Origin of the sequence: Rosenbergiella metrosideri (assembly GCF_022602565.1) — a bacterium.
GTDB lineage: Bacteria > Pseudomonadota > Gammaproteobacteria > Enterobacterales > Enterobacteriaceae > Rosenbergiella > Rosenbergiella metrosideri.
Genome location: NZ_JALBCV010000001.1, coordinates 286819 through 344246 on the forward strand (window position 1 = coordinate 286819; position 57428 = coordinate 344246).

The following is a 57428-nucleotide window of genomic DNA, read 5'->3' on the forward strand; positions in this document are numbered from 1 at the left end:
GTGCGTCCGTAGCTCAGTTGGTTAGAGCACCACCTTGACATGGTGGGGGTCGGTGGTTCGAGTCCACTCGGACGCACCAAAATATGCTTATCTTATGCGTCCGTAGCTCAGTTGGTTAGAGCACCACCTTGACATGGTGGGGGTCGGTGGTTCGAGTCCACTCGGACGCACCATCATCTGAATACACCACGCTGCTTTTCTAGCGACTCTTATATTTTTTATAATTTCCCGGTTATCCCCGACCTGCAGGCCTACTGATATCCTGTCTTGCAATAGTCGTCCATTCCCCATCAGTCTATTTCTGTGCATTACCCTTGAAAGTACTTTTCTCGATATTGAGGTATGTCATCGTTTTGCCATTTGTCGTAATGAGCTTGAAGAAATCTGTTTGGTTTCCGGCTACTAAGTGACTATAATATCTGGGTAACCCACTGAAAAGGTCTTTACGAATAACGTGATAAGGTCCTTAACGTACAGAGTGCCCGTCACTCAACCTACTCTTAGCGCGATGCGTAAAGTCTATTGCTACGCATACTTCTTTCTTCGTTTCAAAGATCTCCTTTTCAATTCAAAGAATTCGTTTTATTCCACCTTAGAAGTTTTCCCAGCGGGTGTCGGTCGCTTTACCCCGTACAAGTTCATCCATTTCAACTAATAGACTAATATTATGAAAAAGACAAAAATCGTCTGCACCATCGGTCCTAAAACTGAATCAGAAGAGATGCTAACCAAGCTGCTTGATGCAGGAATGAACGTCATGCGTCTTAATTTCTCTCACGGTGATTATGACGAGCACGGTCAGCGTATTGCAAATCTGCGCGCAGTCGTTAGCAAAACCGCTCATCATGCTGCCATCCTTCTTGATACCAAAGGCCCAGAAATTCGTACTATGAAGCTTGAAGGTGGGAACGATGTTTCTCTGCAAGCAGGTCAGGTTTTCACCTTCACTACTGACCAATCAGTAATTGGCAACAAAGAGCGTGTCGCCGTCACCTACTCCGGCTTCGCCGCAGATCTGAGTATTGGTAACACGGTTCTGGTCGATGATGGTTTACTCGGTATGGAAGTGACTGAAGTCACCGAAAACACCGTGGTCTGTAAAGTCTTAAATAATGGTGACCTTGGTGAGAATAAAGGGGTTAACTTACCAGGCGTTTCAATCCAACTCCCTGCGTTATCCGAGAAAGATAAACGTGACTTAGTATTTGGTTGTGAACAAGGTATCGATTTTGTTGCGGCTTCTTTTATCCGTAAACGTTCTGACGTTTTAGAGATCCGTGAGCACCTGAAAAAACATGGTGGCGAGCATATTCAAATTATCTCCAAAATTGAGAACCAAGAAGGTCTAAATAATTTTGATGAAATTTTAGAAGCTTCTGACGGCATCATGGTCGCTCGTGGGGATCTCGGTGTAGAAATCCCTGTCGAGGAAGTCATCTTTGCTCAAAAGATGATGGTGAAAAAGTGTAATCAAGCGCGCAAAGTGGTTATAACCGCGACGCAAATGCTTGACTCAATGATCAAGAATCCTCGTCCAACCCGTGCTGAAGCCGGTGACGTGGCCAACGCAATTCTTGATGGAACTGATGCGGTGATGTTATCAGGAGAAAGCGCGAAAGGTAAATATCCGCTCGAAGCCGTAACAATCATGGCGACCATCTGTCAGCGTACCGATGCCGTGATGAAGAGTCGTATCGACGAGCTCAAAGAGGGCCGTAAACTGCGCATCACTGAAGCCGTATGCCGTGGCGCAGTGGAAACCGCCGAGAAATTAGAGTCTACGTTAATTATTGTCGCCACTAAAGGAGGTAAGTCTGCGAAGTCTATTCGTAAATATTTCCCTTCTGCGACAATCTTAGCGTTAACCGATAACGAAACAACATGTCGTCAACTTCTTCTCACCAAAGGCGTTACCACACATTTGGTACCAGAAATTGCCTCTACAGATGACTTCTATCGCGTAGGTAAAGAAATCGCCTTAGCAGAAGGATTTGCGCAAAAGGGTGACGTTGTGGTCATGGTGTCTGGTGCATTAGTACCAAGCGGTACCACTAATACTGCCTCTGTCCACGTGATTTAGGTTTAAACAAACTAATAAAGGTCAGGTTTCCTGGCCTTTTTTTTGCCTTATATATCCTTCAAGCAGACTTTTTTTGATGTTTTTTATTTTAATTTGACTAGGTAATTAATAAAAAACGTAATTAAATCGAAAAAAAGTCATCTTCTCCTAATTATTTTCTGACTTTATCTGAACTATACCCTTTCGTTTTGGTCTTAGTAACACTGATTTATTCTAAATTTTAATTAAATTTTAAAAATAACCGTACCTCTCCGTTGAATGATCTATTACTTTTTTTTCTTTATTAGTGATTTATATATCGATTAATAAGATTAGTAACAGCATTTTTTGCTCTTAATCCAAAGGATAGCCCGATTGAAGTGTTTTTTTCCCTCGAAAAAACTTATCAAAAAAAAACAGAATGCGCACTATTTAATCGAATAACCGCTTTTAAGCATCTTCTTATAAAAAATTATTTCTCAACTTAAAAAACTTTGTGTAATACTTATCTGGCTACATGGATATTAACCTAATAACGAGGGTAAAATAATGAATCGTACTAAACTGGTACTGGGCGCGGTAGTTCTTGGTTCAACTCTGCTTGCTGGTTGTTCTAGCAACGCTAAAATCGACCAACTGTCAAGCGACGTTCAAACTCTGAACACCAAAGTTGATCAACTAAGCACCGACCTGAACTCAGTACGTACTGACGTTCAAGCTGCTAAAGATGATGCAGCACGCGCTAACCAGCGTCTGGACAACCAAGCTCACTCTTACCGTAAGTAAGAGTCTTGGACTGGAAAATGGCACCCCTCGGGGTGCCATTTTTTTTCATTCAATCTCTAATCAACTCTTGCAAACCCATAATAACTCGCTATGATAATGATAATTGTTATCATTAAATAAGGAGCTATTATGCCTATCCCCCACTCATTCTCGCTCTGGATAACCGGTAATCTAGAAGCTTATCAGCACACGTTAGAAGATTTACGCGTCGAGTATTATCTCGCTGAACGTCCGCTATATCATAAACACTGTACCCTCAACCAGTTGCGTCAATTCAACGATTTGAGTCTTAAAATTGCGGATTACTGCTACACACAAGGGGATGACGACAACTACTTTGCTGTCTTATTTGGTCTTCATCAAAAATTGATTGAGCAACTACATAGTAATGTTCAACGTGAGGCTTTATTCAAGGCTCAAGCTATCCAACTTGCTCGTCACTCGATGACAGGGCTCTGTCAGGTCTTTATCGCACAGGGGAATTGGCAGAAAGCCAGCGAACTGCAACGAGAGTTCTTGCAGTACGCTGACTCAATGAGCTAAAGGGATTGTGACCGTTGTCGAGCCATTTGTAATAATGCTTGTACAGGATGTTTAATCTTATCCCCACCAAAGCGTTTTACTTGGCTTCGACATGAAAAGCCTGTTGCAAGACAACGCTCTATAGGCTTATCCGCCAGCTGTGGCTGCCAAGATAAGCCAAAGATATTACGCGAATTCTCCGCGTTTCGTGCTTCATGACCATAGGTACCTGCCATCCCGCAGCACCCTGCATTGATGGTATGCAACCTGGCACCAAATTGGGAAAAAATATCTCGCCACTGCTGTGACGCTGACGGCAATGCAGTCACTTCTGTACAGTGTGAGAAGAGATACCATGACTCCTTAGCGTCAACCGAGTCCGCGACGGGTAAGCTGACTGTTCTAAGCCACTCGTGAGCCAGCAGAACATTAAATGCCCCCCGCTCGCTGCCCAGTATTTTATACTCATCGCGGTAACACAGAACCAGAGCCGGATCAGTGCCCACCATCGGTACATTTAATTCCGCCACGCGATTCAGGACCTCAGCGCTTTTCTTAGCCGTTCGAGTGAAGCGTTTCAAGAAACCTTTTACTTGCTGAGGCTTACCGTTCGGCACGAAAGGTAACAGTACCGGCTTAAAGCCTAATACCGTGATCAGCTGCACTAGATCATTGACTAGATTTGCTTCGTAAAAACTAGTGAAGGGATCTTGCACGACCACCACATAATCGGCACGCTGTTCAGCAGACATTCTTTGTAGGTCCTCAAGGGTCGTGGTTAGCGCAGTGTGGCTACTCAGCTGACGGCGTAGCGTCGGGTAAGATAAGGCAGGCAGATCGACCATCCCCACATATCGCCGACTCAGTTCATTCACCCATGGCTTTGCAAGTAAAAAATTGATGGTCTTAGGGGCTTTCGCCATCACCGGCAGTAAAGACTCGATATTAGCAACAATATGGTCAGCTACCGGCCGCAAATAGCGCGTGTGATAAAGCGCTAAGAAACGTGCACGGAAAGCTGGGACATCGATCTTAATCGGGCATTGTGTTGCGCAGGCTTTACAGGCCAGACATCCACTCATCGACTCTTTCACTTCATGAGAGAAGTCATAGTTGGTTTTAGCGTCCCAACTGTTTTTTACCTTTTGGCTAAGCGAGCGCAGCGAAAAGCCTGGAGAACTATCAAGGGAATCGGGGTCGATATTCTGCTCGGAGAGCAGCCGTAACCATTCACGTACTAAAGTTGCCCGGCCCTTAGGTGAGTGAATTCTATCGCGAGTGACTTTCATTGACGGACACATTGGGCTGTTAACGTCGAAGTTGAAACATAGGCCGTTACCGTTACAATCCATGGCTCCCCGCCAGCTCTCTCGTACAACCACTGGTATCTGTCGGTCAAAGGCCCCTCGTGTAGGACTGTCTATGGCCAACAGTGGCGTATTATTACCTAACGGCTGACAAATTTTTCCAGGGTTTAGACGGTTATCAGGATCGAAAGCCGTTTTTATACGGCGTAACTGATAATAAAGCTCAGGCCCGAAGAAGTCAGCGCTGTAAGCAGAACGATAGCCTTTACCATGTTCACCCCATAAAAGCCCCCCATAAGAACGGGTCAGCTCAGCGACTTGATCTGATATTGTCAACATTAGTTGGTGATGTTCAGGAAGAGTCATATCTAAGGCAGGACGCACATGTAACACTCCGGCATCGACATGGCCGAACATCCCGTATGAGAGATTATGCTGGTCCAGAATCGCTCTGAACTCCGTAATGTAATCCGCAAGGTGTTCAGGTGGGACTGCAGTGTCCTCAACAAATGGAATCGGTTTAGCTCGCCCCTTAGCGTTTCCTAACAGCCCTACTGCTTTTTTACGCATCGCGTAAATTCTTTCGACTTGGTCTAGCTCTCGGCAACACTGGTAGCCAATCACACCCGCTTGATGTGTCTCGCGCAGCTGATCCAGTTTCTGGCATAGCTCGGCCACCTGTTGCTCAATCTGCTCAAGGTCGTCCCCCGCAAATTCGACCAAGTTGATGCCTTGCATCACCTGCCCTTCCACTTCGGTAATCAATTCACTCACCGAATGCCAGACGATATCTTCACGCGCAAGGTTTAATACCGTGGAGTCAACCGTCTCGACTGATAATGCTTTCGCTTCTACCAAAAAGGGGGCATTACGTAACGCAGAATCAAAGGAGTCGTACTTGATATTAACGAGCTGACGCACCTTGGGTATCGGCAAGACATTTAGCGTCGCTTCTGCAATGAAAGCGAGTGACCCTTCTGCACCACAGAGTATGCGTGTTAGATCGAAGCATTCACCTTGGTCAGAGAAAACATGCCGTAAATCGTAACCGGTAAGAAAGCGATTAAGCTTGGGAAATTTCTGTTCGATAAGTGCACGGTTTTCTAAACAGCTACTCATCACTTCACGGTAAATCGCCGCTTCTTGTGTGGGGCTTTGTCCCTTCATCTCGGCTTGCTGGCGAGAGAGCGGTAAAGTGTCAATCACCTCGCCATTGAGCAGTACTGCGCGTAATCCTAACACATGGGTCGACGTCTTACCGTAAACCAAAGAGCCTTGCCCGGACGCATCAGTATTTATCATGCCGCCGATGGTGGCACGGTTACTGGTCGAGAGTTCCGGTGCGAAGAAGAAGCCTTGTGGTTTTAGCCAGCTATTAAGCTGATCTTTTACGACGCCTGCCTCAACACGGACCCAGCCCTCTGCCGCGTTAAATTCTAGAATACCCCGCATATGGCGCGACAGATCAATCACAATCCCATTCGTTAACGATTGTCCATTCGTACCGGTTCCGCCACCGCGTGGAGTGAAGGTTATCTTACGATACGTATCGGTCGAAGCCAGTTCAGTGATCGTTACGATGTCAGCTAAAGATTTAGGAAAGAGAATCGCATCCGGTAAGTTTTGATAAATACTGTTATCGGTTGCCATGCTGAGGCGGTCGGCATAGCGCTGCCCAATATCGCCCGTAAATCCATGCTGTTTAAGTTGTTGTAAAAATTTACGGGTTAGATCTGTCTGTCCAGGAGAGTGATGTAGTTGTGGAATCATTTGCCCATTGCCAATTTTAAAAGTGGTCTTCGATCAACCCCTTTGTTTTAACATATTTTCAGGGCGCTGCCTTGTTGGATTACCAAATTTATCGAAAAGAGATGTTGTTCAGGCAGCGAATCAAGCATCATAGGCGAGATAAAAAGCTAGCCTTTATGAAGACAAGGAACATTTACCATGAGTAGACCGCTTCCACCGGAGCGAAGTATTCCACAACGGTTACTAACATTAATATTTTTCTTGTTAATGATTGTGAGCTGTTTTTGGGTCGTACAACCCTTTATTTTAGGTTTTGCCTGGGCGGGGATGGTGGTCATTGCGACGTGGGGGATGATGCAGCGTATCCAACGCTTACTCTGGAACCGACGTACCCTAGCCGTTATTGTGATGACCTTTATTATCCTCTTGGTGTTTATCATCCCTATCGCCTTACTCATTAGTAGCGTATTGGATAATGCACAGCCAGTGCTCCATTGGCTCAGTGCGGGACACCTGGTTATGCCACAGTTAGCTTGGCTTGACAGATTACCTATGGTTGGTCACAAAGCCTCACGTTACTACCATCAAATGGTAGCAGGTGGCGGCGCGCAACTTCTTGCGACTATTCAACCCTACATCGGCCGCACAACAGGCTTCTTTGTCGCACAAGCGGGGCATTTTGGTCGCCTACTCGTACATTTAGCGCTGATGCTGCTGTTTAGCGCCCTACTGTACTGGCGAGGCGAACGCGTGGCCATGGGTATCCGTCACTTTGCATTTTGGTTGGCAGGGAGCCGAGGCGATGCCGTAGTAATTCTTGCTAATCAGGCGATAAAAGCGGTGGCGTTGGGGATAGTGGTAACAGCCCTGTTGCAGGGCGTGGTAGCGGGCGTTGGCTTAGCCTTAGCGGGTATCCCCTATGCGACCATCCTTACTGTATTAATTATTCTCTGCTGCCTAATCCAAATCGGACCTCTGTTGGTACTAATACCGGCGATTATCTGGCTTTACTATACGGGTGATACAACTTGGGGCACTGTTCTCGTTATCTGGAGCGTAGTGGTCGCCTCAATGGACAGCGTGATCCGCCCGATGCTGATTCGTCTCGGTGCTGATCTGCCAATGCTGATTATTTTAACAGGCGTTATTGGCGGCTTAGTCGCCTTTGGCATGCTTGGCCTGTTTATTGGGCCAGTGGTATTAGCTGTGTCTTATCGACTGGTACATGTTTGGATGCATGAAGCCCCTTGTCCCGATGCACCGCCTGAAGAAGTGCTAGAAGAACTGTTCGAAGATACGCGGCACATCGCGGAGAATCAGCGCCAAATCCGTGTTCCGAAAGAGCACTAATCCGCTTCTGGGAGAATTCTTACATAATACCCTGTCCTGACAGGGTATTATTTTTTTAGACGCGTTTATTTCACCTGTCTTAATTATTGAATTGCTGTGTGTAGTCTTTTCCCGCCCAATGGCGGGCTTTTTTTGCCCAGAATTTACGATATCCTTCCCCACTATTTAGGTTTATTGTTGTGAGATAATTATCGGCATGTTGCCGGTGAGTCAGACAACAGAGTAAACCATGATGTTAACCGACGAACTTAGAACGGTGCCAGTCGGAACCTTAATGACCGCGCACCAATTGAATCAGAAAGTCCCTATTACCACGCCTTGCCAGCAACTTATCCACGCTACTCGTCATACAATCAGTCAAATTCTTCATGGCAGTGACCCACGTTTGCTGGTAATTATTGGTCCTTGTTCAATTCACGACCCTGCAGCCGCTGTCGAGTATGCGACAAGACTCAAGCCGCTTCGTGAGAAATATCAAGATCGTCTCGAAATCGTAATGCGCACCTATTTTGAGAAGCCTCGTACAATCGTTGGCTGGAAAGGTCTGATCAACGATCCCCACCTTGATGGAAGTCACGATATTAATCATGGCTTGGTTATCGCCCGGCAGTTACTTTCTGAGATTAATGCTTTAGGCGTGCCGACGGCGACTGAGTTCTTAGATATGGTGACCGGCCAATATATTGCTGACTTTATTAGCTGGGGGGCAATTGGGGCACGTACAACAGAGAGCCAAATTCACAGGCAGATGGCTTCAGCGCTGTCATGTCCAGTCGGCTTCAAAAATGGTACAGATGGTAACTGTAAGATCGCGATGGATGCTATCCGGGCTGCCCAAGCCTCACATCTCTTTCTCTCTCCGGATAAACAGGGGCAGATGTCGGTTTACCAAACACGAGGCAATCCTGATGGCCATATCATCCTTCGCGGCGGTAAAGAACCTAACTACCAAGCGAAGTATGTGAAAGCTTGTCAAGAAGCCCTAGCGGCATTATCGCTTGCTGACCGTATGGTCATCGATTGTAGTCATGGAAACTGTCTAAAACAGCATAAGCGCCAGCTTGAAGTTGCGAATGATATTGCTGAGCAGCTCAGCCATCCGAATCATGGTATTGCTGGCGTAATGGTTGAAAGCTTTTTGGTCGAGGGACGTCAAGATTGGCAAGGCAATGGCAATGACCGCTATGGCCAATCGATTACCGATGCCTGTTTAGGCTGGGAAGACACCGAGCAACTGTTAGCAACACTCGCAGCGGTCCCCTCCCAAGCTTAGGCTCATAGCCTATTAACTTGAGCAACTAATCGTTAATTGCTTTCCCCACTCCGGTGGGGGCTTCACAAAGGTACTGCTGTCGAGCTGAGTTGCAAAGGGGTTCTGCAGCGCCAAGTGGAGCGCTTCAAGCTCTGTGGTATCCCCTTTTTCTGCAGCAACGATTGCTTGCTGTGCCAGATAGTTACGTAGTACGATCGCTGGATTTTCATTAAGCATCCGCTCTTGTCGCGCTGCCGAATCCATCGGTTCTTGTTCAAGCCGCTGTTGATAACGTAAAAACCAACTGTCGAAAGCAGCCCTGTCTATAAAATCGTCGCGTAATGCTCCGCCTTTATCTTTGCCCGCCGCATAACTCAGTAGTCGAAAAGTTCGAGTATAATCCGCTTTCTCGCGGCCCATTAATGTAAAGAGCTCAATCAATAAATCGTTGTCTTGGGTGTGAGAGTCGTAGAGACCGAGTTTAGCACGCATACGCTCTCCCCATGCGGCCATCAGCGCAGGCTCGTATTCCTTCAGCGCCAGCTTAAGTTTGTCCATCGGCAACAGTCCAGATAGCGCATGCGCGAGACGGTTAAGGTTCCACAAACCGACAGTAGGTTGGTTTTCAAAGGCGTAACGTCCCTGATAATCGCTGTGATTACAGATTAATTCAGGATTATAGTCATCCATAAACGCATACGGGCCGTAATCCAACGTGAGTCCTAGCAATGACATGTTGTCAGTATTCATCACCCCGTGGGCAAACCCCACACTCTGCCACCGTCCAATCATCGTTGCTGTGCGGCGCACAATCTCGGCAAACCACAGATAGTAACGGTCCGCTTGATCCCGCAGCTCTGGCCAAAAGTTCTCGATACTATAATCTGCCAATTTCGTTAATGCGTCGGTCTGCTGTCGGTAAAACAGATGTTCGAAGTGCCCGAATCGTAGATGACTTTCCGCTGTGCGGATGAGCATCGCGCCCGACTCTGCCACTTCACGCTGCACAAGGTCATCTCCCGTTGCAATACTCAGTGCACGCGTTGTAGGGATCCCAAGACCATGCATGGCTTCGGAAGCAAGAAATTCGCGGATCGTTGAGCGCAATACCGCCCGGCCATCTCCCATCCTAGAATAGGGCGTCTTACCTGCTCCTTTCAGATGCCAATCGAGCTTCACACCCGATGCGAGTTGTTGTTCACCAAGAAGTAAGCCACGCCCATCACCCAGCTGCCCGGCCCACACCCCGAATTGATGGCCGCTATAAACTTGAGCAACCGGGCGCATGCCTGTGAGCAGTTCACCCCCCCACCATACGGACGAGTTTTGCAGTGTTTCTGTCGCTGGAAGAGTTAAATCGTCGGCAAGGGCGCGATTAAGATAGAGAAGCCTGCCTTCTTGTAGTGGCGTCGGCATGACCTCTGTGCAAAGTTCTGGCAGCTGGTTGGCCCATTGATGTACAAATTTCATTTTTTACCTCGGACGAAAGTCGTTATAGACGACGCGCTTGCCAAAAAACCTTTTGCCAGTAGACATTATTTAACGATGAGCGCATCACGCCGCGACTGGTCGACGCATGAATAAATTGATTCTGGGTATCGTAAATACCAACATGCAATCCCCCTTCGCCCCAACCTGTCTTAAAGAAGACCAGATCGCCCGGTAGTAAGTCTTTTTTACGGATACGTGTGCCAAGCTCGCTCTGTTGGCGGGTCGTTCTAGGGAGCTGTATACCGAAGCGTTCGCGGTAAGTGCGATACACAAAACCGGAACAATCGATACCACTGCGACTTAAGCCGCCGTATCGATAAGGTGTACCACGCCATTTCACCAATTGGTCACTCAGTACTTGATGGACCACGCGGGGGTTTGAAAGCCGTGCATCGGGTGAAGGCGCATGACTACTACAACCAATCACTAAGAACGCTAGCAATATTGCAAAAAACGGCATGCTACGAGAAAGAAACGATTTAAACATTAGCCTACACCACTCCTTGTCCTAAACGATAACGCAAGCACTAGGGATAAAAAAAGCTGCCAAGGCAGCTTCTTTTATTATTAGGGTATCTGCATTAGCCTTTCTTCGGTACTGCAGTTTCAACCCGGCTTTTAAGCTTCTGGCCAGGCCGAAAAGTCACGACTCGTCGAGCAGTGATCGGGATGTCTTCACCGGTCTTAGGATTTCGTCCTGGACGTTGGTTTTTTTCCCGAAGATCAAAGTTACCAAATCCCGATAGCTTGACCTGTTCTCCCTTCTCCAGCGCACTGCGAATCTCTTCGAAGAAAAGTTCTACTAACTCTTTAGAGTCACGTTTGCTTAGACCCAATTTTTCAAACAAATATTCTGACATTTCAGCTTTTGTAAGCGCCATCGGTTCAATCCCTCAAGGTTGCCTGGAATCGCTCTTTTAACGCTGCAACACAGTCAGCTACCGTGGCAGCAATATCCTCTTCTTCAAGTGTACGCGTGGAATCTTGTAGGTGCAGGCTTATTGCAAGGCTCTTAAAACCTGGCTCAACCCCCTTTCCACGGTATACATCGAATAAGTTTACGCCAACCAACTGATTTACGCCAACTTTCTTACACTCAGCGATAATATCTGCTGCATTAATCGATTCTGAGACCACCACAGCGATATCGCGACGGTTGGCTGGGAACTTAGACACTGGCTTAGCATGCGGGATTTCACGCTCTGCCAATTTGTCCCATAAGAGTTCAAAGACAACAGTACGGCCGTTCAAATCGAGTTTACGTTCCAGCTCTGGATGGACCACACCAATCCAGCCGATCACTTCGCCGGCCAGCACAATTTCAGCACTCTGCCCCGGATGCAGTGCATTGTGCTCAGTGCGGCGGAAGGAGATGTGCTCGGTTTTGCCAGTTAAGTCGAGTAGCCCTTCCAAGTCCCCTTTCAGATCGAAAAAGTCTACATTTTGACGCTCGATTAACCAGTGCTCGTCGCAACGCGCGCCAGCAATAACGCCCGATAGCATCATTTCCTGACGGATCCCTAAAGGGGCCTGGCTATCAGGGATAAAACGTAATCCGCTTTCGAAAAGACGCACACGGCTTTGCTGACGGTTTTGGTTATAAACCACAGCATCTAATAAGCCAGTCCACAGCGATAACCGCATTGCCGACATATCCGCAGAGATTGGGCTAGGAAGGATGAGTGCTTCCTGTTGTGGATGCAGCAAAGATTGTGTTTTAGGGTCTACAAAACTATAAGTGATCGCCTCTTGATAGCCTTTATCAACCAGTAGCGTTTTTACGCGTTGCAGTGCGAGATTCGCTTCACGGTGCGCAGGCATAATCAAGCTTGCTTTAACTGGCACATCAGGAATATTGTTATAACCATAGACACGAGCGACTTCTTCGATCAGATCTTCTTCGATCTCCATATCGAATCGCCAAGTCGGCGCAACCACCTGCCACTGTTGCTCAGCTGCAGTGACGTCACAACCGAGTTGCGTCAAAATGTCGGTGACTTTTTGGTCAGCAATATCATGACCGATCAGACGATCTAATTTACTACGGCGTAAGGTTATTGCAGCGGGCTTAGGTAAATGTTGCTCAGCGGTTTTCTCGATAATTGGGCCAGCTTGGCCTCCGCAGATCGCCAATAATAGCTCGGTAGCACGCTCCATCGCTGCGTATTGGCCCGCTGGATCGACGCCGCGTTCATAGCGGTGTGAAGCATCAGTGTGCAGACCGAAACGACGGGCCCGACCCGTGATCGCTAATGGTGAGAAAAAGGCGCATTCTACTAAGACATTCTGAGTGGTTGCAGAGATACCGGACTCTTCTCCACCGAAAATCCCCGCCATCGCGAGCGGTTTCTCGTTATCAGCAATAACCAGAACGTCGTCAGTCAGTGTGACGTTATTGCCATCCAATAAGGTCAATGTTTCGCCTTGCTTCGCCTGACGCACCTCGATCTTGCCAGCTAACTTCGCTAGATCGAATGCATGCATCGGCTGACCACGTTCAAGTAAGACGTAGTTAGTGATATCGACTATGGCGTCAATCGAACGAATACCACAACGACGCAGTTTTTCTTGCATCCATAGTGGCGTCGGGACATTGATATCAATATTCTCGATCACACGACCTAAGTAACGTGGACACGCTTCCCCTGCCGTTAACTCGATGGGGAATTGACGGTCGCTAGTTGGGGTGACCGCTGCTACTGGAGGGACGTTGAAGGGCAGACCATTCGCTACCGCTACATCGCGAGCAATCCCCATAATCCCTAAGCAATCAGCACGATTTGGCGTGACACTGATTTCAATAGTGTTGTCATCAAGCTGAAGGTATTGACGAATATCTTGACCGATCGGTGCATCAGCGGGTAGTTCAATAATCCCATCTGACTCGACATCGATGCCCAGCTCAGTAAAGGAGCAAAGCATCCCTTCAGAGGGCTCGCCACGCAGCTTAGCCGGCTTGATTTTAAAATCACCCGGTAAAATCGCGCCCACCGTGGCCACGGCAACCTTTAAGCCTTGGCGGCAATTTGCTGCGCCACAAACGATATCGAGTAAACGCTCGCCACCGACGTTGATTTTGGTCACACGTAATTTGTCAGCATTTGGATGCTGATGGCACTCGACCACTTCGCCAACCACGACACCGTTAAATACACCTGCAACGGCTTCAACCCCATCAACTTCTAATCCTGCCATGGTGATTTGGTTAGAGAGTTCATCACTTGTTAGGGCCGGATTTACCCATTCACGTAACCAGAGTTCACTGAATTTCATTGGATAACCTGCCCTTATTTAAACTGTTTGAGGAAACGTAAATCATTTTCGAAGAATGCGCGAAGATCGTTAACGCCGTAACGTAACATAGTCAAACGCTCCATCCCCATACCGAAGGCAAAACCAGAGTAAACGTCAGGGTCGATGCCAACGCTGCGCAAGACATTAGGATGCACCATGCCACAGCCAAGCACTTCTAGCCATTTACCGTTTTTACCCATCACATCTACTTCTGCAGAGGGTTCGGTAAAGGGAAAATAGGATGGACGGAAACGGACCTGAAGATCTTCTTCGAAGAAATTACGCAGGAAATCGTGCAACGTACCTTTGAGGTTGGTAAAGCTAATATCTTTATCGACGATCAGCCCTTCCATTTGGTGAAACATCGGCGTGTGGGTTTGATCGTAGTCGTTACGATAGACGCGACCCGGCGCAATAATGCGAATAGGCGGTTGCTCTGCTTTCATGGTGCGGATCTGTACACCTGAAGTTTGCGTTCTGAGAAGACGGTCTGCATCAAACCAGAAAGTATCATGATCGGCACGAGCCGGGTGATGCGCAGGAATATTTAGGGCATCGAAGTTATGGTAGGCATCTTCAATCTCTGGGCCTGTTTTCACGCTAAAGCCGAGTTCACTAAAGAAGCCTTGAATGCGATCAATCGTCCGCGTGACCGGATGTAGGCCGCCATTCTCGATACGACGACCAGGGAGGCTGATATCGATGGTCTCTTCGGCTAAACGCGCATTCAGTGCCGCATTCTCTAGAGCCTCTTTACGCGCATTAAGATGTTCTTGTACCTGGCTTTTTGCTTCGTTAATCACTGCTCCCGCCGCTGGGCGTTCTTCGGCAGGTAACTCACGCAATTGGGTCATCTGTAAAGTAAGGTGACCTTTTTTACCTAAATATTCGACACGCACCGTGTCTAATGTGGCGATATCCGTCGCCTCGTCAATCGCGCCCTTTGCTTGGGACACCAATTCTGCGAGTTGGGACATGTCTTTCCTCTTTTATCCAGTCTATCTGGGAAGTTATGCTATGTAACAATGAATAACGACAAGTCTTAAAAACGACAAAGCCTCCTTAATGGAGGCTTTTCGCGCGTTTTTTCGTTTCTTATCTCATGCGCAAAAGCCTCAATTATTTAGAGGCTAAAGAAAAAAAAGAAACGAAAAAAAGCGATATTCATAAGTGGAGTCCAATTCGAAAGTAGAAAATAAAAAAGGGAGCAAGCTCCCTTTTTTACTGACTTATGCCAGTGCTGCTTTCGCTTTTTCGACCAACGCAGTAAAGGTTGATTTGTCGAATACAGCGATATCAGCCAAAATCTTACGGTCGATTTCAATAGACGCTTTTTTCAGTCCATTGATGAAACGGCTGTAAGAGATGCCATTCTGACGAGCTGCTGCGTTGATACGCGCGATCCACAGCTGACGGAATTGACGTTTGCGCTGACGGCGGTCACGGTAAGCATACTGGCCTGCTTTGATGACTGCCTGGAAGGCAACACGGTAAACACGTGAACGTGCTCCGTAATAACCTTTAGCTTGTTTTAAGATTTTTTTGTGACGAGCACGGGCAACAACACCACGTTTTACGCGAGCCATAGTAGCTCTCCTGTTTTATATTCTGAAATTAAAAAAATGACTTATGCGTACGGCAGGCAGGCAATAACTAGACCTAAATCGCCTTTTGACACCATGCCTTTCGGACGTAGGTGACGTTTACGCTTAGTTGATTTCTTAGTCAGAATATGACGCAGGTTCGCGTGCTTACGCTTAAAACCGCCAGAGGCAGTCTTTTTGAAGCGCTTAGCCGCGCCACGTACAGTTTTAATCTTTGGCATTTTTACAAATATCCACTTCGCATTGTTAATAATATAAAACAACAGGCGAATACAGCGCCAGCCGAAGCTGACGCAGCATTACTTGATGGCCTACTGTTTCTTCTTCGGCGCAAGCACCATTATCATCTGGCGGCCTTCGATCTTCGATGGGAAGGATTCGACCACTGCCAGTTCAGACAGATCTTCTTTCACGCGGTTAAGCACTTCCATACCAATCTGCTGGTGTGCCATTTCACGACCACGAAAACGCAGTGTGATTTTGGCTTTGTCGCCATCTTCGAGAAAACGAATCAGGTTGCGTAGTTTGACCTGATAGTCGCCTTCATCAGTGCCAGGACGGAATTTAATTTCCTTAACCTGAACAACTTTCTGCTTTTTCTTCTGTTCCTTAGAAGACTTGCTTTTTTCATAGAGGAATTTGCCGTAATCCATGATTCGACAAACTGGCGGCTCGGCGTTCGGGCTAATTTCAACTAAATCGACACCCGACTCTTCGGCTTTCTCTAAAGCTTCACGCAGACTAACGATACCGAGCTGCTCGCCTTCGATCCCCGTCAGACGTACTTCATTTGCGCGAATCTCGCTGTTAATACGGTTCGGACGCGTAGGTTGTACTCTTTTTCCGCCTTTAATACCTTATTCCTCCAACTGATGAATACTTCTGCTGCGAATTTCATTTTGCAGCTTCTCAATCAATACGTCGACATCGAAAACACCTAAGTCTTTTCCACGGCGGGTGCGCACGGCAACTTTGCCTGCCTCGACCTCTTTATCACCGCAGACTAACATGTAGGGTACGCGACGTAATGTGTGCTCACGGATTTTAAAGCCAATCTTCTCGTTTCTCAAGTCTGCTTTAGCTCTAATACCCGCATTTTGTAGTTTTTTGGTCAATTCGTTGACATATTCTGCTTGGCTATCGGTGATATTCATCACGACGGCTTGCATTGGCGCTAACCATGTTGGGAAGAAACCGGCAAACTCTTCGGTCAGAATCCCAATAAAGCGCTCAACGGAACCTAGTATAGCACGGTGAATCATCACTGGCGTTTGACGGTCATTATTTTCACCGACATATGTGGCTTCTAAACGCTCAGGCAGAGAAAAGTCGAGCTGTACTGTACCACATTGCCATGCACGATCCAGACAATCATATAAAGTAAATTCGATTTTCGGGCCATAGAAAGCCCCTTCACCTGGCTGATATTCAAATTCAATATCATTATTTTTGAGTGCTTGCGCCAGATCTAGTTCCGCCTTGTCCCACAACTCATCGCTACCGATACGCTTTTCAGGACGCGTGGACAATTTTACCACGATCTTTTCAAAGCCAAAGGTGCTGTACATATCATAGACCATACGGATGCAGCTGTTTACTTCATCGAGAATTTGGTCTTCGGTACAGAAGATATGGGCATCATCCTGGGTAAAGCCACGAACACGCATCAAACCATGTAACGCACCCGATGGTTCATTACGGTGACAGCTTCCAAATTCAGCCATACGAAGTGGCAGATCACGGTAAGACTTTAATCCTTGATTAAAGATCTGGACGTGTCCTGGGCAGTTCATTGGCTTAATACAGTACTCACGGTTCTCAGAAGAGGTGGTAAACATTGCTTCTTTATAGTTTTCCCAGTGCCCGGTTTTTTCCCACAGCACACGGTCCATCATGAACGGACCTTTTACCTCTTGGTATTGGTACTCTTTAAGTTTACTGCGAACAAAGGTCTCTAATTCGCGGAAGATTGTCCAACCATCATTATGCCAGAAGACCATACCCGGTGCTTCTTCTTGCATATGGTAAAGATCGAGTTGCTTACCGATTTTACGGTGATCACGCTTAGCCGCTTCTTCTAAACGCTTTAAATACGCCGCAAGCTGTTTTTTATCCGCCCAGGCAGTACCGTAAATACGTTGCAGCATTTTGTTATCGCTATTGCCGCGCCAGTAGGCACCCGCCAACTTCTGTAACGTGAAGTGATGGCAGAAACGCATATTCGGAACATGCGGTCCGCGACACATATCAACATATTCTTCGTGATGATACAGACCGGGTTGATCGTCACGGCTGATGTTTTGGTCAAGAATTTCCATTTTGTACAGTTCACCACGCGCTTCAAAGGTATCGCGCGCTTCTTGCCAACTGACTGTCTTCTTGACGACTTGGTAATTTTTTTCGGCCAACTCGTGCATACGCTTTTCGAGTTTCTCGAGGTCTTCCTGAGTTAACGTGTGGTCGAGATCGACATCGTAGTAAAACCCATTGTCGATAACAGGACCAATCGCCATTTTTGTATTTGGCCACAGTTGCTTAATCGCATGTCCCAATAAGTGCGCACAAGAGTGACGAAGGATTTCAATCCCTTCTTCATCCTTAGCGGTAATAATTGAGACGCTTGCATCGTCGGTAATCGGATCAACGGCATCAACCAGTTCACCATTCACACGTCCGGCAATACAGGCTTTAGCAAGACCAGGACCGATGTCTTGGGCTATATCCATCACGCTAACGGCATGATCAAAACTACGTTGGCTTCCATCAGGAAGAGTAATAACTGGCATTCTATATCCTTAATTGCAGTGGTAACCCACACGACAGGCTACATGCTAAAATGTTTTATTCTTTATAATCAACTGGTTAATTTTATTAATTCGCTGATTTTTCGGATTTGGTACACCATTTGGTACACGCTTTCAAATCTATGTCTCTGAGTTGACCCCAGAAATTACAATATTACAGGTTTAAGAGGCTGACTTAAAGGGCGAGGTTTATTTCTGGATTTCATCGCCCTCACCTCTTGGCAATGTCTTCACCATAAAAGTCACCACGCCCAACCCCTGGCATCATCAAGATCGTCACGCTAGACAATGCCATCGTTAGTGTAGAACTTTTACTGTTGACCACTCTTACCCGCGTCAGCAGTGCATAGTCATCTGCTAGCCGTTTATCCTTCGCCCAGAAAGCAACCTTAAGCTTATCTGCAAAAGTCGCCTTGTTTTGAATGAGCAGGAGCCATTTCAAGAAGTTAGTTTTCTGGCTCCATATTGGCAAAGGAAAGGCTCTCAGCCTCAATCCTTACATCGCCGTTTAATCTCACCGTTTGCACATAGAACCCTGCCAAGATGGTTAAGTCCTTGCGGAACCGGTCAAACTGGCTGTGTTTATCCATATGCTCAAGGCCTGAGCGATTAGCGCACCAGTGATCGAAACAAAAGCCGAAGAAGGCCATCACCTTGCGATGGAATTGCGGGTTACGAGTGAGTTTGATTTCGGCGGTGTAGGTTTCGCCTGTTTTGAATCGTTGGAGTCTTTCGAGGCCTATGTCACTTGCTGGAGAGAATACGCCGCCCGGATGTTTCACCAGGTTGAATTACAATGATTATTCCTATTTTGATGAGTTTTATCTATGAAACACAAGCAAATGGCTTATAATTTCTTCACTTGTTTATTTATAGCATTGAATGAAAGCGTTTATAGTTTAGGCCCTAAAAAACACAACCACATGTAGGTTAATTCATGATAAAAAAAGCGAACATTAAGGTAATAATTCTGGCCGGGTTTATTGGTGGATTCATCAGCTCTCTAGTGAAGTCAGGTACAGAAGTAAACATGCCTCCAAGAATTCCAGGTGAAATATCTCCCCCCTCAGCAAATATTGACTCTTGGTTAGGCTGGCTGGGAATCAACTCTCACTCCCTTGATTATGTGTATCAGACAGTCACTATCTCAGGTGCAGTGATGTTATACCACTGGGTATTCAGTTTTATATTCGCATTTATTTATGTTGCCGGCTCTGCAATCTTTCCGAAAATTAGACTATGGTACGGAGCAGCATACGGAATTATAATTACGCTAGTCATGCACGGCTTATTAATCCCAGCACTAGGATTTAGACATCCCGCTTACCTTGATGGGAAAATTGGTTGGCTATGGAATCTAAACGGTTATGAATTTTGGAGTGAATTACTTGGTCATATATGTTGGTCAATGTCGATTGAGTTGAGCTTAATAGCTATCCTAGCCTTACTAGCTAAACCGCTAAAAGGCTACTGGACTAATTAATTTTTGATACTTGGTCGACCAGCCTCGGTTTACTGCTGAGGCTTTTTATTCAATTGAACATAAATTCCTCATCAGTTAGCTTGCTGTAATTCACGTTCCTCCCCCTAACTCAAATTACTTATTCGTAACCTTCGTCACAGGCCAGCGGGGCGTGGTATACCTGCCAGTCGCCGTACCATTCATCGTTGAACTTGACGCTGAAGAAGTCTTCTTGAAACTCAGCGTAGATAGCTGCAAAGGTGTTGGCAGGCATGAGGACAAGGTGCTTATATTGTCTAAATACACACGCAGAAGACCGTGTAACTTATGCGGCTTACTCCTGTATATTAAATAGTAAAATACCTGATGGTTACTGGTTAGCTGACAATAAGGTCGTGACTAGGTTTAAGCTTCCTATTATCTCTAAAAAACACGGATTACGTGGTTACGAAGATTTTGAACGAGAGGCTAAGTCATTAACTACTGCTTATCGGCAGTATAACGAAGTAAAACAAAAGGCTGACGAAGACAAACTCAAAGCGGAAGAGGCACGTAAGGTAGAAGAGGCAAGCAAAGCATTATTTTCTAGTGTAGGTATCATGGATGCGCCCTCAGCCTATTCTGCTGAGATGATAAGAGCGGCGAATATTGCATTGTCTGAAAGTGGTGCTCTCGTACTCAACCGTGGACCGGGTATGTTTCAGTTTTCATCCGCAGGGGGAGGTAGTTTTCCAATGGAAAGCTTACTATCCGGCTGAGAATCAAGAGCGATATATCGAGATGTCATAGCACTTACTGAAATCACAACCGCGCTGGCTGGTAGAGCTATAGTATCAGTTGCACCTACAGCTGGTGAAGGCAGTGATAAGGTCCCTGACTTTACGACAAACCTCATGGCTGCTCAAGCTCAGCTCTTAACAGCAGGTAAAGTCACGATCAGTAATCATCCCTGCTAAACTTACGGCAAACAAAAAGATCCTTGCCAATTTAAAAGATGCATTTAAAATACATCTTATAAACATGTCATGGAGGCTATGATGCTAACCACTCACCAAAAACACCTTATTCAACAGACCATTCCTGTACTTAAAACCAATGGCCAAGCGCTTACCGACTATTTTTACCAACGGATGCTAAGTCAGGTTCCTGAGTTGAAAGAAACCTTCAACATGGGACATCAGCGCGATGGTAAGCAGGCTAAGGCTCTAGCTAATGCGGTGTTAGCGTATGCCGAAAATATTGAGGATCCTAGCGTCTTACTTCCTGTTATCAATATGATCTGCCAAAGACATGTCAGCCTCGCTGTTCAAGCACCCGATTATGCAATTGTCGGCGAGCACCTGCTCCACTCGATCAGTGAAGTATTATCTCTGTCGATGGAGGATGAATTAATCGATGCTTGGGCGACCGCTTATCAACAGTTGGCAGCATTAATGATTGATACGGAGAAAAGAATGTATGCGCAATTAAGGCAACAACAAGGTGGCTGGTCTGGATGGCGTGAATTTACTCTCGTTAAAAAAGTTGCCGAAACTGCCGACGTTAGCTCCTTTTATTTAGCACCTACTGATGCTTTAGCCTTACCGGCTTATCGTCCAGGTCAATATATCTCGATACGGGTTCAGGTTCCATCATTAGGCTTTAAACAACCCCGGCAATATAGCCTCTCTACTGCACCTAATGGGCAATTTTTTAGAATAACCGTTAAAGAAGAGGCGCTCGAACAAGCACCCGGTTATGTCTCCTCGACTTTCCACCAGCAGCTGCAAGTCGGCGACCGGGTAGAGGTCAGCGCACCAATGGGAGAATTTACCGTTAAAGATGCGACTAAACATAACGTATTCATTAGTGCAGGTATTGGTATTACGCCTATGGTGGCCCTATTAGAGGGACTTACTCAAATACCTACTTCACAGCCACCTGCAGCGATCAGTTTTATTCATGTAACACAAGATGCCGCACATTATGCCCTGCGCGAAGAGGTGACTCAGCTGGCTGAACAACATTCTCATGTTAAGACCTTAATACATTATAGCCAAGCTCTTAGCGGTGGCGGTCAATTCACTCTCGAATCGGTTCCGCCCTCGCTGCTGACTGATAACGCTGATTACTATCTTTGCGGCCCTGCAGGGTTTATACAAATGATCTCTAACGAATTGCTTCAACGGAATATTTCTCCTCATCAGATTACCCATGAGGTATTCTCAACGGGAGGATTGACAACATCCTAATCTCTAGTCATTCCAGCCTCACAGCAGTGGTTACCAAAAATGAAAATAGAGCGTAATCCCGCCGAGTACTAACCATAATAACGCGAGTAGGAAAGTTGAGCGTCTTGAGAAGTAAATGGTATATCGATGCGCTTTATTGGCGTAATACTGCTTGGTAAATAGTGGACGCTCATCGAATGCATGGCCGATGACTATATCGGAGTTAAGCAGGTAATCCTGCTTCTCTTGCCAGTGATCCAGCGCTCGGTATACTGCACTAATCTCAATATAGGAATTCACACAATTGAAAACCCCAAAGATGGTCAATAATACCGGAATATAGAGTGTATAAAGATTACCCCAATGAGGATTGGTATTATTCATTGCGGAACAATAGGCAATCACCATAAAAGACTGAGCGGTAAAGAAGGCATTTGTTCGTTGAGCCAAGGAGGAGATTTCTTGATGGATCTCTTGACGATAAAAGGTTAACCGTTCTCGTGCCGTCGCAAACAGCGCGGGGGATTTTTCGTTAAACTCAGGGGGGGTATTACCGATGGAAGAATTCATGACGTTCTCCTGCTAAAACTTAAATTAAACTTAAGCATAGTCTCAAATAACTCAGCTCGGAGAACGGTTAGGATAACTCTTAGCCACCCATCAGATTCAAGGGTGGCAATCTCTTACATGGTGTAGGACAGTAAGACAGAGGTTTTGGTATCAGTACGGTCTGGTGCGGAGGAAGGCGGATTATTGTTCCACGTCACGTTATAAGCTAATTTCAAGGAGAATTTAGAGTTGATGGCGACTTGCAGACCGGTTTCGGAGTTTACCGTAGTGTCTTCACCGAACGAGCTTAATACTGACACACCTTGAACAAACTTAGTGGTGTCAGTGAGCTGCCATTGGTAGCTTAATGCACCGTAAGCCAACGCAGTCGTTTTATGACCACCATCGTGGTAATCATCATAACGCACACCTGGGCCTAATTCTGCGCGCAGGGAGTGCACAGGGCCATTTAAGATTTGGCGACCATAACCCGCTACCGCTGTATCACGGCTGTCATAGCCATTGAAGCGATCGCTTAACCATGTTGCTTGACCGAAGAGATAATCATCAGCATTTAAGTTGTGACGAGTACGACCACCAATGTTGTAAGTTTCTGAAGAGCGTTCATCATTTGAAGAGGTATTGGAAGCATTACCGAATAGGCTGTAGGCCATCGTATCTTGAAACCACGTCATATTCGTTTGCGCGGTAAAGTTAGAGCTTTTGGTGTTGCCACTTTGCGCGAGGTAACCCGCCGAAGCTGACCCATCAAAAGGTTTCTTAGCCGTCGATGGGTTATCCATTGAGGTAAATACTACGCTATCGGCGAGCGCTTGCTGGCTCAATCCGCCTAATCCTAACAAAACGGTGAATGCAACTTTATTAAAAACTTTCATTAAATGACCTGTACTGACAAAAGGGGTCCAAAAATGCAGGATGACTGCATACCTGAATATAAATGCATAGCAATAGCCTTAAGCTCCCGTTTCTAATTGTTGGGAGACGGTTGGCTGGAACCGTATCATAACGATGATTTTTTAAAATAAAAGGGGGTAAAGTGTAAATCAGATGAATAACTGTTTCTGTAAGACTCAAAGCACGCTAAGCCCTGCATAGGACTTAACGCGTGAAAATACATCAAATAAGTGACAACCAATGTAACAGGATGTAACCAATTACCGCGACAATGATAGGTAATAAATAAAGCAAGTAATATTGCCGGAACGGACTTTGATGGGTTAACTGAAGCCGTTGGGCCTCAATGGGCGTTCTTTCCCGTTCACCCATTGCATTTTCGATCACCTTATGGTCTTCAAGTTGCTCGGTAACATAGCGATATTGACGCCACTGACGTGAGCCTGCTGCATTCAGTGCCATACCAAAAAAGATCAATATAAAAAATACCCAGAACAGTAAATTCGCGCTATGGCCAAAATCTGGTACTGGCGAATGCTGCCAAAATAGATTTAAGAAAGACGTATTAAATCTAACCATGTCGACAATGACACGGGTGAAGTCGGAGAGTACTGCGCTGATACTAGCCAGTTTTTCTCGTTGACTACTGAGATAATTAAGAAGTGAAATGGCAGTAGAAAGCGTACCGATAACAAAGATAATCCATCCAATACATTTCTTGAGGATTGCGCCATTACGCGCTTGTGCGAGGGTCATAGTCTTGCCTATCCAGTGATTAATAGATGAATAAATAGCATAGCTTATTTGACAAATCGATCGGAGTTGGAACAATAGCGTTCATAACTCACCCATTAGTTGGAGCGACAATGTCCGGTATACATACGACAAAAGCCGTCATTTTTGATATGGATGGTATTTTAATTAACTCAGAGCCTTATTGGAAAACGGCTGAACAAACGGTCTTTTCGGCGCACGGCATCGACCCAGCAATACAACAACAACTTCCTGACACTACGGGCTTGCGTATAGATCAAGTGGTAAAGTTATGGCTACAGGTAGCCGGAAATAAAAGTGTCAGCGCCGCCCTGATAACCCAGCAAATTATTGACTTCGTGATTAATAAAATTAATGAAGAGCGACCACTGCTGCCGGGTGTCAAACACGCATTACAGTTATGCCAACAATCTGGTGTTAAGATCGGCTTAGCGTCGGCCTCACCCATTTCGATGATTACCACGGTCGTCAGTCTGTTTGAATTAACCCCCTACTTTATCACCCTCTCCTCTGCTGAGGCCTTGCCTTACAGTAAACCACATCCACAAGTCTATCTAAACGCGGCAAAGGCTCTTGGTGTCGATCCTCTTCATTGCTTAGCGATTGAAGATTCTGTCAACGGCATGGTTGCCGCGAAAGCTGCCCGCATGAAAGTCTTCACGGTACCTGCCCTAGAGCAGGCGGAGTGGCCGGTATGGTCCTTAGCCGATCGTAAATTGCCCTCTCTGAATGCGCTAACGTTGGAAATGTTGCAAGGAAAGTAAAACGATAACTCTTGTTACAACGTCACTATTCACAAACACTGTATACTTATCTATACTGGACGTATTTCCAGATATAAGTGTATTCACTCATGACCGCCGAAGGCCATTTACTGTTTGCGCTGGCGACCGCCGTCGCCGCCAAACGCTATGATTTAACCCCAATTATTAGTACTGCCGATTGGTGGCACCTTATTCCGGCGTGTTTATTCACCAGCCTGCTTCCTGATATTGACCATCCTAAGTCATTATTAGGCCAGCGTCTGCGCTGGATATCATTACCAATTTCGCGAATTTTTGGTCATCGAGGGTTTACTCACAGTCTGATCGCTGTGCTTATCGGCATATTTCTCCTGATGAATAAACTCCCTGCCAATTTGTTTATTCCTAATGATGTGCTTCAGGGCATGGTATTAGGCTATTTAAGCCATATTCTGGCCGATATGTTGACTCCAGCCGGTGTCCCACTCCTCTGGCCTTGCCGCTGGCGTTTTAGGTTACCCATTCTCCCTTCGTCTAAACATCCCCAACCGGAGCGCTATTTCTGTATAGCCTTATTAACCTTTACGGTATTGACTCCGGAAAGCCTCACTAAGCAATGGGTTACCGTTGGATCTCAGCAAATGAACCAAACTTGGCAGCAATGGTCTCCGCTACTCCTACGCTTAACCCACTAACGATTGAAAAGTTATAAACTAGATCTGTTAGTTATAAGCATTTCAAGGGCTCAACATGGTAAAGTTTGGCCCTTTTTAACGTTATACCGTCGAATCGGACACGCTATATTGAGGTATTCATGGATTGGTCATTAGTGATTAATATTGGGATTTTCGTTGTACTGTTATGGATTTTATCAGCGATTGGTCATGATAAATGGAGCTTATCTAAGCGAGTATTCAGTGGTCTAATCATTGGTGTACTGTTTGGAATTGGCTTACAAGCAGTATATGGTGTAGAGAGCTCCGTATTAACCACCTCTATTAGCTGGTTCAATATTGTCGGTAACGGCTATGTGCAACTGCTGCAAATGGTCGTCATGCCACTGGTCTTTGCTTCCATTCTCAGTGCGGTAGCTCGATTACATAATGCCAGTTCGCTCGGGAAAATTAGTTTCCTCACCATTGCCGTACTGTTGTTTACCACCGCTATCGCTGCTTTAGTCGCCGTCTTTGTCACGGGCTTATTTAAACTCAATGCTGAAGGCCTGGTTCAAGGGGCAAAAGAAACGGCGCGGCTAAATGCGATTCAAAGTCACTATGTTGGGCAAGTAGCAGACTTAACTGTGCCGCAATTAATTCTCTCTTTTGTGCCAAAAAATCCGTTTGCTGATCTAACTGGTGCAAGCCCGACATCCATCATTAGCGTGGTTATTTTCGCGGTGTTCTTAGGCGCGGCGGCCATACAACTGGTGAAAGATAGTCCAGAGAAAGGCCAGCGAGTCGTCGCGGCTATCGATATTTTACAAGCCTGGGTGATGAAATTAGTTCGTCTAATTATGCGCCTCACCCCCTATGGCGTGATGGCGTTGATGACTAAAGTCGTCGCGACCTCTAACTATCACGATATCGTTAAGTTAGGTACCTTTGTTATCGCTTCCTACTTAGGCCTGTTAATTATGTTTGTGGTACATGCCCTCCTGCTGGCGATTAATGGTATCAATCCACTACGTTATTTCCGCAAAGTCTGGCCAGTGATTAGCTTTGCCTTCACCAGTCGTTCAAGTGCAGCATCGATCCCACTCAGTATCGAAGCTCAACAGAAGCGTCTGGGTACGCCAGAATCTATCGCCAGCTTCTCTGCTTCATTTGGAGCAACGATTGGGCAAAACGGTTGTGCCGGCTTATACCCTGCAATGTTGGCCGTTATGATTGCTCCGACTATGGGGATCAACCCCTTCGAACCTATGTGGATTGCAACCTTAGTAGGCTTAGTGACACTAAGCTCAGTGGGTGTTGCGGGAGTGGGTGGCGGAGCAACCTTTGCGGCACTGATCGTATTACCGACCTTGGGCTTACCGGTCACGTTGGTGGCTTTATTAATCTCGATTGAGCCATTGATCGATATGGGAAGAACTGCATTAAACGTTAATGGTTCAATGACCGCTGGAACCCTAACGAGCCGCTGGTTGAAACAGACAGACCAATCGGTTATGGGGAGGGAGCATCACGAGGAAAGCTCGATTCAGTAATAAAAAAGGGCCAGATAGTGGCCCTTTTTTATTACTTAGTTCTGAGCCACTTGTGGGTCAGTATCGTATTCTTGACAGCTTTGGAAACCATAATTCATCACACGGTCGCTACCGTTGTAACTAACGAAATACGTGACCGGCTTATTATCCGTTCCTTTGCCAATGATATAAGTTTCGCAGGTGCCACGCGCATGGACCATGGTGATATCAGTCGATGGTATGCCCGCAATTTGGTGTACCTGCTGACGGCTCATACCCTTCTTAACATTCTTCACTACGGGTTGCGTAACGTAGCTTTCCGCTTGACGATAAGTGGTACAACCACTCAATACCGCTAACGCTAAACCACCAACCATGATACCCGTTAATTTTTTCATAAAGTCCCTCTGCAAGATTCAATCATTGAGTTAAATTTATTCGTAATAATATAAACATTTTTAAGTGTAGACATAGATTTCCTGCAAAACAAATAGTTAACATAGATCTTTACAGGGTAAATGGCTATCCTTGGCCACTATCGCTCCGCATTACCGCTTTGTAATCGAATCATATGATTGAGGATCCATGTCTACAACTCACACACCACGTATGGCATTAGCCATTCCACTCGGACTAATGGCCGGTCTAGGACCGCTCTGTATTGACCTCTATTTACCTGCACTCCCACAGCTGGCCACCGATCTAGCGGTCCCCACTGCGAGCGCACAACTTAGCCTCACTGCAGGACTCCTCGGATTAGGGGTCGGTCAGTTACTGTTTGGTCCCTTAAGTGATAAATATGGCCGCATTAGACCCTTATTGATTTCGCTGTGTATTCTACTTCTTGCCTCGATTGCCTGCTCCTTTGCACAAACCCTACCACAGCTCTTAATCGCGCGACTTTTCCAAGGATTAGGCGGAGCAGGCGGGGCTGTGCTATCCCGTGCAGTCGCTCGCGATAGATTTAGCGGCCATGAATTAACACGTTTTTTTGCAATGTTACTTTTAGTCAATGGCTTAGCCCCTATTTTAGCGCCAATCATAGGGGGATTACTGACCAGCTATATGAGTTGGCGTGGAATTTTCGTCGTCTTAGCAGGTATTACCGTTGTGTTGCTCTGTTTGGCGAAAACCAGAATCGAAGAGAGTCTAGTGGTTGAGAAGCGTAGCCAAGGCTCGTTATTCAGTGCGTGGAAATTATTAATCGATGTTATCCGCCATCGACCGTTTATGGGATTTTGTCTCACTCAAGGTTTTATGATGTCAGGTATGTTTGCCTATATCGGGGCATCCCCTTTCGTGTTACAAGAAACCTACGGTTTATCGCCTCAAAACTTCAGTTTGTGTTTTGCGTTAAATGGCTTCGGATTGATTCTCGCCTCGCAAATTAGTTCTCGTCTATGCCCTAAGTTTGGCGAATATACAATTTTACGCTGCGGTTTGATGATTGCCTTCATCGCCTCGAGTTGCTTAGTCATCAGTGGTCTTTTACACGCGAGTTTACCCGTCTTCTTGGTAGCACTGTTCTTCAGTATCGCCAGTAACGCAATAATCTCTACTACGGCATCCTCCCTTGCGATGCAGAGTCAGGGTCACCGTGCAGGCAGTGCTTCCGCCGTCATCGGTGTCACGATGTTTACATTAGGGTCTATCGCAATTCCGATAACGGGTATCGGTGGTTCTTCCGCATTGGCGATGGGAGCAACGATTTTTGGCTGCTTTATGATGGCAATTATCATGTTTATCTTTGTAGCGAAAAAACCAGAAAACCTGCAAAAAGGACATTAATTTTTCATTCCCCCTCTTTATCTGAGGGGGTATTTTAGCGTTATGATAACGCTTAGCCCGTTTATCAGAGGTTTTGCCATGTCTCTACAGCAAGAAATTATTCAAGCCTTAGGCGTCAAACCCACCATCAACCCTGAAGAAGAAGTGAGACGGAGTGTCGATTTTTTAAAAAAATATCTCACCCATTACACTGGCTTACGTTCTCTGGTGCTCGGGATCAGCGGTGGACAAGACTCAACACTGGCTGGAAAGCTGTGCCAAGTAGCCATCAACGAACTGCGTAATGAACTCAACGATCCAAGCTACCAGTTTATTGCCGTCCGTCTACCCTACGGCACTCAAGCCGACGAACAGGATTGCCAAGATGCCTTAGCCTTCATCCAACCGGATAGGACGCTGGTGGTGAATATTAAAGACTCAATACTCGCCAGTGAACGTGCGCTAAAAGACGCTGGAATAACGGTTTCAGATTTTGTACGCGGTAATGAAAAGGCCCGTGAGCGGATGAAGACGCAGTACAGCATCGCTGGAATGACCCAAGGTGTTGTCGTCGGTACCGATCATGCTGCCGAAGCGGTAACGGGATTTTTTACAAAATACGGTGACGGTGGGACTGATATCAACCCGTTGTTCCGGCTTAACAAACAACAAGGTAAGCAATGTCTTAAATACCTTGGCTGCCCAGAACATCTCTATTTGAAACATCCAACTGCCGATCTTGAAGATGATCGTCCAGGTCTTAAAGATGAGGTTGCATTAGGGGTAACCTATGCCGATATCGATGCTTACTTGGAAGGAGAGACGATTGGCGCAGAACGTGCAGCGATTATTGAAAACTGGTATACGAAAACTGAACATAAACGCCGAACGCCTATCACTGTTTTCGACGATTTTTGGCAGAAATAAAAAAAAACTGCGGAGGTAACCTCCGCAGTCAATGATTTAGTCTTGTTGTGGGGCCGCATTAGGCGCCGGATGTTTAAAATTCTTCATCTTTTCATAGTTCGCTTGGTACTGTTTCTTTTGGTCAGCGGTCAATAAGTTGTAGATTTTATTGTCCGTCTCTAAGCGATTTAGCATACGTTGTTTGTCTTGATCTGCATGGCTATCTACCAGAGTTTGTGCTTTCGATGCATCAAATTTTTCTGCGGTGATCAGATCAAATGCCGCCTGACGGTCTGCTTTTGAAGGAGGCGTCATATTTTTGCGCCCTTGGTCAAGAATGCTGTGAATCTGTTGCTTTTGAGCGTCGGTTAATTCAATTCCTTTCATAAGCATCATTTCAGGTGCGCCATGAGGGCGCTTTTTCATATGGGGATGTTCAGTTGGGGTTGCGCTTAATGGTGCTGTCTCTGCATAGACCATTGATGCTGAACCCATCAATAAAGAACTAACTAATAATAATGATGTTACTTTACGCATCTTAGTTTCCTTAACTTATCTACAACCACGAGAATGTCGTGAACACGGAAGTCATAATAAGAGCTCCAATGTCAAGCAACGCGCAGTTCGGTAAAAACCTGCAAACGTTTACCCCTAACATTCATCTATATTGCAATCATTGCAAAGTCCAGCACATTACTCTGTTAAGAATACGTTAACTGTAGCGATTATCCTGCATCACCTTGATTAAAATAATCAGGCTTCTGCATCGGTGGCTCTGGTTTCAACGTAATTGTATTTGAGGTTGCTCGTGTTTTGCCATTATCTACCGTCACCGCAAGGTGATATTCGTTCTTTGCGCCGGCTGTGTCGTTCCAAGCAGGCAAGATGATTGTCCATCCCGTTAATTGCTGAGCATTGGCTGGTGGCGTTAGACTGAGTTCTCGGGTATCGCCTTGCCATTCAACATTTTTAATCGATTTATTAGGCGTAGCCTGAACCACTAACGTAATCGAATCCCCGGCATTGAGTTGCCAAGGCGGGGTTGCCAAATAAACTGAGAAAGTTTGACGTTTACGATAGCTCATAACAGGCAGATTATTTCGCGTGACAACGTCATACCGACTGCCAAATAACGACCGCGCTTCGGCCACGGCATAAGGCGACAGCTGTTGCGAGAGGGATTGGCCAAAGTGATAGTTTACATTGAGGCCAAAGACATCCTGGCTGGCCCCCCCTGAGCCTTCTTTGTGCGAGGCTGATACCGTGACTAGGGGAATTGGGGTATAGGTCAACCCGACAGACATGCTGCGCGGATTATTATAGTAATTACCATCATTGAAGATATCGATGCCTTCGCCGAGATATTGTTGCCACGAAACCGTTATACCCAGTTGTTGATAGAAGGGTAAGTAACCTTGGCTAGTGATATCATAGCCACGTGCCATCCGCTGAGACTGGGTCGCGGAAATATTTTTCCACCCCGATAATGGCGTATAGTAATTTGCGGAAACACGCAGGTAATGATTCCATAATTCTGTACCAATGGAACCGCGTTGCTGATTGTTGGTAAAGAGTTGGTCCAAGAAGGCGTTATAACCGAAGAGCCACTGATTATTGAAGAAGCGTTGTCCTAGCCCTGCACTGCCCACTGTCCCTAAGGTACTCTGGTTAACAGAGAGTTGACTGAACGTTAGACGTTGACCGTTATCATTGAGGGGAGTTAACAGCGATCCGGTCGATCCGGTAAATTTGCCTTCCATATCGACGTTAAGGCTGACATTCGCTTGACCTAGAGGAGAAAGTATATGTTCGCCAGTACTGTCGACCTTTTCCGTTAGTTTGTCTCTGACGTGATTAAATGCCCACTCTCTTGCACTACGCTCGGCACTGGTATCCTCGTCCGAATTTTGTAGGGATTTCCCTAAACTGGTAGCGATATCTGTAAGCTGCTGGTCGACCTGAGAGGTCGAAGATTGAGATGAACCTAAATCAGGTAACGCTGCGGTGTAGGAAGCGCTTTCCATCGTAGCACTGGGTGCCGACGGGTGAAGCATACTAGCGTGTGCACGACTTAATATGAGTAATGGAGAGAGCACCATTAACATCTTTGTTAACGATGCTGGGTCACGCTTAATGGTTAACAATAGGAACAACTCCTCTTTTGATCACGCTGCGAGATAGGTCCGATAAGTATATAAGTCGAGAGCTAGATCACAATATCATCTCATTCCGAAGTTGTAGCGCTCATTTCCATCGATAATTGGACCGCGTATTCTGTTAAGGCGGTCAGTGTAGGTTCTTGGATACCGTAACGCTGAAAAGTGGCGACCATCTCTTGTAAATAAGTCAGGTTTTTACCTAAAGGACCTTGGGCACTTGCAATGGTTCTTGCTTTACATGCCATACTCTCCCCGGTTTTGAACAGACAATGTTGAGGGTTGGCAACAAAAACTAAGGCTTCAATAATTTCTCCCCCCTCAAGAGTGAGAGGTTGCCAGAGAGGTCGATAACAGCCGGTCAACATCTCTCTTTTCCATAATAACGCCAACTCTGATTCCCAACTCTCACAACAGAGTTTAAATGCGAGACCGGTGGTGCTCCCCCCTTTCACTAACGCTAACATCCGCCCAGGTGCCTCAGCGGTGCCCCGCCCCACGATTAAACTTAAACAAAATTCTCTCGACCATCCTTCAAGATGTGCGGTCTCTACCCGATCATGATCGAGAAGCGGATTCCACATTAAGGAACCGTATCCAAATACCCAAAGTGGCCCTTTGGTTGGCTTATTAAGCAAAAATTGGTGTAACGATGCGGTGCGTTGTTCGGTAGAAAGCAATAAGCTTTCCTCGATTGGGCCAAACGACGATTGGCAGTCAGCACTTTTCAAAAACTCTCGGGTTAGCACAACTACGCCCCTTTGTGGTGAACACCCACTCATCATGACAAAGTCCGTAATCCCTGTGAAGACTGAAGGATGAGAAAGTACGCTAAAAATTATTTCTTCTTATTAACGACCATAGCGCACTAACACTTTACTTATAAATCAACTATTCCGCACAGTAAACCAATGGTATCGAGCTAAACCATTATAAATAGTAGTTATGGGCCTATAATTGATGACAAAAACTTATAATAACTTCATGAAAGTTTTATTAATAACTAATTTATTCAATGGGTTGAAATCTATTATTGGGTTTTTTAGCCAATTCGAACAAAGTAAAGCAAAGTAAAACAAAGTGAACTCGTCCAAATATTTGCTATAGTTATTATTCCCCCTTTAGGAATACTCTACTGGCGAGTCACCCCTCGCTACGCATAGCACAAGGAGATTAAATGCCTGGTAACGAAAAAACACGTCATACGGAATTTAGTTTGGCGCTTCCCATTCTGGCCATCGGCCTATTACTGGGGGTTGGACAACCTGAGGGGCTAGTGTTAACCACCGGAATGAATATCATTGCTTTAGTGGCGATCCTTTCCAGTGCCTTTAGTGTGGTCCGTCATGCCGATGTATTGGCTCATCGCTTAGGTGAACCCTACGGCTCTCTCGTGCTGACCCTTTCTGTAGTGATTTTAGAAGTGAGTTTAATCTCAGCGCTTATGGCAACTGGGAGCGCGGAGCCGACGCTCATGCGTGACACGCTCTATTCTATTATTATGATAGTGATCGGTGGTCTAGTAGGCTTCGCGTTGTTACTTGGCGGCGGTAAATTCGCTACACAGTACGTTAATCTCGCCGGTGTTAAACAGTATCTTATCGCGATCTTTCCCCTCGCTATTCTCGTGCTCATTTTCCCCAATGCTTTACCAGGTGGTAATTTTACTACGGGGCAATCGCTGTTAGTCGCAGCGCTCTCTGCCACGATGTACGGCGTTTTTCTATTGATTCAGACCAAGACTCACCAAAATCTCTTTGTCTATGAACATGAGGACGATAGCGATGACGGTGACCCTCAACATGGAAAGCCCTCCGCCCACAGTAGTACCTGGCACAGTATCTGGTTGATTATTCACCTTATTGCCGTGATCAGTGTGACTAAGCTTAATGCTCCCGTGTTGGAAAACTTATTGCATGCCTTGCACGCACCACAGCAATTTACCGGCTTCTTAATTGCCTTGTTAATTTTATCGCCTGAAGGATTAGGTGCCATTAAAGCCGTACTGGCTAATCAGGTTCAACGAGCAATGAATCTTTTCTTCGGATCAGTGATTGCAACAATCTCGTTAACCGTACCAGTCATAACGATCATTGCAACGATAACGGGGAATGACTTACATTTCGGATTAGATGCGCCACAGATGGTAGTCTTAGCCAGCGTGTTAATCTTGAGCCAAATTTCATTTTCTACCGGTCGAACCAACGTATTAAATGGCGTGGCACACTTAGTTTTGTTTGTCGCCTATTTAATGACCGTGATGCTGTAGCAAAATGAACTAAAAAAGAGAGGGCCTTCGCGGCCCTTTCTTATTAGTTACTCGTGTCCAACTCAGGGAAGGATTTTACCAAGTCATCAATCGCTTTCATTTGCTGTAAGAAAGGTTCTAACTTATCTAATGGTAACGCAGAAGGACCATCACAACGCGCCTGTGCGGGTTGCGGGTGAGCTTCAATAAATAGCCCTGCAATACCGACTGCCATACCCGCACGCGCTAGCTCAGCCACTTGGGCACGACGACCGCCTGATGCGGAGCCGAAAGGATCACGTGTCTGCAGAGCATGGGTCACATCAAAGATTACCGGAGAATTATTAGTAACTTTCTTCATTACATTAAAGCCCAGCATATCCACCACAAGGTTATCGTAACCAAAATTGCTTCCTCGGTCACACAGGATAACTTTATCGTTACCGCCCTCAGCAAATTTATCAACGATATTTCCCATCTGCCCTGGGCTAACGAACTGTGGTTTTTTAACGTTAATCACGGCGCCTGTTTTGGCCATTGCTTCGACAAGGTCGGTCTGACGGGCAAGAAAAGCAGGAAGCTGAATCACATCAACTACTTCTGAAACAGGTTGTGCTTGGCTCGCCTCATGAACGTCAGTGATGATCTTGACGCCAAAGGTTGCTTTAAGCTCTTGAAAGATCTTCATCCCTTCTTCAAGGCCCGGGCCACGGTAGGAATGAATAGATGAGCGGTTTGCCTTATCGAAAGACGCTTTGAAGACATACGGGATACCGAGCTTCTCAGTTACCTTGACGTATTGCTCACAGATTTGCATGGCGAGGTCACGAGATTCCAGAACATTCATTCCCCCGAACAAAACGAACGGCAGATCATTTGCTACACGGATATCACCGATAGACACAACTTTTTGGACCATACTTTTATCCTTAACTTGGCTGATTGCAGGGGTCACTAATGTAAAGTGACCGACTTATATTCAATAGTATGCATTTGCACTTTAATCATTTCACTGACCGGATCTTCGGGGCATTGTTCCACAAAATAAGCCAGATCGGTCAACGCGATATGTTCACATTCGAGTTGAGCGTAGATTAATCCGCGATCACGAATTTCGTAAGGGTCATCGGGATCAAGCGCCACCAATACTTTACTAATCTGTAGCGCGAGCTCCATCTGGTTTTCTTCCATTAAAGAAACCTTTAGCGTTTCAAGTAATTTCCGAATCACCTCTTCAGAGGTCGCTGGCTCCAAATCGACATCATCGATGCTGGAAGTCGGCCCAATAGTCCCTTTCACCCAAACATCTAAGGTGTGTTCATCGAGCGTATCGCCGTTGAAAGGGTTAATTAACCACATTTCACCGTCCACCCAGTCAGCGCGTAAAATAAGTTGTGTTGGGAAAATTACTGGGAAGAGCGGTATCTCCAGTTGTTCACTGAGGTACAGTAAGATTGCCCCGAGCGATACAGCACTGCCCTTGCGGCACTTCAACACATTATCTAACCAAAGAGCCTCAGAAAGCCGATACACACCACTGATGCTGGCGAAGCCCCACTGTTTAAAAAATAAATCCAACAACCGATCCAATTTCAGATCCGGATTAGGCTCAGTGGCTAAATAATCTTTCGCTTCGCTAAGTAATGATGCCAACTCTTGCCGCACCCAGGTTTCTGGGAAATCGTCACGAACTTGCGCAGTCAGCGCAATCATTGCTTCAGATAACGCACGCTGTGTAGGGGTTACCATTTCGTCGGGAGCCATCATTTACTCCCTATTAATAAATAAGCCGAGCGACGCTTTGCGTCACTCTTTTGAGATATAATTTTCAAATAGTTCATCATCTACAATAACTTTTTCGACACTTGAGCGAATTTGCCATAAGTCACTCGTGGATTACCACCATAATCAACCCGCGTCGCCACGGCGTCAAACCCTTCCGAGACAAAAAGCTGCTGAACTTGTTGATGTTGTTGCCAGCCATGCTCAGCTAATAACCATCCGCCAGGGGCTAACCATTGCGGGGCTTGCTGAATAATAAGCTGTAAGTCGGCGAAACCCTGTTGGGGAGCGACTAAAGCGCTCCGCGGCTCAAAATTGACATCGCCTTGGCTAAGATGGGGGTCGTCTGCATCGATATAAGGTGGATTCGTCACAATCATATCGAAAGCATTTGGCGATAACGCCTCAAACCAGTAACTCAATTGAAACTGGCAATTATCAATTGAAAGACGTTGCGCATTACCGCGTGCAAGTTGCACCGCCTCAGCAATACGATCCACGCCAATAAACAGCGAATCAGGCCGCTCATTGGCCAAGGCTAGGGCTATCGCCCCCGTCCCCGTCCCCAGATCAAGCACCTTAACCGGAGTGGGTGGCAGAAGGCTAAGTGCCTGTTCAACCAGTACTTCCGTATCCGGCCGCGGGATTAAGGTGGCTGGGGAAACCGACAAAGGTAAAGACCAAAATTCTCGCTGCCCACATAAGTAGGCGATCGGCTCACCTTGACCACGACGCGCGATCAGTTCAGCCAATACAGCCAGTTGTTCGACCGTTAATGCGTAGTCATCAAAAGCGATTAACCAACTTCTGGGCTTATCAAGAACATGGCTGAGGATCACCTCAGCATCACGCTTTGCACTGTCACTATGCTGCAGTAATGGGACGACTTCATGTAGCCAGTGACGGATCTGCATTACTCTTGACCTGCTAAGGCCGCCAGCAGATCGGCTTGGTGCTCTTGAACGACCGGTTCGATAAGACTCTCAAGTTTTCCTTGCATCGTCTCATCCAACCGATAAATGGTAAGGTTGATACGATGATCAGTTATACGACCTTGCGGGAAATTATAGGTTCTAATCCGATCAGAACGGTCACCACTCCCCAACAGGTTACGACGCGTAGACGCTTCTTCTTCATGGCGTTTCGCCATTTCAGCGGCATGGATTCTCGCGCCAAGTACAGAAAGTGCTTTAGCTTTGTTCTTGTGCTGTGAACGCTCGTCCTGACACTCGACCACGATACCCGTTGGTAAGTGGGTAATACGGATCGCCGAGTCGGTGGTGTTAACGTGCTGGCCACCTGCTCCCGACGAACGGAAGGTATCAATTTTCAGATCTGAAGGATTAATATCCGGGAGTTCGGCTTCAGGGATCTCTGGCATCACCGCAACGGTGCAGGCTGAGGTGTGGATACGTCCTTGTGATTCGGTCTCTGGGACACGTTGTACACGGTGACCGCCGGATTCAAACTTCATTCGACCGTACACACCAACACCTTCGATGCGCGCGATAATCTCTTTATATCCGCCGTGCTCACCTTCGTTGGCGCTGACCACTTCCACGCGCCAGCGGTTCGCTTCGGCATAACGGCTATACATTCTAAAAAGATCGCCAGCAAACAGGGCGGCCTCGTCACCGCCAGTTCCGGCACGCACTTCAACGAAGCATGAACGTTCATCGTCAGGATCTTTTGGTAACAGAAGGACCTGAAGCGATTGCTCGAGTTCTTCGCTTTGCGCTTTAGCCTCTTTGAGTTCTTCGGATGCCATGTCACGCATTTCGGGATCGGCTAACATCTCATTGGCCGTTTCAATGTCTTCCTGTACCTGACACCATTGACGGAAACAATTGGTCACGTCGGTGAGCTGAGCATATTCCCTCGAGAGCGCTCGGAAACGCTCCTGATCGGCAATAACACCTGCATCGCCGAGCATCGCTTCGACTTCCTCATGACGTTCCTGTAGGGCTTCAAGTTTGGCAACAATAGAAGATTTCATGTATGAATTATTTGTCCAATAACAAAAGGGGAAATAGCCTGAACCTAACTAAGGCCGAGGCTATCACGCAGGATTTGTAAACGTTCAGCATCGCCTTCACGCGCAGCTTGCTGAAGAGATTTTGTGGGTGAGTGAATCAAACGATTCGTCAATTTATGGGCCATCTCTTGCATCACTTTATGTGGGTCTTGACCTTGCGAAAGTGCGGATAATGCCCGTTGCATTAATTCTTCACGGATATCTTCTGCTTGATGCCGATAATCACGGATCACATCAACGGCATTTTGCGCCTGCAGCCAAGCCATAAACTCACCACTCTCTTGTACCACGATGGTTTCTGCTTCGACGGCTGCCGCTTCTCGTTGCGCCATATTGTGTTGAATAATCGCTTGCAGATCATCCACTGTATAAAGATAAGCTGACTCTACTTTACCGACTTCCGGTTCGACATCGCGCGGAACCGCAATATCAACGATCAGCATCGGTTGATGACGCCGTTGCTTTAACGCACTTTCCACCATGCCTTTACCAATAACGGGTAGCGGGCTGGCGGTGGAGGAGATAATAATATCCGCAGAGGCAATATGTTCAGGTAGCGCCCCAAAGTCGATGACTTCAGCATTGACTTCTTCTGCCAGACGCTGTGCTCGTTCACGGGTACGGTTGGTGATCATAAGCCGTTTGACCTGATGTTCGCGCAGGTGACGCGCTACGAGTTCAATCGTCTCGCCCGCGCCAACCAGTAAAACGGTGACTTTTTTCAATGATTCAAATATTTGACGGGCTAGCGTACAGGCGGCAAAGGCAACGGACACCGCGCTACTACCAATTTCAGTTTCAGTCCGCACCCGCTTAGCCACTGAGAAGGTTTTTTGGAACATACGTTCCAGTTCACCATTGATAACATGCCCGCGCTGGGATTCGGCGTATGCTTTTTTAACCTGCCCCAAAATTTGCGGCTCGCCCAAGACAAGAGAATCAAGTCCGCTCGCCACGCGCATTAAATGGCTAACGGCGGCGTTATTCTGATGCCAATAGAGGCTATTGAGGACCTCAGTTTCATCCAGATGATGATAATTGCATAACCATTGGATGAGCTGTTGCTGAATATCGTGCTGTTCATCAACACTTAAATAAAGCTCGGTTCGATTGCAGGTAGAAAGCACGACACCACTGTGCACTGATGGCTGAGACAGTAAACTGTCTAATGCGTTATCTAAGATATCAGGGCCAAACGCCACCCGTTCGCGAAGCGCGACAGGAGCAGTTTTGTGATTTATTCCAAGTGCTAGCAGCGTCATAATGATGTGATTACTTTTACCCTACAAACCTTACAGGCATTTTTGTGCGGCCATTCTACAAGATGCTTCCTGTCATGAAAAGCCATACAAAAGATAAGTGTGTAATAAGATTCTTTTCTTCCATGTGTTATGCTCAATATAGCATTGATCGTTAAATTCCGCCGTCATCGACGGCCCCGTCAAGGAGAAAAGCGTGCGAGTTATTCCTGCAAAGCGTTTACGTGTGGTGATCCCGGTGGTCACACTGTTATTAAGTGCCTGTGTTTCTCATCAAACCCCTCAAGGACCCGGTAAAAGCCCTGACTCTGCGCAATGGAAACAGCATCAAGCCCAAGTGAACACTGTGACCCATTTTGAAACACGTGGTGCCTTCGCCTATCTTTCAGATGAACAAAAAGTTTACGCGCGCTTTAACTGGCAACAACAGGCGACTGACCGCTACCGTTTATTATTGACCAGTCCTATCGGTAGTACCGAGCTACAGCTTGATCAACAAGGGAATACGGTTCAACTTGTAGACAATAAAGGTCAGCGTTACATGAGCCACGATGCCCAGACGATGATCAGCAAACTCACTGGCATGCAGATCCCTTTAGATAATTTACGCCAATGGATGTTGGGTCTACCGGGTAATGCTGATCATTTCACGCTTAATGATAATTATCAGTTGCAGAGCGCAGATTACAGCCAAAATGGCGTAACTTGGCATGTGTCGATCAGTAGCTATAACAACAGCATTTCTCCTGCGCTACCCGCCAACGTAGAATTAACGACAGAGGGACAACGGATCAAATTACGTATGGATAGCTGGACGACACAATGATTGAACGCTGGCCCTCCCCTGGTAAATTAAATTTGTTTCTGTCAATAACCGGTCGACGTGACGACGGCTACCACAACTTGCAGACCCTATTTCAGTTTCTGGATTACGGCGATGAAATGACCTTTGTGGCGGACGAACACGCTCATATTCGTCTCGTGAACGATATTGAAAATGTCCGCTGTGAAGATAATCTGATCTATCGCGCCGCCTTGCGCCTTAAGACACAAGCGATTGCTGATGAGCGTTGCGAGGCAACCGTCGGCGTCACCATCGGGATTGATAAGAAATTACCCATGGGTGGAGGTCTAGGCGGTGGCTCATCTAACGCTGCAACAACCTTGATTGCACTGAATCAGCTATGGCAACTTAACTATTCTCTCACCCAACTTGCTGACCTCGGCCTGGCACTTGGTGCTGATGTGCCGATTTTTGTCCACGGCTATGCGGCGTTGGCCGAGGGGATAGGCGAGCAGCTGACCCCCGTGCAGCCTGAAGAGAAATGGTACCTGGTTGCTCATCCAGGCGTGAGTATCCCAACTCCGGTTATTTTTAATGATCCTGATTTGACCCGTGACAGTCCGGTGCGGAGTGCAGAACAATTAATGCATTCTCCTTGGTCGAATGATTGTGAAGCGATCGCAAGAAAACGTTTTCGTAAGGTTGATGAACTACTCAACTGGCTGCTAGAATACGCTCCGTCAAGACTGACGGGCACTGGTGCTTGCGTGTTTGCTGAATTCGACAGTGAAGCCGCTGCTCGTCATGTCCTTACTCTCACTCCACCATGGATGACCTGTTTTGTTGCAAAGGGGGCTAATATTTCGCCCTTGCATCAACGGTTATCGGAGTGATTGGCGGCAGGTAACTGGCTTGCCCGTTCCAGAGCCTGTACCTGCTGTTACTTACCTATACCTATGAGAATGCCCGATTACGGTGGGCATTCTTTGGACCCAAAGCCTGAGGTTTAACTCGTGCCTGATATGAAGCTTTTTGCTGGTAACGCCACGCCGGAACTAGCGCAACGCATTGCCAATCGTTTATACACGACTCTAGGAAACGCCGCTGTAAGCCGTTTTAGCGACGGAGAAGTCAGTGTTCAGATTAACGAAAATGTTCGGGGCGGTGATGTTTTCATCATCCAATCCACCTGTGCGCCGACCAATGACAACCTGATGGAACTGGTCGTCATGATCGATGCACTGCGTCGTGCCTCGGCCGGCCGTATCACTGCCGTAATCCCTTACTTTGGGTATGCGCGTCAAGACCGTCGCGTGCGTTCTGCACGTGTCCCGATCACCGCCAAAGTGGTTGCAGATTTCCTCTCAAGTGTTGGTGTTGACCGTGTCCTGACCGTTGACTTACACGCCGAACAAATTCAAGGTTTCTTCGATGTGCCCGTCGATAATGTGTTCGGTAGTCCAATTCTGCTTGAAGATATGCAGCAACTGAACATGGAGAATCCGATCGTGGTTTCTCCCGATATCGGGGGGGTTGTGCGTGCACGTGCCATTGCCAAATTATTAAACGATACTGATATGGCAATCATTGATAAACGCCGCCCTCGTGCCAACGTTTCTCAAGTCATGCATATTATCGGTGACGTAGCGGGTCGCGACTGTATCCTCGTCGACGATATGATCGATACAGGTGGGACGTTGTGTAAAGCAGCAGAAGCCTTGAAAGAGCGTGGCGCAAAGCGTGTTTTCGCTTATGCAACCCACCCTATCTTCTCTGGCAACGCGCTCGAGAATCTACGCAACTCGGTGATCGACGAAGTGGTCGTCTGTGACACCATTCCGTTATCACCTGAAATCCAAGCACTTCCAAACGTTAGAACCCTAACCCTCTCGGGAATGTTGGCAGAAGCGATTCGTCGTATCAGTAATGAAGAGTCAATTTCTGCGATGTTTGAGCACTAATAACGTAAAAAATGGGCCGAAAGGCCCATTTCTTTTCCGCCATTAGGAGTGACGACGACGGTGTGGATGCCGTTGGTGGAAACGTAGTAGATAATATTTTTCACATACCTTCTCTCGGCCACTCAGCTGCGCCCCCATTAACCAGAAAAACGCCCCTAAAAAGATACCTAGCACCGATCCTGTGGCCCAACTCTCCGTCAAGATCGACTCTTCGGCTTGGCTTAACAACGCTATCAATAGACTACTGATCGATAATACCAATCCTACCACCATTAACGTATTGCCTATCAACGAAGTATGTGCGCGTTTCATTCGCTTCTCCTGAGCTAAGTCTTACATAACTTGACAAAAGTGTAGGCGCTAACGGCTGGATTATCTTGAACCCGGATCACAGTCTGGGACTTTTTAACACTTTGTTCGGCCCAACAAAATACGTCGACGGGAATGTTTTTGAACTTCCCTTCTTGCATGCAGTACACTAACGTTTTACCCCGCAAAGGATAATTCCTGTGTGTACCATTAAATTAATTGTTGGATTAGCAAATCCAGGAGCTGAGTATGCCGCCACGCGACATAATGCCGGTGCCTGGTATACCGACCTACTCGCTGACCGTCTTCGCCAACCCTTAAAAGAAGAAGCGAAATTTTTTGGCGCGACGGCGCGTCTATCCATCGCCGGGGAAGATATACGACTGCTAGTCCCCACCACTTTTATGAATTTAAGTGGTAAAGCTGTCGCGGCAATGGCCAACTTTTATCGGATCCAACCGCAAGAGATCTTAGTCGCGCACGATGAGATGGACCTTCCGCCTGGCGTCGCCAAGTTCAAACAAGGCGGCGGCCATGGTGGGCATAACGGTTTAAAAGATATTATCAATAAACTCGGTAACGTTGCCGACTTCCATCGCTTGCGTATCGGGATTGGCCACCCTGGTGACCGAAATAAGGTGACCGGCTTCGTATTAGGTAAACCGCCGTTGAGCGAGCAAAAGTTAATCGATGATGCCATTGATGAAGCCGCACGCTGCACCGAGGTATGGGTAAAAGAAGATCGGTTACGCGCGATGAACCGTCTCCATAGCTTTAAAGCAAGTTGAGTGCGCTGCCCTCTTTGCTAAAATCTGTGTATAATGTGACAAATTTTCTGCTAGCCAGCGCGCTTTCGCGCAGCATAATTAACGTAATAAGGTAGTCAAGCATGGGATTCAAATGCGGTATCGTGGGCCTGCCAAATGTCGGTAAATCCACTCTTTTTAATGCACTGACGAAAGCAGGTATCGAAGCGGCTAACTTTCCGTTTTGTACCATTGAACCGAACACCGGCGTGGTACCCATGCCTGATACTCGTCTCGATCAACTTGCTGAGATCGTTAAACCTCAACGCACCATCGCCACCACTATGGAATTCGTCGATATCGCCGGATTGGTAAAAGGCGCGTCGAAGGGTGAAGGCTTAGGTAACCAATTCCTGACCAATATCCGTGAAACCGAAGCGATCGGCCACGTTGTGCGTTGTTTCGAAAACGATAACATCATCCACGTCTCAGGCACCGTTAACCCTGCTGATGATATTGATGTCATTAATACCGAATTGGCTTTATCTGATCTCGATACCTGTGAGCGTGCGATTCAACGTCTACAGAAAAAAGCGAAAGGTGGCGATAAAGATGCGAAAGCAGAACTCGCGGTGTTGGAAAAATGCTTACCGCATTTAGAAAATGCCGGTATGTTACGTAGCCTCAACCTTGATGCCGATGAAAAAGCAGCTATCCGTTACCTAAGCTTCCTGACATTAAAACCGACGATGTATATCGCCAACGTCAACGAAGATGGGTTTGAAAACAACCCCTATTTAGATCAGGTTTACGCGATTGCGGAGCAAGAAGGCTCAGTGGTTGTGCCTGTCTGTGCAGCCGTCGAGTCTGATATCTCCGAGCTGGAAGATGACGAGCGTGACGAGTTTATGGCAGAGCTGGGGATTGAAGAACCAGGCTTAAACCGTGTGATCCGCGCAGGTTATCGCCTGCTTAATCTGCAAACCTACTTTACCGCTGGGGTAAAAGAAGTTCGTGCATGGACCATTCCTGTCGGCGCGACGGCGCCACAAGCTGCAGGTAAAATCCATACTGATTTCGAAAAAGGCTTTATCCGTGCACAAACCATCGGTTTCGACGATTTTGTTGCCAATAAGGGTGAACAAGGTGCGAAAGAAGCTGGAAAAATGCGTGCAGAAGGAAAAGAATACATCGTCAAAGATGGCGATATTATGAATTTCTTATTTAATGTCTAAATTATTGTGTCGTCTTATGAGGTTTCGCTTAATCTCATAACATCGATAACACTCTTTAAAACCCACGAATTTTCGTGGGTTTTTAGTTCATAGATTAAATCGCCGCACTTGTTAACGTCATACGAACCTTCATTGACGCAGTGTCGTTAATCAATCACCTGTACAATAATGACGGAATGCAGCCTTTAATCAAAATAAGGCTCGATAGTCACAAATAAGTCCCAGAAAAACGTTCTAGTGAAAAATATACCCTTAATGCGTGCTTCACTGCGGCGCAGTATCGCCACAAACACTATAGAAAAATACCCATTCTGCTCTCTCGTCCTAAATGAACAGATAAGAGAACACTGTTTCAAATTGGAATATGTGTTTCTTTTTGTGCATACTCAATCTGTCCGATGGCAATAATCCAAGCCGTTTACATTAGCAATTTACATCAAGGAGTTAACATGTCTGGTTGGTTCGAATTGAGTAAAAGCAGCGATAATCAGTTTAGATTTGTGCTTAAAGCCGGTAACGGAGAGATCATTCTTACCAGTGAGCTTTACACTACAAAAAGCTCTGCGGAGAATGGTATTCACTCCGTTCAAACAAACAGTTTGTTGGATGCACGGTATGAAAAGAAAGTTGCCGCTAATGGTAAATTTCATTTCAATCTTAAAGCCGCTAATCACCAAGTTATCGGAACTAGTCAACTTTATGCCTCCGCACAGGGCCGAGATACAGGTATTGCTTCCGTAAAAAATAATGGTAGTACGACTGTAGTAAAAAATAACACCTGATATGTATTACCCATATTGGCAGAATAGTCGCAGCCGTTCTGCCTTTATTTTTAATCTATCTGCTTAAAGGATAATCATTCTGATGGTTCATCAGGAATATGAAAACTTGCACAATACGTTGCTATATCCCTTCTCCAGCCCGTATTGATGATAAATGTCCCTCTTAAAATCCCACCTTCCCACGCTAAGCGATAGAGTCTTACCGCAATATGCATTACACTGCGCGCAGTGAAGAGAGTCAGACATAAGGTAGGACAACATGGCATTAAACGGCACCATCACCACCTGGTTCAAAGAGAAAGGCTTTGGCTTTATCAAAGACGAGATGGGTGATAACCGTTATTTCCACGAGGTTAAAGTCGCTAACCCCGAGTTAATCAAGAAGGATGCGGCGGTCACTTTCGAACCGACCACCAACAACAAAGGCCTGTCGGCCTATGCGGTAAAAGTGATCCCGCCGAGCAAATACCTGTTTATTGCCGGTGAGCGGGTGAAAATTACGGCAATTAAAAACTATCGGTTATACAGCGAAGAGGTTCCAGCAAACCAAAGTATCGACAAAGCGAACACGGTGTTAAGTGTTGGGATGCTAATGAATACCATTCGCCCGAAAACCAATACCGATCCTGATGCGACGCGGACCTTACGTAAAATCGCTATCACCACTTTCCAAGGCGAAACCTTGGTGTTTAGTGAAGACGAAGTCGATATCGACGAAACGGTTAAACTGCTCAAATTCAAATAATCAGCCCTCCTTGGCTAGCGTCTAGCAGGCTACCTCTCGCCGTAGTAGGCATGCTTGTCATGTTTACGCAGATAGTGTTTATCGAGTAACGTGGCTTGCATTGCGGTTAATCGTGGCTGTAGCTGCTGGCTGAAGCGTGCCATATAGGCAATCTCTTCCAGCACAATGGCCGACTTGACCGCATGCACCGGGTCCTTACCCCAAGTAAAAGGCCCATGGGCGTTGACCAAAATCCCCGGCATCGCTTCAGGCTGATACTGATGGGCCTGAAGCGTTTCCGCTCTCACCGCACCGGTTTGCCATTCGTACTGCTCACGAATTTCCGCATCGTGCATGGCTAGCGAGCAAGGGATCTCTCCGTAAAAATAGTCTGCATGGGGGGTGCCGAACGCCGGTAAACTCAGCCCCGCTTGCGCCAGTCCATGTAAATCCTCGAAGGTCGTGGTGAAAACGTGGGCCTCACGCTCTTGCAGAAACTGTTTTATCACCAGTTCAATACGGGCGGCATCGACCACATTTTGCCGCTTATCCCCTTTAGATTGCGCGGCTAGGGTCAATTGATAAGAGGCTTCGCATTTATAATCAAGGCATTGACTGCTCCCTAACTGACCTGATTAACCACCGCCCCCAAATCACCGACGTCCCAGGTGTTGACGGAGTAGCCAAAGCGGATTTATGCCGTAACCTTATCCCCCTCGGTAACCGCCACTTCACGCATATTGTCGCCGAAGCGTACGACTTTAAGCGATTGCGTATCCTGTTTATCAATAGCGGTACGCATCCACTGAGCCAAGCGCTGTTGAGTCGCCTGTGCTGCCAATGCCCGGGAAGCACTTGGTGTTCTAATGGCATTCTCGCGCCGATAAATCCAAATTCCCGCCCGTCGTGTGCCGTTTGGTTTAGGTTCATAAAGTCCATATCAATCTCGCCCCATGGTAAGGCGGCATTATATTGGGTATGGAATTGAAGCAACGGTTAATGCAGATCCACTAAGCCATCAATACACCTTTTCGCCGGTGAGAACCTATGCAGCCAAACCACTATCCCCGCACCCTGTGTCATTACCTGCTTTCAGGTCTCTGCGCCGTAGAGATGCTGGCTACCCATTACAAACCAAATTTCGTACTGCTCGAAAATATTTTTCATCATTCCTTCCTGCTACGCTGCATTAACTTTGTGGGGATGACGATAGTGTGATTCGACGCTGACTGCCCACTGGCAGTAGCGTTGGTATAGGTGTTGGTAGGCTTCGACATTAACGGATTGCGGCGATAGCGTTTTCTCAATCCCGCTGGCCATCACGCGTGGAGCACTGGCGATATCCGGATAATGTCCGGTGGCCACTGCACCGAAGATAGCGGCCCCCAAGGTACAGCACAGGTCCGAGGCAACAATCTCTAGAGGCCGATTTAAGTCATCGCAACATACCTGCATAATGGCCGGATTTTTACGGGTGATGCCGCCCAATGCCATGACATGATCGATGGCAATGCCTTGTTCGATAAAGCAGTCCATAATGGCTCGCGCACCAAAGACGGTAGCCGCGATTAAGCCACCGTACAACGCAGGAGCCTCCGTCGCCAAGGTTAAGCCGGTAATCCCTCCTTTTAGGCGCTGATTGGCAACGGGCGTTCGACGACCATTAAACCAATCGATAATCAGAGGAAGGTGGTCAAGCTTAGGATCGCGCTGCCCTGCTTCAGTCAGGTCACTGAGTAGGCATTGGCTATAGCGTTCAATTTCAGGTGCGAGGATGGGTTGCTTGTCAGCTAATTGCTGCTAGGGCCAGCATAACACGCGTTCAAACCACGCATAGATATCGCCAAAAGCCGATTGGCCTGCCTCCAAGCCAACTAATTCAGGGCCAACACTGCCTGGAACCTGCCCACAGATCCCCTGGATCGTTTTGTTACCAAGTTGCAAAAGGTCAATTGTGACAACGTCACAAGTGGAGGTTCCAATTACTTTGACTAATGCGTTAGCTGGGGCGCCGGCGCCAACAGCCCCCATATGGCAATCGAATGCCCCCCACCGACCACCACTTGCGTGGACAAGCCAAGCTTTTCGGCCCAGCCTGCGCTGAGCGTTCCGACTGCTTGCTCGGCGGTAGAGGTAGCCTGATAGAGCGGATAAGGTAGATACTGAAATAAGCGCGGTATAAAAAGCGATACCCACGACTATGCCAAGTAGTACCCGAGCAATCAATAATAGTTCGATATTCGGTGCTAGCGCAGAACCGGTAGACCCGATGGCGAATAGTAGCCCACCAATCAGTAGGCTGTACTTACGACCTAAATGAAAAGATAACCAGCCATTACCTAGTGCGCCGATGGCAGCGCCCAACATCATCCTGCTCACCACCCACTCTTGTAACCGATTACTGAGCGTAGAGTGATCAGCAATAAAAGGCAGAGCACCCGCGATGACGCTGATATCTAATCCAAACAGTTAGCCAGCTACTGCGGCCGCCACGGAAACAAATAGGGTCATTCGACGTGTCTCCTGTCCCTCTTTTTTTGTCATCTCAGCAATCTTCATTATTTTTGCCTTTAGCGGTTAGGTAAACGTCTTCACCTTAAGCCAATCTGTGGCGGCTATTCAGAGGGAAAAATGCGAAAATATAGACAAAACAGCTGTTACCTTTTGTTTTGTGATCTCCCTTGGAGTTCGGAGGATTATGCAAGGATAGCGGACTGCACACGCGGACTTAGTGCTGTGACGGGGTTAGCTTTTTGGTAGACTAGCGGTAAGCATAAAAAGGGGATGATATGGCTTCACTTAAAGACGTTGCTCAGTTGGCAGGCGTATCCATGATGACGGTGTCCCGCGTGATCAATAATGCCCCACGGGTCACCCCAGCAACACGTCAGCGTGTCGAAGAGGCCATCAAGCAGCTCCACTACGTGCCGGACTTGTCTGCACAGAAAATCCGCGGGCAGGCCAATAAGCCACGCACTCTCGCTGTGCTGGCAGAAGATACCGCCACCACCCCTTTCTCTGTTGATCTGCTATTGGCAATCGAGCAAACAGCCCAGCGGCTAGGTTGGGATAGCTTCATCATTAATGTTTCCGCGGCAGATGACCGACAACGCGCGGTGCGCGAACTGTTGGCGCATCGACCTGATGGCATAATTTATACCACGATGGGACTGCGTAAAATTCAGCTACCTGAAGCTCTACATGGCCTACCCGTGGTATTAGCTAACTGTGTATCGGACGATCCACACCTCGCCAGTTATATTCCTGACGATTATCAGGCGCAATATGATGCCACACACTACCTACTGGCACGTGGCTACCAACGTCCTCTCTGCTACTGGTTACCCGAGCACGAACTCGCGCCAACGGCTAGACGGTTAGGCTTCGAGCACGCTTGGTGTGATGCGGGAAAAAGTCTGGATCAGGTGATCCAACTGCATATGCCGAAAGGAGATGAAGGTTACTTAGCGTTAGCCTCGGTGCTGGCAACACATATTACGCCACCTTCGTTGGCGTATGACGTGGTGGTGTGTGGGAATGACCGGGCAGCCTTTGTGGCCTATCAACAACTTCTGACGATGGGGATTAAGATCCCTCACGAAATGGCCGTAATCGGTTTCGATAATTTGGTGGGCGTCGGTCATCTCTTTTTACCCGGATTGACCACCTTACAGCTTCCTCATTATCAAATTGGCGAGCAGGCGGCTCGCCATTTGATTGAGCAGTGGGACAAGCCAGGCGTACATAAACTAGCCTGTCCCCTACTGGAGCGTCAGTCTATCGCCGACCGGAGTGGCCAATAATTTAGCGAGGTGATCGCCACATCCCCAGCGGTACTGAATACCTTAAGCTGGCGATCGCCTTCCGTTGGATAGATACGACTAGAGAAGACGGCTTCACCGTCATTGATAAACACCTCGATCGATGAGCGATCGATAAAGATCTGCCAGAGCATCGTGGTGCAATCCCTTATCTCAAGATGCCGTGAATCTGCTAATCCTTCAATCGAATAGTCGCGCGTCAGCGATAACCGTCGCTCCGCCACGTTATAAAGTAGAGTGAGACCCTGACCTAAATGTAGACCGAAGGTGGCAGCACTTGCCTGTTGAAGTTCCCAGCGAATACTCAACTCCGCAGCCTCCCCTGACGTTTGCAGCAGCTCTTCCCCAGTCAGTTGTAGAGGGGCCCAGTCACTGCCCTCGCCACGTAAAGTTTGTAACTCGCGAATCGGGCGCTGGCGTAACTGCCCCTTTTCTTCCGTTAACTCGCGCGGGAGCGTAAAACATCCGCACCATCCTTCCGCCTTGGTCGGCATCGGTGACTCCCACATATCCATCCAGGCTATCACGATACGGCGGCCATCAGCGGCGACAAAACTTTGGGGAGCATAAAAATCGTGGCCATGGTCCAGCTCTTTAAAGGCTTGCTGAGCGGTGAAGTCATTGCCCGCAGACCAGTGGCCCGCAATCACGCCACTTTGAAATAGATTCATAAATCTATCCCCCTGTGCAGCGATTCCCTGCGGTGAGCAGAGTAAATAATGGTGTTCGCCTAGTGCAAAGAAATCCGGGCACTCCCACATATAGCCTTCATCCGCCTTGGCATGCGCGAGAACCCGATCAAAGGTCCAGGCAGTTAACGAATCCCCTCGATAGAGCAATACCTGCCCCTGCTGCTGCGCATCGCGGGCACCAATCACCATCCACCAGCTTCCTGCCTCGTACCAGACTTTGGGATCGCGAAAATGCATAATTCCCGTTGGCGGCTGTAAAATAACGCCCTGTTTAGTGAAGGTAATACCGTCGTCGCTGGTCGCTAAACACTGTACTTCACAGATTTGACTATCATCGCCTACCTCGCCCAGCCAACGATGGCCAGTATAAATCAGTGCCAATTTTCCCTTATCAATCACAGCACTGCCAGAGAAGCAGCCATCACGATCCGCTTCGCTATCAGGTGCTAAAGCTATTGGTTGGTGATGCCAGTGCACCATATCCTCACTGGTGGCATGGCCCCAATGCATGGGTCCCCAATCCGCACTGAAAGGGTGATGCTGATAGAAAGCATGATAGCGTCCATTGAAGTAGACCAACCCATTCGGATCGTTCATCCAACCGGCACGAGGCGCAAGATGAAAATGAGGGTAGTAAAGGTTACCACGTTGAGGATAGCGCGCATCGAGCGCCTGTTGGCCCTGTTCTAAACTATTCATAGCAATCACTCCTAAACTGAATTGCAGTTATTGTTAACGTTAACCTGGCGTACTGCAAAGAGATTATCATTTGGAAATGTGCGTTAAATCACAAATGTTAACGTTAACCAAAGATAAATGTGATAAAGATTACGCTTTAGCACTCAGCATATTCTCAAAAATGTAAAACAGCGTATCACTATCCCTAATCGACGCATTCGGGAGACGATGATGGTGCTTTCAATCCCTTTTAAAAATCCTAATTACCGCATTGCATCGGGCTACTCAGCCCTGTTTTTTATCTGTTGGTCGCTCTGGTGGTCGTTATATGCCATCTGGCTTAAGCAACGTATTGGCCTAACCGGCGCGGAGCTGGGGATGCTGTATGCGCTGAATCAAACAACGAGTATCATTTTTATGCTCGGTTATGGCGTAATACAAGATAAGTTGGGCTTACAAAAAACCTTAATGTGGGTGATTAGCGCTGCACTGGTACTCACCGGCCCCTTTATGACCTTTATCTATCAACCTCTGTTACTGAACTCGTTCTATATAGGGGCTATCATTGGGGCACTATTTCTCGGGATTGGTTACTTAGCTGGCTTTGGCCTAGTCGAAGCCTTCTCTGAAAAGATCAGCCGCCATTTCCATTTCGAATATGGCACGGCACGGTCATGGGGATCATTAGGTTACGCTTTGGGTGCGTTTGTGGCGGGTATTTTGTTTAGTCTTGACCCAAACCTTAACTTTTGGCTCGTCTCGCTATTTGGTGTGGGCTTCGCTTATCTTAATTATCGTTTTACCCCGCCTAAACAGGTGGTTCAGCAACAGAAAATCATCACTCGTCAAGATTTTACCGCCGTGCTGAGCGATAAACATTTTTGGCTGTTCGTCCTATTCGTCATTGGCACATGGTCTTTTTATAATATTTTCGACCAGCAGCTATTTCCGATTTTTTATACTCAGCTCTTCAGCTCGGCGACCTTGGGAGCAAAGGTCTATAGCTACCTAAACGCGTCTCAAGTGATCCTCGAAGCGCTGTGTATGGCGATTACCCCCGTACTCGTCAACCGAATAGGAGCCAAAAATGCCTTGTTATTGGGCGTGATGATTATGGCGATTAGGATTTTCTCCTGCGCAGTCAGCGTCAATCCCTACCTGATTTCAGCCGTGAAATTACTGCATGCCTTAGAAGTCCCCCTCTGTGTGATAGCCGTCTTTAAATACAGTACGCTGTACTTCGATAAACGCCTTTCCTCAACGATTTTCCTGATAGGTTTTCAAGTAGCCAGTTCTCTAGGCGTTGTGGTTATCTCTTTTCCATTGGGGGCATTACTCGACCAGTATGGCTACCAACACCTTTTTTGGATTATCTCAGCGACAGTCAGTGCTATGTTGCTGTTTGGAGGACTATTTTTGGGAAGACGTAAACTCCCGATACTACCTGATAAGAAAGTGACACTGTAACTAAAGCCCCCATAACCTTAGCGGCTATGGGGAAATAACTGCTTAGCTATTCTTTTTCACAAACTCAGATTTCAATTTCATCGGGCCAAAGCCGTCAATTTTGCAATCGATATTGTGGTCACCCTCAACCAAACGGATGCTTTTGACCTTGGTACCGATTTTTAGCGGTGTTGAGCTACCTTTTACTTTTAAATCTTTGATCACGGTAACCGCATCACCGTCACTCAGTAAATTACCGTTCGCATCGCGTACAATAAGCCCTTCATCGTCACTTGCCGAGGCAGTGGTAGACCATTCGTGGCCACATTCAGGACAATTTAGCGTACCGTCATTTTCCCAGGTAAAGGTGGATTGGCATTGTGGGCAAGGAGGAAGTGCTTGCATGAAAAACCTCATTCTAAAAAATAAAAACCCTATACTTTGTGGGTATAGGGTAACTGTTTTTCATCACAAACACATTAAAATAAACGACGGGACCGTCGCTTAGAACTGTTTAGTGATCTCAGAATAGTAAGGCAGTGCCGTCATGGCGCCTTTAGCGGTAGTGGCTAATGCACCGCAGACTTGGGCAAGCGCAAGCAAGCTCTCAAGTTGAGAGGTCGATTGTGGGAAGCCACGCGTTGAGAGTCCATACAGCAGTCCTGCGACAAAAGCGTCCCCCGCCCCCGTGGTATCAACACTGACCACAGGTTTCGCTTCGTGATAGCTCAGGTTGCCTTGATAGAACGCGGTTACCCCCTCTTTACCCCGGGTGATAACAAGCAGCTCAGGCTGATAAGCCTCTACCACCCGGGCAATACCTTGCTCGAGTTGATGACTGCCGCTGATAAACTGTAATTCATCTTCTGAGAGTTTGATAACGTCCGCGAGCGTAAGGGCTTGCGCTAAGGTGTCACGTAATGTTTGTTCGTTCGGCCAGAAGTCTTCACGAATATTGGGGTCAAAACAGACTTTCCCCCCGGCGCGGCGAATCCGCGCCATTGCCTCGAGCGTTGTCGTACGGCTTGGCTCACGACTCAACGCGATAGAGCAACAATGTAACCATTCTTCTGCTTGAAAGCCTGGCAGGTCTTTATTTACTAGAAAGAGGTCAGCACTCGGCTTGACCATAAACGTAAATGAACGCTCCCCTTCCTCATCCAGCCCTACAACTACCGTCGACGTGCGTTGTTCCGCATCGAGATGCATATAATCGGTAGAGACTTGCTCTTTTTTTAGGGTATTTTGTAAAAATTTACCAAAAGGATCTTCGCCCACGCGTCCGATAAACGCGCTGTTTCCGCCTAAACGAGCGATTCCTACCGCAACGTTAGCAGGCGCGCCACCGGGGCATTGCAATAGACGACCTTCACTTTCTGGTAGTAGATCGATTACCGCATCGCCTAGTACCCATACTTTCTTACTCATAGTGACTCCATCAATCGTTCTAACAGTAATCAAATTAATGTGATAGATTAGCGGCCTTTTTCAATTTAACCAGGATAATCAATTCATCGATGGCAAGATTTTGGTCAAAAGAAGCTACTCTATGGGGCTTTGCCCTTTACGGTACAGCGGTAGGTGCAGGCACACTTTTTCTCCCTATCCAACTCGGTTCCGCAGGGAGCCTGGTCCTCTTCCTCACTGCCCTTATTGCGTGGCCACTGACCTATTGGCCGCATAAAGCCTTAAGTCAGTTTATTCTCGCGGCTCCAGCGCGTGAACCCGGAGATGGTATCACTAATGCGGTAAAATATTACTATGGAAAGCGTGTGGGTAATGTCATTACCTTCCTCTATTTTATCGCTTTCTTCGTTATTATCTTAATTTATGCCGTAGCCATTACGAATTCCCTTATCGAGCAAATATCTGCCCATTATCCCTTGTCACATCTTGCCAGGATAGGCTTGAGTCTATTGGTAGTGGTCCTGTTAAATTTAATTTTCTTAATGGGACGCAAAACAACGATACGGGTGATGGGCTTTTTGGTTTTCCCTATACTGGCCTACTTCTTCTTTTTGTCCTGCTATATGGTCAAAGATTGGCATCCCGAATTGCTGTCGCTTCATGGCGAATTTACCACAGCCAGCTTACACCAAATATGGTTGTCTCTACCGGTAATGGTCTTTGCTTTTAGCCATACGCCTATTATCTCAACCTTTACGGTGGCACAACGTGAAGCCCACGGCGACGAGGCAATCTCTAGCTGTAAACATATTATGCGTTGGGCCTATTTGGTGATTAGCCTGAGTGTATTGTTTTTCGTTTTCAGTTGCTATCTCTCTATTCCCAATGCGTATATTCATGAAGCAAAGGATAAAGGATTAACGATTCTCTCGGCACTGTCGATGAAGCCTGATTCACCAGCTTGGTTAGCGCTATCAGGAATAGTCGTGGCAATAGTCGCGATGTCGAAATCGTTCCTAGGCACATACTTCGGAGTAATTGAGGGGGCGACCGAACTGACACGTACCACTCTTAAACAAGTCGGCATTAACCGGAGTCATCGATTCAATCGCGCACTGTCTGTCTTGATTGTATCGCTGATTACTTTTGGGGTGTGCAGTATCAATCCTAATGCGCTATCGATGATTTATGCGATCAGTGGCCCATTAATCGCCATGATTCTGTTCATTATGCCAACGCTTTCAACTTGGCTCATTAAAGAACTGAAACCTTATCGCAGCGTAGGGAATTTTATTACGCTGATTGTGGGGATTCTGTGTGTATCGGTAATGTTTATTCATTAATCGATAAGGGCGGCAGTTTGCCGCCCTATTACCTTAAAATAGCCCCAAAGGTTCGATGCCATAGCTAACCAGTAAATTTTTAGTCTGCTGATAGTGGTCTAGCATCATTTTATGTGTCTCACGGCCTATGCCTGACTGCTTATAACCGCCAAACGCTGCATGGGCCGGATAGAGGTGATAGCAGTTCGTCCAAACACGACCCGCTTGTACCGCGCGTCCTACGCGATAAGCCCGATTCGTATCACGCGTCCAAACCCCAGCCCCTAAGCCATAAATGGTATCATTGGCGATAGCAATGGCTTCTGCTTCATCTTTAAACGTGGTGATACCAATCACCGGTCCGAAGATCTCCTCTTGGAATACCTGCATGCTATTATCACCCTTGAGTAACGTCGGCTGAATATAGAAGCCTGATCCTAACTCTCCTGATAAGGATTCTGCCTGTCCACCCGCGAGCACTTCAGCCCCCTCCTGCTGTGCAATATCCAGCCAAGAGAGGATCTTATCGAATTGTTGTTGAGACGCTTGCGCGCCTACCATCGTCTCCGTATCGAGTGGATGACCCCGCTTAATGGTTTTCATGCGCTGCATCACCACCGCCATAAAACGGTCGAAGATCGAGGCTTGAACCAACGCACGTGAAGGACAGGTACAAATTTCACCCTGATTCAAAAAGCCCAGCACTAAACCTTCTGCCGCTTTCTCGATAAAGCTTTCCTCAGCGTCTATAATATCTTCAAAGAAAATATTGGGTGATTTACCGCCAAGCTCGACGGTAGAGGGGATAATATTTTGGGCAGCCAGTTCCAATATATGGCGACCCGTGGCCGTCGAGCCGGTGAAGGCAATTTTCGCGATACCCTTATGGCCAGCTAACGCCTCACCTGCTTCACGACCGAAGCCATGCACGATATTCAACACCCCTTTAGGGAGGAGATCTCCCACTAGTTCAGCAAACAAGGTAATCGATAACGGCGTTTGCTCTGCGGGTTTAAGTACCACACAATTGCCAGCGGCAAGCGCTGGGGCTAATTTCCATGCCGCCATTAACAGTGGGAAGTTCCATGGAATAATCTGCCCCACCACGCCCAGAGGTTCATGGAAATGATAACTGACTGTCGTCTCATCGATTTCCGCACAACTCCCCTCTTGCGCTCTAATGCAGCCAGCAAAGTAACGAAAGTGGTCGACGGCGAGCGGTACATCAGCCGCCAAGGTTTCACGTACCGGTTTGCCGTTATCCCACGTCTCATTCACGGCAAAACGTTCACTGGCCTCTGCTAGCCTGTCGGCTATTTTTAATAAAATTTCCGCACGCTGCTGAACAGACACCTTACTCCAGCCTATAAATGCTTTCGCGGCTGCCTCAACGGCCAAATCGATGTCTTCCACCTGTGAACGAGGGAACTCACCAATAACTGAGCCATCGACGGGAGAGGTATTAGTGAAATAACCGCCTGATTTAGGTGGGGTGAACTGACCATCGATATAGTTGGCGTAGCGGTCTTTTAGCACAATTAACGATGCTTTCTCTTTCGGTGTCGCGTAGCGCATATAACCCTCACTCACATGTTAAATAAGTGTTAAATTAGCTGACGTAATCGGTTTTGTCACAACCTAGAAAGATTTTTTGTGAGTGAGGTAAAAAATTTTTGACGGATTTGCTTACAGACTAATCTCATAAAGCATAAAAAAAGCGTTCTATTCTGGCACTTTCACTCTACACTGAAGACTAAGTAGTTCATTGAGTACCAAAAGGAGGTTGATATGCTGGCTTCAGCAATAAATATGTTCCGTTCAAAAGCAGGATTTGTCCAACAATTCATTCGTAATCCTCGCGCGATTGGCAGCATAACCCCCTCATCTCTTATACTTTGCGAAACAATGGCACAGTGTGCTGACTGGCAAAATGTTACTCGCGCGGCAGAATTAGGCGCAGGAGATGGCGTACTGACCCGCGTTTTACTGCAACATCTTGCTGACGATGCCTCATTGGACGTGTTCGAAATTAGCCCCCACCTGGTTAAAAAATTGCAACAGATTCAAGATCACCGCATGTCCATTCATTCACACTCGGCTGAACATTTGACCGGCCACTACGATGTAATCTTCTCCGGACTCCCGCTGTTATCATTACCCGCTAAAATCCGTCATGCTATTTTAGAAAAGGTCCATGAAACACTCGCGCCGGGCGGTGTATTTATTCAATTCCAATACACCTCCCTTACGCAACCAGAGTTATCTCGCTATTTTATTTGGGAAAGACAACGTGTTTTAAAGAATGTCCCGCC

55 protein-coding genes, 2 tRNA genes, 4 pseudogenes and 1 other annotated feature (1 of these 62 running past the window's edge) are annotated in these 57428 nt (G+C 46.9%); of the genes and pseudogenes, 27 read left to right on the forward strand and 34 right to left on the reverse strand.

Annotated features, from left to right (window positions below; genetic code table 11):
- The first annotated feature begins 2 nt into the window (after positions 1-2).
- The 5 genes from MKR94_RS01380 (at position 3) to MKR94_RS01400 (ending at position 3388) form a co-directional block, all read left to right on the forward strand.
- Positions 3-79, forward strand: a tRNA-Val gene (locus tag MKR94_RS01380).
- Between the two features lie 17 nt (positions 80-96).
- Positions 97-173 (forward strand) — tRNA-Val (locus MKR94_RS01385).
- 494 nt (positions 174-667) lie between these two features.
- Complete coding sequence (gene pykF, locus MKR94_RS01390) at positions 668-2080, forward strand: pyruvate kinase PykF (RefSeq protein ID WP_241645119.1); 1413 nt, start codon at positions 668-670, stop codon at positions 2078-2080.
- A gap of 528 nt (positions 2081-2608) precedes the next feature.
- Positions 2609-2845: a major outer membrane lipoprotein gene (locus MKR94_RS01395; protein ID WP_241645120.1), complete on the forward strand. Its 237-nt coding sequence runs from the start codon at positions 2609-2611 to the stop codon at positions 2843-2845.
- A 129-nt stretch (positions 2846-2974) separates the two neighbouring features.
- The gene (locus tag MKR94_RS01400) at positions 2975-3388 is read left to right on the forward strand and encodes a hypothetical protein (RefSeq protein WP_241645121.1); all 414 of its coding nucleotides are present in this window, start codon (positions 2975-2977) and stop codon (positions 3386-3388) included.
- Here MKR94_RS01400 and ydiJ read toward each other — a convergent pair.
- Positions 3385-6444: a D-2-hydroxyglutarate dehydrogenase YdiJ gene (gene ydiJ, locus MKR94_RS01405; RefSeq protein WP_241645122.1), complete on the reverse strand. Its 3060-nt coding sequence runs from the start codon at positions 6442-6444 to the stop codon at positions 3385-3387. The two genes, MKR94_RS01400 and ydiJ, sit on opposite strands and share 4 nt — an antisense overlap.
- A 177-nt stretch (positions 6445-6621) precedes the next feature.
- Here ydiJ and ydiK point away from each other — a divergent pair, with 177 nt between their 5' ends.
- Entirely contained in the window at positions 6622-7773 is a 1152-nt protein-coding gene (gene ydiK, locus MKR94_RS01410; RefSeq protein ID WP_241645123.1) for an AI-2E family transporter YdiK, read from the forward strand.
- Positions 7774-8002: 229 nt separating this feature from the next.
- Complete coding sequence (locus MKR94_RS01415; RefSeq protein WP_241645124.1) at positions 8003-9046, forward strand: 3-deoxy-7-phosphoheptulonate synthase; 1044 nt, start codon at positions 8003-8005, stop codon at positions 9044-9046.
- A gap of 12 nt (positions 9047-9058) precedes the next feature.
- Here the strand turns inward: MKR94_RS01415 and MKR94_RS01420 are convergent, their stop codons facing one another.
- From MKR94_RS01420 to MKR94_RS01470, 11 genes are all read right to left on the reverse strand, one after another.
- Positions 9059-10495 carry a protein adenylyltransferase SelO gene (locus MKR94_RS01420; protein WP_241645125.1) on the reverse strand — a complete coding sequence of 479 codons (1437 nt, stop codon included), beginning with the start codon at positions 10493-10495 and terminating at the stop codon, positions 9059-9061.
- A 22-nt stretch (positions 10496-10517) separates the two neighbouring features.
- Positions 10518-10976, reverse strand: a complete 459-nt coding sequence (locus MKR94_RS01425) for a C40 family peptidase (protein ID WP_241645299.1) — start codon at positions 10974-10976, stop codon at positions 10518-10520.
- Positions 10977-11097: 121 nt separating this feature from the next.
- A complete protein-coding gene (gene ihfA, locus MKR94_RS01430) occupies positions 11098-11397 on the reverse strand; it encodes an integration host factor subunit alpha (RefSeq protein WP_048912075.1) in 300 nt (99 codons plus the stop codon).
- Positions 11398-11401: 4 nt separating this feature from the next.
- Complete coding sequence (gene pheT, locus MKR94_RS01435) at positions 11402-13789, reverse strand: phenylalanine--tRNA ligase subunit beta (protein ID WP_241645126.1); 2388 nt, start codon at positions 13787-13789, stop codon at positions 11402-11404.
- Between the two features lie 14 nt (positions 13790-13803).
- Positions 13804-14787 (reverse strand): phenylalanine--tRNA ligase subunit alpha, encoded by a 984-nt coding sequence (gene pheS, locus MKR94_RS01440; RefSeq protein WP_062812169.1) that lies wholly within the window; start codon positions 14785-14787, stop codon positions 13804-13806.
- Positions 14788-14857: 70 nt separating this feature from the next.
- Positions 14858-14984 (reverse strand) — a sequence feature (Phe leader region).
- A gap of 55 nt (positions 14985-15039) precedes the next feature.
- The gene (gene rplT, locus MKR94_RS01445) at positions 15040-15396 is read right to left on the reverse strand and encodes a 50S ribosomal protein L20 (protein ID WP_048912072.1); all 357 of its coding nucleotides are present in this window, start codon (positions 15394-15396) and stop codon (positions 15040-15042) included.
- A gap of 41 nt (positions 15397-15437) precedes the next feature.
- Complete coding sequence (gene rpmI, locus MKR94_RS01450; RefSeq protein ID WP_004157374.1) at positions 15438-15635, reverse strand: 50S ribosomal protein L35; 198 nt, start codon at positions 15633-15635, stop codon at positions 15438-15440.
- Between the two features lie 90 nt (positions 15636-15725).
- Entirely contained in the window at positions 15726-16268 is a 543-nt protein-coding gene (gene infC, locus MKR94_RS01455) for a translation initiation factor IF-3 (RefSeq protein ID WP_099825336.1), read from the reverse strand.
- Between the two features lie 3 nt (positions 16269-16271).
- A complete protein-coding gene (thrS, locus tag MKR94_RS01460) occupies positions 16272-18200 on the reverse strand; it encodes a threonine--tRNA ligase (protein ID WP_241645127.1) in 1929 nt (642 codons plus the stop codon).
- Positions 18201-18429: 229 nt separating this feature from the next.
- On the reverse strand, positions 18430-18660 hold the full coding sequence (locus MKR94_RS01465) for a hypothetical protein (RefSeq protein WP_241645128.1): 231 nt from the start codon (positions 18658-18660) through the stop codon (positions 18430-18432).
- Between the two features lie 4 nt (positions 18661-18664).
- On the reverse strand, positions 18665-19000 hold the full coding sequence (locus MKR94_RS01470; RefSeq protein ID WP_241645129.1) for a DUF1367 family protein: 336 nt from the start codon (positions 18998-19000) through the stop codon (positions 18665-18667).
- A gap of 155 nt (positions 19001-19155) precedes the next feature.
- On the opposite strand from MKR94_RS01470, the gene MKR94_RS01475 reads away from it, so the two are divergent.
- Positions 19156-19701, forward strand: a complete 546-nt coding sequence (locus MKR94_RS01475) for a YagU family protein (RefSeq protein WP_241645130.1) — start codon at positions 19156-19158, stop codon at positions 19699-19701.
- A 118-nt stretch (positions 19702-19819) separates the two neighbouring features.
- Here the strand turns inward: MKR94_RS01475 and MKR94_RS16935 are convergent, their stop codons facing one another.
- Positions 19820-19954: a hypothetical protein gene (locus tag MKR94_RS16935; protein WP_277755566.1), complete on the reverse strand. Its 135-nt coding sequence runs from the start codon at positions 19952-19954 to the stop codon at positions 19820-19822.
- Between the two features lie 121 nt (positions 19955-20075).
- Here MKR94_RS16935 and MKR94_RS01480 point away from each other — a divergent pair, with 121 nt between their 5' ends.
- A complete protein-coding gene (locus tag MKR94_RS01480) occupies positions 20076-20438 on the forward strand; it encodes a hypothetical protein (protein ID WP_241645131.1) in 363 nt (120 codons plus the stop codon).
- 276 nt (positions 20439-20714) lie between these two features.
- A complete protein-coding gene (gene hmpA / locus MKR94_RS01485; RefSeq protein WP_241645132.1) occupies positions 20715-21911 on the forward strand; it encodes an NO-inducible flavohemoprotein in 1197 nt (398 codons plus the stop codon).
- 30 nt (positions 21912-21941) lie between these two features.
- Here the strand turns inward: hmpA and MKR94_RS01490 are convergent, their stop codons facing one another.
- From MKR94_RS01490 to MKR94_RS01500, 3 genes are all read right to left on the reverse strand, one after another.
- Entirely contained in the window at positions 21942-22460 is a 519-nt protein-coding gene (locus MKR94_RS01490) for a hypothetical protein (RefSeq protein WP_241645133.1), read from the reverse strand.
- A 113-nt stretch (positions 22461-22573) separates the two neighbouring features.
- Complete coding sequence (locus tag MKR94_RS01495; protein ID WP_241645134.1) at positions 22574-23335, reverse strand: DUF481 domain-containing protein; 762 nt, start codon at positions 23333-23335, stop codon at positions 22574-22576.
- Between the two features lie 241 nt (positions 23336-23576).
- A complete protein-coding gene (locus MKR94_RS01500) occupies positions 23577-24110 on the reverse strand; it encodes a YniB family protein (protein ID WP_241645135.1) in 534 nt (177 codons plus the stop codon).
- Between the two features lie 110 nt (positions 24111-24220).
- Here MKR94_RS01500 and hxpB point away from each other — a divergent pair, with 110 nt between their 5' ends.
- The 3 genes from hxpB (at position 24221) to MKR94_RS01515 (ending at position 27077) form a co-directional block, all read left to right on the forward strand.
- On the forward strand, positions 24221-24892 hold the full coding sequence (gene hxpB, locus MKR94_RS01505) for a hexitol phosphatase HxpB (protein ID WP_241645136.1): 672 nt from the start codon (positions 24221-24223) through the stop codon (positions 24890-24892).
- A gap of 89 nt (positions 24893-24981) precedes the next feature.
- Positions 24982-25566, forward strand: coding sequence for a metal-dependent hydrolase (locus MKR94_RS01510; protein WP_241645137.1), 585 nt, complete (start codon positions 24982-24984; stop codon positions 25564-25566).
- A 119-nt stretch (positions 25567-25685) separates the two neighbouring features.
- Positions 25686-27077: an L-cystine transporter gene (locus tag MKR94_RS01515; RefSeq protein ID WP_241645138.1), complete on the forward strand. Its 1392-nt coding sequence runs from the start codon at positions 25686-25688 to the stop codon at positions 27075-27077.
- Positions 27078-27112: 35 nt separating this feature from the next.
- Here the strand turns inward: MKR94_RS01515 and osmE are convergent, their stop codons facing one another.
- On the reverse strand, positions 27113-27454 hold the full coding sequence (osmE, locus tag MKR94_RS01520) for an osmotically-inducible lipoprotein OsmE (RefSeq protein ID WP_241645139.1): 342 nt from the start codon (positions 27452-27454) through the stop codon (positions 27113-27115).
- Positions 27455-27641: 187 nt separating this feature from the next.
- Here osmE and MKR94_RS01525 point away from each other — a divergent pair, with 187 nt between their 5' ends.
- Positions 27642-28844, forward strand: a complete 1203-nt coding sequence (locus MKR94_RS01525) for a multidrug effflux MFS transporter (protein ID WP_241645140.1) — start codon at positions 27642-27644, stop codon at positions 28842-28844.
- 78 nt (positions 28845-28922) lie between these two features.
- Positions 28923-29750 (forward strand): ammonia-dependent NAD(+) synthetase, encoded by an 828-nt coding sequence (nadE, locus tag MKR94_RS01530; RefSeq protein ID WP_241645141.1) that lies wholly within the window; start codon positions 28923-28925, stop codon positions 29748-29750.
- A gap of 36 nt (positions 29751-29786) precedes the next feature.
- Here the strand turns inward: nadE and MKR94_RS01535 are convergent, their stop codons facing one another.
- The 3 genes from MKR94_RS01535 to MKR94_RS01545 all read right to left on the reverse strand — a co-directional run bounded on the left by MKR94_RS01535 (position 29787) and on the right by MKR94_RS01545 (position 32634).
- A complete protein-coding gene (locus MKR94_RS01535; protein WP_241645142.1) occupies positions 29787-30266 on the reverse strand; it encodes a Spy/CpxP family protein refolding chaperone in 480 nt (159 codons plus the stop codon).
- 188 nt (positions 30267-30454) lie between these two features.
- On the reverse strand, positions 30455-31873 hold the full coding sequence (locus MKR94_RS01540) for a YchO/YchP family invasin (RefSeq protein ID WP_241645143.1): 1419 nt from the start codon (positions 31871-31873) through the stop codon (positions 30455-30457).
- Between the two features lie 80 nt (positions 31874-31953).
- Positions 31954-32634 (reverse strand): gamma-glutamylcyclotransferase, encoded by a 681-nt coding sequence (locus MKR94_RS01545; RefSeq protein WP_241645144.1) that lies wholly within the window; start codon positions 32632-32634, stop codon positions 31954-31956.
- A gap of 428 nt (positions 32635-33062) precedes the next feature.
- Between MKR94_RS01545 and chaA the strand changes: the two genes are divergently transcribed.
- A complete protein-coding gene (gene chaA, locus MKR94_RS01550) occupies positions 33063-34154 on the forward strand; it encodes a sodium-potassium/proton antiporter ChaA (protein ID WP_241645145.1) in 1092 nt (363 codons plus the stop codon).
- Between the two features lie 43 nt (positions 34155-34197).
- Here the strand turns inward: chaA and kdsA are convergent, their stop codons facing one another.
- The 5 genes from kdsA to hemA form a co-directional block, all read right to left on the reverse strand.
- A complete protein-coding gene (kdsA, locus tag MKR94_RS01555) occupies positions 34198-35052 on the reverse strand; it encodes a 3-deoxy-8-phosphooctulonate synthase (RefSeq protein ID WP_241645146.1) in 855 nt (284 codons plus the stop codon).
- 35 nt (positions 35053-35087) lie between these two features.
- Positions 35088-35897 carry an invasion regulator SirB1 gene (gene sirB1, locus MKR94_RS01560; protein WP_241645147.1) on the reverse strand — a complete coding sequence of 270 codons (810 nt, stop codon included), beginning with the start codon at positions 35895-35897 and terminating at the stop codon, positions 35088-35090.
- A gap of 80 nt (positions 35898-35977) precedes the next feature.
- On the reverse strand, positions 35978-36829 hold the full coding sequence (gene prmC, locus MKR94_RS01565; RefSeq protein WP_241645148.1) for a peptide chain release factor N(5)-glutamine methyltransferase: 852 nt from the start codon (positions 36827-36829) through the stop codon (positions 35978-35980).
- The gene (prfA, locus tag MKR94_RS01570; protein ID WP_241645149.1) at positions 36829-37911 is read right to left on the reverse strand and encodes a peptide chain release factor 1; all 1083 of its coding nucleotides are present in this window, start codon (positions 37909-37911) and stop codon (positions 36829-36831) included. Before prfA ends, prmC begins: the two co-directional genes overlap by 1 nt.
- A gap of 44 nt (positions 37912-37955) precedes the next feature.
- A complete protein-coding gene (hemA, locus tag MKR94_RS01575; RefSeq protein ID WP_241645150.1) occupies positions 37956-39212 on the reverse strand; it encodes a glutamyl-tRNA reductase in 1257 nt (418 codons plus the stop codon).
- Positions 39213-39405: 193 nt separating this feature from the next.
- Between hemA and lolB the strand changes: the two genes are divergently transcribed.
- The 3 genes from lolB (at position 39406) to prs (ending at position 41954) form a co-directional block, all read left to right on the forward strand.
- On the forward strand, positions 39406-40035 hold the full coding sequence (gene lolB / locus MKR94_RS01580; protein ID WP_241645151.1) for a lipoprotein insertase outer membrane protein LolB: 630 nt from the start codon (positions 39406-39408) through the stop codon (positions 40033-40035).
- Positions 40032-40886 (forward strand): 4-(cytidine 5'-diphospho)-2-C-methyl-D-erythritol kinase, encoded by an 855-nt coding sequence (ispE, locus tag MKR94_RS01585; RefSeq protein ID WP_241645152.1) that lies wholly within the window; start codon positions 40032-40034, stop codon positions 40884-40886. The genes lolB and ispE overlap by 4 nt, the downstream gene beginning before the upstream one ends.
- 120 nt (positions 40887-41006) lie before the next feature.
- On the forward strand, positions 41007-41954 hold the full coding sequence (gene prs / locus MKR94_RS01590) for a ribose-phosphate diphosphokinase (RefSeq protein ID WP_048913187.1): 948 nt from the start codon (positions 41007-41009) through the stop codon (positions 41952-41954).
- Positions 41955-41996: 42 nt separating this feature from the next.
- On the opposite strand, the gene MKR94_RS01595 is transcribed toward prs, so the two are convergent.
- Positions 41997-42266: a DUF2583 family protein gene (locus MKR94_RS01595; RefSeq protein WP_241645153.1), complete on the reverse strand. Its 270-nt coding sequence runs from the start codon at positions 42264-42266 to the stop codon at positions 41997-41999.
- Positions 42267-42463: 197 nt separating this feature from the next.
- Between MKR94_RS01595 and pth the strand changes: the two genes are divergently transcribed.
- The 4 genes from pth to MKR94_RS01615 all read left to right on the forward strand — a co-directional run bounded on the left by pth (position 42464) and on the right by MKR94_RS01615 (position 45771).
- Positions 42464-43051, forward strand: a complete 588-nt coding sequence (pth, locus tag MKR94_RS01600) for an aminoacyl-tRNA hydrolase (protein WP_241645154.1) — start codon at positions 42464-42466, stop codon at positions 43049-43051.
- Between the two features lie 101 nt (positions 43052-43152).
- Positions 43153-44244: a redox-regulated ATPase YchF gene (gene ychF / locus MKR94_RS01605; protein WP_241623747.1), complete on the forward strand. Its 1092-nt coding sequence runs from the start codon at positions 43153-43155 to the stop codon at positions 44242-44244.
- Positions 44245-44693: 449 nt separating this feature from the next.
- A complete protein-coding gene (locus MKR94_RS01610) occupies positions 44694-45026 on the forward strand; it encodes a YegP family protein (protein WP_241645155.1) in 333 nt (110 codons plus the stop codon).
- Between the two features lie 259 nt (positions 45027-45285).
- Positions 45286-45771: a cold-shock protein gene (locus tag MKR94_RS01615; RefSeq protein WP_048913191.1), complete on the forward strand. Its 486-nt coding sequence runs from the start codon at positions 45286-45288 to the stop codon at positions 45769-45771.
- Positions 45772-45800: 29 nt separating this feature from the next.
- On the opposite strand, the pseudogene MKR94_RS01620 reads toward MKR94_RS01615, so the two are convergent.
- The 4 pseudogenes from MKR94_RS01620 to MKR94_RS01635 form a co-directional block, all read right to left on the reverse strand.
- Positions 45801-46187 (reverse strand): annotated as a pseudogene (locus MKR94_RS01620) (class II aldolase/adducin family protein); the annotation flags it as partial.
- Positions 46182-46917 (reverse strand): annotated as a pseudogene (locus tag MKR94_RS01625) (L-arabinose isomerase family protein); the annotation flags it as partial. The pseudogenes MKR94_RS01625 and MKR94_RS01620, both read right to left, overlap by 6 nt.
- A 12-nt stretch (positions 46918-46929) precedes the next feature.
- A pseudogene (locus tag MKR94_RS01630) lies at positions 46930-47927 on the reverse strand (FGGY-family carbohydrate kinase); the annotation flags it as partial.
- Positions 47896-48309 (reverse strand): annotated as a pseudogene (locus tag MKR94_RS01635) (MFS transporter); the annotation flags it as partial. The pseudogenes MKR94_RS01630 and MKR94_RS01635, both read right to left, overlap by 32 nt.
- A 230-nt stretch (positions 48310-48539) precedes the next feature.
- Between MKR94_RS01635 and MKR94_RS01640 the strand changes: the two are divergent.
- Entirely contained in the window at positions 48540-49553 is a 1014-nt protein-coding gene (locus tag MKR94_RS01640; RefSeq protein WP_241645156.1) for a LacI family DNA-binding transcriptional regulator, read from the forward strand.
- On the opposite strand, the gene MKR94_RS01645 is transcribed toward MKR94_RS01640, so the two are convergent.
- Positions 49523-50968 carry a glycoside hydrolase family 32 protein gene (locus MKR94_RS01645; protein ID WP_422047487.1) on the reverse strand — a complete coding sequence of 482 codons (1446 nt, stop codon included), beginning with the start codon at positions 50966-50968 and terminating at the stop codon, positions 49523-49525. The two genes, MKR94_RS01640 and MKR94_RS01645, sit on opposite strands and share 31 nt — an antisense overlap.
- A 204-nt stretch (positions 50969-51172) precedes the next feature.
- Here MKR94_RS01645 and MKR94_RS01650 point away from each other — a divergent pair, with 204 nt between their 5' ends.
- The gene (locus MKR94_RS01650; RefSeq protein WP_422047488.1) at positions 51173-52408 is read left to right on the forward strand and encodes an oligosaccharide MFS transporter; all 1236 of its coding nucleotides are present in this window, start codon (positions 51173-51175) and stop codon (positions 52406-52408) included.
- A 42-nt stretch (positions 52409-52450) separates the two neighbouring features.
- Here the strand turns inward: MKR94_RS01650 and MKR94_RS01655 are convergent, their stop codons facing one another.
- Both MKR94_RS01655 and MKR94_RS01660 read right to left on the reverse strand, forming a co-directional pair.
- Positions 52451-52792 carry a zinc ribbon domain-containing protein YjdM gene (locus MKR94_RS01655; RefSeq protein WP_099825383.1) on the reverse strand — a complete coding sequence of 114 codons (342 nt, stop codon included), beginning with the start codon at positions 52790-52792 and terminating at the stop codon, positions 52451-52453.
- A gap of 99 nt (positions 52793-52891) precedes the next feature.
- Positions 52892-53815: an aminoimidazole riboside kinase gene (locus tag MKR94_RS01660; RefSeq protein ID WP_241645159.1), complete on the reverse strand. Its 924-nt coding sequence runs from the start codon at positions 53813-53815 to the stop codon at positions 52892-52894.
- A gap of 89 nt (positions 53816-53904) precedes the next feature.
- On the opposite strand from MKR94_RS01660, the gene MKR94_RS01665 reads away from it, so the two are divergent.
- Positions 53905-55137: an amino acid permease gene (locus MKR94_RS01665; protein ID WP_241645160.1), complete on the forward strand. Its 1233-nt coding sequence runs from the start codon at positions 53905-53907 to the stop codon at positions 55135-55137.
- A gap of 33 nt (positions 55138-55170) precedes the next feature.
- Here MKR94_RS01665 and exaC read toward each other — a convergent pair whose 3' ends face one another.
- Positions 55171-56691, reverse strand: a complete 1521-nt coding sequence (exaC, locus tag MKR94_RS01670; RefSeq protein WP_241645161.1) for an acetaldehyde dehydrogenase ExaC — start codon at positions 56689-56691, stop codon at positions 55171-55173.
- Between the two features lie 213 nt (positions 56692-56904).
- Here exaC and MKR94_RS01675 point away from each other — a divergent pair, with 213 nt between their 5' ends.
- Positions 56905-57428, forward strand: partial view of a class I SAM-dependent methyltransferase gene (locus tag MKR94_RS01675; RefSeq protein ID WP_241645162.1) — the 5' portion only. It continues 52 nt past the right edge of the window; the window shows 524 of its 576 coding nt (coding positions 1-524); its start codon is at positions 56905-56907; its stop codon lies off the right edge, out of view.

Excerpts from the sequence above, each read along its gene's own strand:
- MKR94_RS01510 (WP_241645137.1), top strand. The coding sequence starts at position 24,982 with ATGACCGCCGAAGGCCATTTACTGTTTGCGCTGGCGACCGCCGTCGCC.
- osmE (WP_241645139.1), bottom strand. The coding sequence starts at position 27,454 with ATGAAAAAATTAACGGGTATCATGGTTGGTGGTTTAGCGTTAGCGGTA.
- ydiK (WP_241645123.1), top strand. The coding sequence starts at position 6,622 with ATGAGTAGACCGCTTCCACCGGAGCGAAGTATTCCACAACGGTTACTA.
- chaA (WP_241645145.1), top strand. The coding sequence starts at position 33,063 with ATGCCTGGTAACGAAAAAACACGTCATACGGAATTTAGTTTGGCGCTT.
- MKR94_RS01650 (WP_422047488.1), top strand. The coding sequence starts at position 51,173 with ATGGTGCTTTCAATCCCTTTTAAAAATCCTAATTACCGCATTGCATCG.
- MKR94_RS01655 (WP_099825383.1), bottom strand. The coding sequence starts at position 52,792 with ATGCAAGCACTTCCTCCTTGCCCACAATGCCAATCCACCTTTACCTGG.
- hmpA (WP_241645132.1), top strand. The coding sequence starts at position 20,715 with ATGATGCTAACCACTCACCAAAAACACCTTATTCAACAGACCATTCCT.
- pheS (WP_062812169.1), bottom strand. The coding sequence starts at position 14,787 with ATGTCCCAACTCGCAGAATTGGTGTCCCAAGCAAAGGGCGCGATTGAC.
- MKR94_RS01665 (WP_241645160.1), top strand. The coding sequence starts at position 53,905 with ATGGCAAGATTTTGGTCAAAAGAAGCTACTCTATGGGGCTTTGCCCTT.
- MKR94_RS01595 (WP_241645153.1), bottom strand. The coding sequence starts at position 42,266 with ATGAAACGCGCACATACTTCGTTGATAGGCAATACGTTAATGGTGGTA.
- kdsA (WP_241645146.1), bottom strand. The coding sequence starts at position 35,052 with ATGGTCCAAAAAGTTGTGTCTATCGGTGATATCCGTGTAGCAAATGAT.
- pykF (WP_241645119.1), top strand. The coding sequence starts at position 668 with ATGAAAAAGACAAAAATCGTCTGCACCATCGGTCCTAAAACTGAATCA.
- sirB1 (WP_241645147.1), bottom strand. The coding sequence starts at position 35,897 with ATGGCTCCCGACGAAATGGTAACCCCTACACAGCGTGCGTTATCTGAA.
- ihfA (WP_048912075.1), bottom strand. The coding sequence starts at position 11,397 with ATGGCGCTTACAAAAGCTGAAATGTCAGAATATTTGTTTGAAAAATTG.
- prfA (WP_241645149.1), bottom strand. The coding sequence starts at position 37,911 with ATGAAATCTTCTATTGTTGCCAAACTTGAAGCCCTACAGGAACGTCAT.
- MKR94_RS01610 (WP_241645155.1), top strand. The coding sequence starts at position 44,694 with ATGTCTGGTTGGTTCGAATTGAGTAAAAGCAGCGATAATCAGTTTAGA.
- rplT (WP_048912072.1), bottom strand. The coding sequence starts at position 15,396 with ATGGCTCGCGTAAAACGTGGTGTTGTTGCCCGTGCTCGTCACAAAAAA.
- MKR94_RS01525 (WP_241645140.1), top strand. The coding sequence starts at position 27,642 with ATGTCTACAACTCACACACCACGTATGGCATTAGCCATTCCACTCGGA.
- ydiJ (WP_241645122.1), bottom strand. The coding sequence starts at position 6,444 with ATGATTCCACAACTACATCACTCTCCTGGACAGACAGATCTAACCCGT.
- ychF (WP_241623747.1), top strand. The coding sequence starts at position 43,153 with ATGGGATTCAAATGCGGTATCGTGGGCCTGCCAAATGTCGGTAAATCC.
- nadE (WP_241645141.1), top strand. The coding sequence starts at position 28,923 with ATGTCTCTACAGCAAGAAATTATTCAAGCCTTAGGCGTCAAACCCACC.
- ispE (WP_241645152.1), top strand. The coding sequence starts at position 40,032 with ATGATTGAACGCTGGCCCTCCCCTGGTAAATTAAATTTGTTTCTGTCA.
- MKR94_RS01515 (WP_241645138.1), top strand. The coding sequence starts at position 25,686 with ATGGATTGGTCATTAGTGATTAATATTGGGATTTTCGTTGTACTGTTA.
- exaC (WP_241645161.1), bottom strand. The coding sequence starts at position 56,691 with ATGCGCTACGCGACACCGAAAGAGAAAGCATCGTTAATTGTGCTAAAA.
- MKR94_RS01490 (WP_241645133.1), bottom strand. The coding sequence starts at position 22,460 with ATGAATTCTTCCATCGGTAATACCCCCCCTGAGTTTAACGAAAAATCC.
- prmC (WP_241645148.1), bottom strand. The coding sequence starts at position 36,829 with ATGCAGATCCGTCACTGGCTACATGAAGTCGTCCCATTACTGCAGCAT.
- MKR94_RS01535 (WP_241645142.1), bottom strand. The coding sequence starts at position 30,266 with ATGCGTAAAGTAACATCATTATTATTAGTTAGTTCTTTATTGATGGGT.
- MKR94_RS01415 (WP_241645124.1), top strand. The coding sequence starts at position 8,003 with ATGATGTTAACCGACGAACTTAGAACGGTGCCAGTCGGAACCTTAATG.
- pheT (WP_241645126.1), bottom strand. The coding sequence starts at position 13,789 with ATGAAATTCAGTGAACTCTGGTTACGTGAATGGGTAAATCCGGCCCTA.
- MKR94_RS01640 (WP_241645156.1), top strand. The coding sequence starts at position 48,540 with ATGGCTTCACTTAAAGACGTTGCTCAGTTGGCAGGCGTATCCATGATG.
- thrS (WP_241645127.1), bottom strand. The coding sequence starts at position 18,200 with ATGCCAGTTATTACTCTTCCTGATGGAAGCCAACGTAGTTTTGATCAT.
- hemA (WP_241645150.1), bottom strand. The coding sequence starts at position 39,212 with ATGACGCTGCTAGCACTTGGAATAAATCACAAAACTGCTCCTGTCGCG.
- MKR94_RS01500 (WP_241645135.1), bottom strand. The coding sequence starts at position 24,110 with ATGACCCTCGCACAAGCGCGTAATGGCGCAATCCTCAAGAAATGTATT.
- hxpB (WP_241645136.1), top strand. The coding sequence starts at position 24,221 with ATGTCCGGTATACATACGACAAAAGCCGTCATTTTTGATATGGATGGT.
- MKR94_RS01400 (WP_241645121.1), top strand. The coding sequence starts at position 2,975 with ATGCCTATCCCCCACTCATTCTCGCTCTGGATAACCGGTAATCTAGAA.
- MKR94_RS16935 (WP_277755566.1), bottom strand. The coding sequence starts at position 19,954 with ATGCCTGCCAACACCTTTGCAGCTATCTACGCTGAGTTTCAAGAAGAC.
- MKR94_RS01660 (WP_241645159.1), bottom strand. The coding sequence starts at position 53,815 with ATGAGTAAGAAAGTATGGGTACTAGGCGATGCGGTAATCGATCTACTA.
- MKR94_RS01425 (WP_241645299.1), bottom strand. The coding sequence starts at position 10,976 with ATGCCGTTTTTTGCAATATTGCTAGCGTTCTTAGTGATTGGTTGTAGT.
- rpmI (WP_004157374.1), bottom strand. The coding sequence starts at position 15,635 with ATGCCAAAGATTAAAACTGTACGTGGCGCGGCTAAGCGCTTCAAAAAG.
- MKR94_RS01395 (WP_241645120.1), top strand. The coding sequence starts at position 2,609 with ATGAATCGTACTAAACTGGTACTGGGCGCGGTAGTTCTTGGTTCAACT.
- MKR94_RS01495 (WP_241645134.1), bottom strand. The coding sequence starts at position 23,335 with ATGAAAGTTTTTAATAAAGTTGCATTCACCGTTTTGTTAGGATTAGGC.
- MKR94_RS01420 (WP_241645125.1), bottom strand. The coding sequence starts at position 10,495 with ATGAAATTTGTACATCAATGGGCCAACCAGCTGCCAGAACTTTGCACA.
- MKR94_RS01615 (WP_048913191.1), top strand. The coding sequence starts at position 45,286 with ATGGCATTAAACGGCACCATCACCACCTGGTTCAAAGAGAAAGGCTTT.
- MKR94_RS01475 (WP_241645130.1), top strand. The coding sequence starts at position 19,156 with ATGATAAAAAAAGCGAACATTAAGGTAATAATTCTGGCCGGGTTTATT.